The organism is Pseudomonas sp. NPDC078416 (genome assembly GCF_050268485.1).
GTDB lineage: Bacteria > Pseudomonadota > Gammaproteobacteria > Pseudomonadales > Pseudomonadaceae > Aquipseudomonas.
In genome coordinates this window covers 1-42,711 of record NZ_JBNNGV010000036.1, presented here as the reverse complement: position 1 = coordinate 42,711, position 42,711 = coordinate 1, and the positions used below count along the sequence as shown (strand labels likewise).

At 60.3% G+C, this 42,711-nt stretch carries 42 protein-coding genes, 2 tRNA genes and 1 pseudogene; 29 read left to right on the top strand and 16 right to left on the bottom strand.

The genetic code is table 11. From position 1 onward, the window contains the following. Positions 1-464: 464 nt before the first annotated feature. Positions 465-1,493, bottom strand: coding sequence for a ferrochelatase (hemH, locus tag ACQKEN_RS22600; protein WP_427688914.1), 1,029 nt, complete (start codon positions 1,491-1,493; stop codon positions 465-467). A gap of 14 nt (positions 1,494-1,507) precedes the next feature. After that, a complete protein-coding gene (locus ACQKEN_RS22595) occupies positions 1,508-2,410 on the bottom strand; it encodes a TIGR01777 family oxidoreductase (protein ID WP_427688912.1) in 903 nt (300 codons plus the stop codon). A gap of 299 nt (positions 2,411-2,709) precedes the next feature. Between ACQKEN_RS22595 and ACQKEN_RS22590 the strand changes: the two genes are divergently transcribed. The 6 genes from ACQKEN_RS22590 (at position 2,710) to ACQKEN_RS22565 (ending at position 7,819) form a co-directional block, all read left to right on the top strand. After that, positions 2,710-3,696: an NAD(P)/FAD-dependent oxidoreductase gene (locus ACQKEN_RS22590; RefSeq protein ID WP_427688911.1), complete on the top strand. Its 987-nt coding sequence runs from the start codon at positions 2,710-2,712 to the stop codon at positions 3,694-3,696. Next, positions 3,693-3,908 carry a TIGR02450 family Trp-rich protein gene (locus ACQKEN_RS22585; RefSeq protein WP_192174940.1) on the top strand — a complete coding sequence of 72 codons (216 nt, stop codon included), beginning with the start codon at positions 3,693-3,695 and terminating at the stop codon, positions 3,906-3,908. Before ACQKEN_RS22590 ends, ACQKEN_RS22585 begins: the two co-directional genes overlap by 4 nt. 169 nt (positions 3,909-4,077) lie before the next feature. Then, complete coding sequence (locus tag ACQKEN_RS22580; RefSeq protein ID WP_427688909.1) at positions 4,078-5,058, top strand: 2-thiouracil desulfurase family protein; 981 nt, start codon at positions 4,078-4,080, stop codon at positions 5,056-5,058. A 2-nt stretch (positions 5,059-5,060) separates the two neighbouring features. Continuing rightward, positions 5,061-5,999, top strand: a complete 939-nt coding sequence (locus ACQKEN_RS22575) for a MerR family transcriptional regulator (RefSeq protein WP_427688907.1) — start codon at positions 5,061-5,063, stop codon at positions 5,997-5,999. Positions 6,000-6,008: 9 nt separating this feature from the next. Continuing rightward, positions 6,009-7,454 (top strand): deoxyribodipyrimidine photo-lyase, encoded by a 1,446-nt coding sequence (phrB, locus tag ACQKEN_RS22570; RefSeq protein ID WP_427688905.1) that lies wholly within the window; start codon positions 6,009-6,011, stop codon positions 7,452-7,454. Positions 7,455-7,507: 53 nt separating this feature from the next. Beyond that, on the top strand, positions 7,508-7,819 hold the full coding sequence (locus ACQKEN_RS22565) for a YkgJ family cysteine cluster protein (RefSeq protein ID WP_074883972.1): 312 nt from the start codon (positions 7,508-7,510) through the stop codon (positions 7,817-7,819). A 186-nt stretch (positions 7,820-8,005) separates the two neighbouring features. Here the strand turns inward: ACQKEN_RS22565 and ACQKEN_RS22560 are convergent, their stop codons facing one another. The 6 genes from ACQKEN_RS22560 to hemA all read right to left on the bottom strand — a co-directional run bounded on the left by ACQKEN_RS22560 (position 8,006) and on the right by hemA (position 13,388). Further along, complete coding sequence (locus ACQKEN_RS22560) at positions 8,006-8,524, bottom strand: acyloxyacyl hydrolase (RefSeq protein WP_427688903.1); 519 nt, start codon at positions 8,522-8,524, stop codon at positions 8,006-8,008. Between the two features lie 113 nt (positions 8,525-8,637). Next, positions 8,638-9,438 carry a glutamate racemase gene (murI, locus tag ACQKEN_RS22555; RefSeq protein ID WP_427688901.1) on the bottom strand — a complete coding sequence of 267 codons (801 nt, stop codon included), beginning with the start codon at positions 9,436-9,438 and terminating at the stop codon, positions 8,638-8,640. Continuing rightward, complete coding sequence (locus tag ACQKEN_RS22550; protein WP_427688899.1) at positions 9,431-10,204, bottom strand: molybdopterin-synthase adenylyltransferase MoeB; 774 nt, start codon at positions 10,202-10,204, stop codon at positions 9,431-9,433. Before ACQKEN_RS22550 ends, murI begins: the two co-directional genes overlap by 8 nt. Next, positions 10,198-11,031 carry a peptide chain release factor N(5)-glutamine methyltransferase gene (gene prmC / locus ACQKEN_RS22545; protein WP_427688897.1) on the bottom strand — a complete coding sequence of 278 codons (834 nt, stop codon included), beginning with the start codon at positions 11,029-11,031 and terminating at the stop codon, positions 10,198-10,200. The genes ACQKEN_RS22550 and prmC overlap by 7 nt, the downstream gene beginning before the upstream one ends. Continuing rightward, positions 11,032-12,114 carry a peptide chain release factor 1 gene (gene prfA / locus ACQKEN_RS22540; protein WP_427688895.1) on the bottom strand — a complete coding sequence of 361 codons (1,083 nt, stop codon included), beginning with the start codon at positions 12,112-12,114 and terminating at the stop codon, positions 11,032-11,034. It abuts the gene before it with no gap. After that, a complete protein-coding gene (hemA, locus tag ACQKEN_RS22535; protein ID WP_427688893.1) occupies positions 12,111-13,388 on the bottom strand; it encodes a glutamyl-tRNA reductase in 1,278 nt (425 codons plus the stop codon). The genes prfA and hemA overlap by 4 nt, the downstream gene beginning before the upstream one ends. A gap of 257 nt (positions 13,389-13,645) precedes the next feature. Here hemA and ACQKEN_RS22530 point away from each other — a divergent pair, with 257 nt between their 5' ends. The 8 genes from ACQKEN_RS22530 to ychF all read left to right on the top strand — a co-directional run bounded on the left by ACQKEN_RS22530 (position 13,646) and on the right by ychF (position 20,482). After that, complete coding sequence (locus tag ACQKEN_RS22530) at positions 13,646-15,373, top strand: tetratricopeptide repeat protein (protein WP_427688892.1); 1,728 nt, start codon at positions 13,646-13,648, stop codon at positions 15,371-15,373. 4 nt (positions 15,374-15,377) lie between these two features. After that, positions 15,378-15,995 carry a lipoprotein insertase outer membrane protein LolB gene (gene lolB / locus ACQKEN_RS22525; RefSeq protein WP_282369450.1) on the top strand — a complete coding sequence of 206 codons (618 nt, stop codon included), beginning with the start codon at positions 15,378-15,380 and terminating at the stop codon, positions 15,993-15,995. Between the two features lie 2 nt (positions 15,996-15,997). Continuing rightward, positions 15,998-16,849 (top strand): 4-(cytidine 5'-diphospho)-2-C-methyl-D-erythritol kinase, encoded by an 852-nt coding sequence (gene ispE, locus ACQKEN_RS22520; protein ID WP_427688890.1) that lies wholly within the window; start codon positions 15,998-16,000, stop codon positions 16,847-16,849. A 36-nt stretch (positions 16,850-16,885) separates the two neighbouring features. Further along, positions 16,886-16,960, top strand: a tRNA-Gln gene (locus ACQKEN_RS22515). 47 nt (positions 16,961-17,007) lie between these two features. Beyond that, the gene (locus ACQKEN_RS22510) at positions 17,008-17,949 is read left to right on the top strand and encodes a ribose-phosphate pyrophosphokinase (protein WP_037018241.1); all 942 of its coding nucleotides are present in this window, start codon (positions 17,008-17,010) and stop codon (positions 17,947-17,949) included. A 140-nt stretch (positions 17,950-18,089) separates the two neighbouring features. Next, complete coding sequence (locus ACQKEN_RS22505; protein WP_108120617.1) at positions 18,090-18,701, top strand: 50S ribosomal protein L25/general stress protein Ctc; 612 nt, start codon at positions 18,090-18,092, stop codon at positions 18,699-18,701. Positions 18,702-18,775: 74 nt separating this feature from the next. After that, a complete protein-coding gene (pth, locus tag ACQKEN_RS22500) occupies positions 18,776-19,360 on the top strand; it encodes an aminoacyl-tRNA hydrolase (protein WP_108120616.1) in 585 nt (194 codons plus the stop codon). A 21-nt stretch (positions 19,361-19,381) separates the two neighbouring features. Continuing rightward, on the top strand, positions 19,382-20,482 hold the full coding sequence (ychF, locus tag ACQKEN_RS22495) for a redox-regulated ATPase YchF (RefSeq protein ID WP_065991776.1): 1,101 nt from the start codon (positions 19,382-19,384) through the stop codon (positions 20,480-20,482). A gap of 123 nt (positions 20,483-20,605) precedes the next feature. Here the strand turns inward: ychF and ACQKEN_RS22490 are convergent, their stop codons facing one another. After that, complete coding sequence (locus tag ACQKEN_RS22490; protein WP_427688887.1) at positions 20,606-21,262, bottom strand: class I SAM-dependent methyltransferase; 657 nt, start codon at positions 21,260-21,262, stop codon at positions 20,606-20,608. Between the two features lie 147 nt (positions 21,263-21,409). Beyond that, positions 21,410-23,467 carry a methyl-accepting chemotaxis protein gene (locus ACQKEN_RS22485; protein WP_427688885.1) on the bottom strand — a complete coding sequence of 686 codons (2,058 nt, stop codon included), beginning with the start codon at positions 23,465-23,467 and terminating at the stop codon, positions 21,410-21,412. Positions 23,468-23,899: 432 nt separating this feature from the next. Between ACQKEN_RS22485 and ACQKEN_RS22480 the strand changes: the two genes are divergently transcribed. The 3 genes from ACQKEN_RS22480 to ACQKEN_RS22470 all read left to right on the top strand — a co-directional run bounded on the left by ACQKEN_RS22480 (position 23,900) and on the right by ACQKEN_RS22470 (position 26,844). Beyond that, positions 23,900-23,976: transfer RNA gene (locus ACQKEN_RS22480), tRNA-Met, on the top strand. A 441-nt stretch (positions 23,977-24,417) separates the two neighbouring features. Beyond that, the gene (locus tag ACQKEN_RS22475) at positions 24,418-25,122 is read left to right on the top strand and encodes a hypothetical protein (RefSeq protein ID WP_427688883.1); all 705 of its coding nucleotides are present in this window, start codon (positions 24,418-24,420) and stop codon (positions 25,120-25,122) included. Positions 25,123-25,263: 141 nt separating this feature from the next. Next, positions 25,264-26,844 (top strand): aldehyde dehydrogenase (NADP(+)), encoded by a 1,581-nt coding sequence (locus tag ACQKEN_RS22470; protein WP_427688881.1) that lies wholly within the window; start codon positions 25,264-25,266, stop codon positions 26,842-26,844. 98 nt (positions 26,845-26,942) lie between these two features. Here the strand turns inward: ACQKEN_RS22470 and ACQKEN_RS22465 are convergent, their stop codons facing one another. Continuing rightward, complete coding sequence (locus ACQKEN_RS22465) at positions 26,943-27,551, bottom strand: flavin reductase family protein (RefSeq protein WP_427688879.1); 609 nt, start codon at positions 27,549-27,551, stop codon at positions 26,943-26,945. A 182-nt stretch (positions 27,552-27,733) separates the two neighbouring features. Between ACQKEN_RS22465 and ACQKEN_RS22460 the strand changes: the two genes are divergently transcribed. The 5 genes from ACQKEN_RS22460 to ACQKEN_RS22440 all read left to right on the top strand — a co-directional run bounded on the left by ACQKEN_RS22460 (position 27,734) and on the right by ACQKEN_RS22440 (position 31,180). Further along, on the top strand, positions 27,734-27,871 hold the full coding sequence (locus tag ACQKEN_RS22460; RefSeq protein ID WP_427688877.1) for a hypothetical protein: 138 nt from the start codon (positions 27,734-27,736) through the stop codon (positions 27,869-27,871). Further along, entirely contained in the window at positions 27,868-28,620 is a 753-nt protein-coding gene (locus ACQKEN_RS22455; RefSeq protein WP_427688875.1) for a metal ABC transporter ATP-binding protein, read from the top strand. The genes ACQKEN_RS22460 and ACQKEN_RS22455 overlap by 4 nt, the downstream gene beginning before the upstream one ends. Further along, entirely contained in the window at positions 28,617-29,486 is an 870-nt protein-coding gene (locus tag ACQKEN_RS22450) for a metal ABC transporter permease (RefSeq protein ID WP_427688873.1), read from the top strand. The genes ACQKEN_RS22455 and ACQKEN_RS22450 overlap by 4 nt, the downstream gene beginning before the upstream one ends. Before the next feature lie 27 nt (positions 29,487-29,513). Continuing rightward, positions 29,514-30,401: a metal ABC transporter substrate-binding protein gene (locus ACQKEN_RS22445; RefSeq protein WP_427688871.1), complete on the top strand. Its 888-nt coding sequence runs from the start codon at positions 29,514-29,516 to the stop codon at positions 30,399-30,401. A 128-nt stretch (positions 30,402-30,529) separates the two neighbouring features. After that, positions 30,530-31,180, top strand: a complete 651-nt coding sequence (locus tag ACQKEN_RS22440; protein WP_108120609.1) for an HD domain-containing protein — start codon at positions 30,530-30,532, stop codon at positions 31,178-31,180. A 13-nt stretch (positions 31,181-31,193) separates the two neighbouring features. Here the strand turns inward: ACQKEN_RS22440 and ACQKEN_RS22435 are convergent, their stop codons facing one another. Both ACQKEN_RS22435 and ACQKEN_RS22430 read right to left on the bottom strand, forming a co-directional pair. Continuing rightward, the gene (locus tag ACQKEN_RS22435; protein ID WP_427688869.1) at positions 31,194-31,475 is read right to left on the bottom strand and encodes a BrnA antitoxin family protein; all 282 of its coding nucleotides are present in this window, start codon (positions 31,473-31,475) and stop codon (positions 31,194-31,196) included. After that, a complete protein-coding gene (locus ACQKEN_RS22430) occupies positions 31,435-31,707 on the bottom strand; it encodes a BrnT family toxin (RefSeq protein WP_331103883.1) in 273 nt (90 codons plus the stop codon). Before ACQKEN_RS22430 ends, ACQKEN_RS22435 begins: the two co-directional genes overlap by 41 nt. A 231-nt stretch (positions 31,708-31,938) precedes the next feature. Between ACQKEN_RS22430 and ACQKEN_RS22425 the strand changes: the two are divergent. The 3 genes and pseudogenes from ACQKEN_RS22425 to ACQKEN_RS22415 form a co-directional block, all read left to right on the top strand. Then, positions 31,939-32,754: pseudogene (locus ACQKEN_RS22425) on the top strand (MCP four helix bundle domain-containing protein); the annotation flags it as partial. Next, complete coding sequence (locus ACQKEN_RS22420) at positions 32,749-33,612, top strand: methyl-accepting chemotaxis protein (RefSeq protein WP_427688916.1); 864 nt, start codon at positions 32,749-32,751, stop codon at positions 33,610-33,612. The pseudogene ACQKEN_RS22425 and the gene ACQKEN_RS22420, both read left to right, overlap by 6 nt. A 119-nt stretch (positions 33,613-33,731) precedes the next feature. Further along, positions 33,732-34,898, top strand: coding sequence for a hypothetical protein (locus ACQKEN_RS22415; RefSeq protein ID WP_427688867.1), 1,167 nt, complete (start codon positions 33,732-33,734; stop codon positions 34,896-34,898). Between the two features lie 121 nt (positions 34,899-35,019). Here ACQKEN_RS22415 and can read toward each other — a convergent pair whose 3' ends face one another. Beyond that, on the bottom strand, positions 35,020-35,661 hold the full coding sequence (gene can / locus ACQKEN_RS22410) for a carbonate dehydratase (protein ID WP_065991764.1): 642 nt from the start codon (positions 35,659-35,661) through the stop codon (positions 35,020-35,022). A 160-nt stretch (positions 35,662-35,821) separates the two neighbouring features. Between can and ACQKEN_RS22405 the strand changes: the two genes are divergently transcribed. Further along, the gene (locus ACQKEN_RS22405) at positions 35,822-36,235 is read left to right on the top strand and encodes a serine kinase/phosphatase (RefSeq protein ID WP_427688865.1); all 414 of its coding nucleotides are present in this window, start codon (positions 35,822-35,824) and stop codon (positions 36,233-36,235) included. A gap of 56 nt (positions 36,236-36,291) precedes the next feature. On the opposite strand, the gene rimI is transcribed toward ACQKEN_RS22405, so the two are convergent. Both rimI and ACQKEN_RS22395 read right to left on the bottom strand, forming a co-directional pair. After that, positions 36,292-36,744 carry a ribosomal protein S18-alanine N-acetyltransferase gene (gene rimI / locus ACQKEN_RS22400; protein WP_427688863.1) on the bottom strand — a complete coding sequence of 151 codons (453 nt, stop codon included), beginning with the start codon at positions 36,742-36,744 and terminating at the stop codon, positions 36,292-36,294. Beyond that, positions 36,737-37,543 carry an energy transducer TonB gene (locus ACQKEN_RS22395; RefSeq protein ID WP_427688861.1) on the bottom strand — a complete coding sequence of 269 codons (807 nt, stop codon included), beginning with the start codon at positions 37,541-37,543 and terminating at the stop codon, positions 36,737-36,739. The genes rimI and ACQKEN_RS22395 overlap by 8 nt, the downstream gene beginning before the upstream one ends. A gap of 144 nt (positions 37,544-37,687) precedes the next feature. Between ACQKEN_RS22395 and mksB the strand changes: the two genes are divergently transcribed. From mksB to mksF, 3 genes are read left to right on the top strand one after another with little or no spacing between them, the layout of a single operon-like run. Continuing rightward, positions 37,688-38,965, top strand: a complete 1,278-nt coding sequence (mksB, locus tag ACQKEN_RS22390) for an Mks condensin complex protein MksB (RefSeq protein ID WP_133772577.1) — start codon at positions 37,688-37,690, stop codon at positions 38,963-38,965. Further along, on the top strand, positions 38,955-39,662 hold the full coding sequence (gene mksE, locus ACQKEN_RS22385) for an Mks condensin complex protein MksE (protein WP_427688859.1): 708 nt from the start codon (positions 38,955-38,957) through the stop codon (positions 39,660-39,662). Before mksB ends, mksE begins: the two co-directional genes overlap by 11 nt. After that, the gene (mksF, locus tag ACQKEN_RS22380) at positions 39,659-42,493 is read left to right on the top strand and encodes an Mks condensin complex protein MksF (protein WP_427688857.1); all 2,835 of its coding nucleotides are present in this window, start codon (positions 39,659-39,661) and stop codon (positions 42,491-42,493) included. Before mksE ends, mksF begins: the two co-directional genes overlap by 4 nt. The last annotated feature ends 218 nt before the right edge of the window (positions 42,494-42,711 follow it).

Below are 42,711 nucleotides of genomic sequence, written 5' to 3'. Positions count from 1 at the left end.
CCACAGCTACAACGGCTACAGGTCGCCTGTGGCTGCAGAGGGAGCGGCTGCTTGAAAACCTAAACGGGTGTCCAGAATTACTTGACCAGTTCAGCTTGCTGGCGAATGCGGTTGTCGCGTCACATCGATCGCGACTGAACACACGCCTTCGCGGGCAAGCGCGCTCCTACAGTGGATTTTGCCAACACCTGAGACAGTCGGCGTACGCCCAATCTGTAGGAGTGGGCTTGCTCGCGACGCGGCGCATCAGGCGCATCAATGGCGACTGGACGGGGGTCTTCGCCAGCAAGCCGGCTCCTACAGTGGATCTTGCTCACACCTGAGACAGTCGGCGTACGCCCAATCTGTAGGAGCCGGCTTGCTGGCGAATGCGGCTGTCGCGTCACATCGATCGCGACTGAACACACGCCTTCGCGGGCGAGCGCGCTCCCACAAGGATCTACGTGAAAGCTAAGCCCGGGTTATTACACCACCATCGCCGGTGCCTTTTCGCACAATGTATTCAGCGCCTTCGCCCAGTTCGGGTCATCGTTGAGGCACGGAATCAGCACCAGCTCCTCGCCCCCCACTTCCCTGAACTGCTCGGCACCGCGATCGCCGATCTCTTCCAGCGTTTCAATGCAGTCCGCGACAAACGCCGGGCACATGACCAGCAGCTTCTTAACGCCCTGCGCGGCCAATTCGGCCAGGTGCGGCTCGGTGTAGGGTTCGATCCACTTGGCGCGCCCCAGACGCGACTGAAACGACACCGACCACTTGCCATCGGGAATGCCCATCAGCTTGGCGAACTCTGCCGCTGAACGCATGCACTGCGCGCGGTAGCAGACGGCGAGCACCTCAGGCGACGCCGTTTCACAACAGTTGCCGCTCTTGAAACAGTGATTGCCCGTCGGGTCGAGCTTGGTGAGATGCCGCTCGGGCAGGCCATGAAAACTCAGCAACAGATGATCGTAATTCTGCTGCAAATGCGGCCGCACGCTCGCCACCAGGGCGTCGAGGTATTCCTGCTGATTGAAAAACGGCGTCAGCAGCGAGAAGTCGAAATTCAGCTTTTTATCACGCACCACGCGTTTGGCTTCTTCAATCACCGTGGTCACGGTGCTGTCCGCAAACTGCGGATACAGCGGCGCCAACGTGACCTTTTTGATGCCCTGGGCTGCCAGGCGCGTGAGCACGGTTTCAATCGAGGGCTCGCCGTAACGCATCGCCAGCTCCACCGGACCGTGTTTCCACTCATTGACCATGGCCTGCTGAAGTCGCTTGCTCAGCACCACCAGCGGCGAACCCTCGTCCCACCAGATCGAGGCATAGGCATGGGCCGACTGCTCCGGGCGCTTGATCAGAATCAGCGAGACGATCAGGCGACGCACCGGCCACGGCACGTCAATAACATAAGGGTCCATCAGAAACTGATTGAGGTAACGGCGCACGTCGGCAACCGACGTGGACGCCGGCGAACCCAGGTTAACCAGCAATAAAGCGTGATCGGTCATGCAACACCTTGATGTCAGTGGCGGCCCAGAAGGTTTTCCAGGGCCGCGCGCAGATCAGTGAATCGGAAAGTGAAACCCGCCTCTTGGAGACGGTCTGGGCGGGCACGTTGGCCGCCCAGCAGCAGGATCGACAGCTCGCCCAGCAACAACCGAAGCGCGACGGCCGGCATTGGCATGAATGACGGGCGATGCAGCACGGACGCAAGGGTCTTGGCGAAATCCCGGTTGCGCACCGGTGCTGGCGCGCAGGCATTATAAGGACCTCGTGCGTCGTCCCGGTTCATCAGAAAATCAATCAGGGCGATTTGATCTTCTATATGAACCCACGGCATCCATTGGCGTCCGTTGCCAATTGGCCCGCCCATGCCCATCTTGAAGGGAGGCAAAAGGCGTTGCAGCATGCCGCCTTCATCGGCCAGCACAAGACCGGTGCGCACCAGCACCACACGGATGCCCAGCGCTTCAGCACGTTGCGCGGTCTCTTCCCAGGCAATGCACAGGCGGCTGGCGAAATCCTCACTGACCGGTTGCGCGGTTTCATCGAGTTCCCGCTCACCGCCGTCGCCATACCAACCGACGGCGGAGCCGGAAATCAAAACGCCGGGTTTCTGCTCGCGGCGCTCAAGCCAGGTGAGTAATTGCTCGGTCAGGGTGATGCGGCTGTCCCACAACAGTATTTTGCGTTTGCGGGTCCAGGGACGGTCGGCGATGGGCGCGCCGGCCAGATTGACCACCGCATCGACGTGCTGGCTGCCTACGTCATCGAAGTGTGCAATCCCGCGAACGTTGGCGCCGCACAGCCGCGCCACCTCATCGGGTTTGCGGCTCAAGACCGTCAGTTGATGGCCCTGCGCGAGCCAGTGCTTACACAAACGACGCCCTATCAAGCCTGTACCGCCGGTCAGCAAAATGTGCATGACTGAGTTCCTTACGTGGCGTTCATCGCAATTGCGGAGTCTATTTCTGCACAAGCCATGAGCTCGTGCGCGGAGTGATCACTCCACTCTAGGTCACCTTGGAGCGATCCACTCCCTCGCTGTTCTTTAGGACAGCCCGATCGTGCAGTTGAACGATTCAAGCAAAGCGTCAGACTTGTCAGCGAGCCCCTGGAAAGGTCAGCGCCCCGCGTGTGCAGGGCGACAACTTATACCGAAAAACGGCATTGTACAGCTTTTGCCTGAGGCGTAGTCTGTGCAGACAAGGTAACGAGGCCCCTATGACTGTCCCCATCGCAATCATCGGTACCGGCATCGCCGGACTCTCCGCCGCCCAGGCGTTGCAAGCCGCCGGGCATAGCATTCATCTGTTTGACAAGAGCCGCGGCAGTGGCGGCCGGATGTCCAGCAAACGCAGCGATGCCGGCGCATTGGACATGGGCGCGCAGTACTTCACCGCCCGGGACCGTCGCTTCGCCGCCGCCGTGCAGCAGTGGCAAGCCGAGGGCCACGTGGCCGAGTGGAAGCCGCTGCTCTACAACTATCACGGCGGAGCACTCAGCCTGTCGCCCGACGAGCAAGTGCGCTGGGTAGGCACGCCGCGCATGAGTGCAATCACCCGGGCCATGCTCGGCGACATGCCGGTGACCTTCTCCTGCCGCATCACCGAAGTCTTTCGTGGCGAACAACACTGGAATCTGCTGGACGCCGACGGCCAGAGCCATGGCCCGTTCAGTCATGTGGTGATCGCCATCCCCGCGGCCCAGGCCACGACCCTGCTGGCCGACGCCCCCAAACTGGCGAGCGTCGTCGCTGGCGTGAAAATGGAGCCGACCTGGGCCGTTGCGCTGGCCTTCGACACTCCGCTGGACACGCCACTCGAAGGCTGCTTCGTGCAAGACAGCGCCATCGACTGGCTGGCCCGCAATCGCAGCAAACCCGGGCGCGACAGTCAGATGGACACCTGGATTCTGCACGCCACCAGCGCCTGGAGCCGCCAGCATGTCGACATGCCGAAGGAAGAGGTCATCGATCAGCTGCACGGCGCATTTGCCGAGCTGATGAATTGCGCGATGCCGGCCCCGGCATTCACCCTCGCCCACCGCTGGCTGTACGCAAGGCCTGCTGGCGGACGCGAAGTCGGCGCGTTGTCCGATGGAGATCTGGGTCTGTACGTCTGCGGCGACTGGTGCCTGTCGGGCCGCGTCGAGGGCGCATGGCTGAGTGGTCAGGAGGCCGCGCGGCGTCTGCTGGAACACCTCAAATGAATAGAATCAATCCGCGTAAGCTGCTGCTGTCGAAATGGACAGCAGCGTCTCCTCAAAACCGTGAAAAACACTTTCTGGTCACTGAGTTGTTTTGTGACGAAGAAGGGACGGTGCTGGAGATCGAACTGCAAGCCGTCATGACCAAGCGCAGTCAGACGTTAGCCTGGCAGACCCTGCAGAATGACCAGAGCTGGCAGATGGGCTGGAAGTAAATACCTTCAGATCGCTGCGCCGCGATGCTGTTGTGCCGAAATCCCCGCACCTTGTCGCTCCATTCCTTGTTCTTCCACAAATTATTTGACTTGCACTGCGACAAACCTATGATGGGCAAATGTTGTACAGAGAAACGGATCTGTATAAGAAGTTCATCGAGGGTTTGTCATGTCTGCTGTACTCGATCATTCATCAGAGCAAGCCTCCAAACCCAAGCTGGGCGTGAGCGCCTGCCTGATGGGCGTGGAGGTCAGGTTCAATGGCGGGCACAAGGAATCACACCTTTTGACCCGAGCCCTGACCGAATATTTCGATTTCGTGCCCGCGTGCCCCGAGGTTGCCATCGGCATGGGCATTCCTCGCGAAGCCATCCGTTTGGTGGGTGACCCTGATCATCCTCAGGCGGTGGGCAGTGTCAACCACGCCATGAACGTCACCGAGCAGCTGGCTGATTACGGCGAACACATGGCCACCGAGATGAGCGACATCTGCGGCTACATCTTCATGCAGAAATCGCCGTCGTGTGGCCTGGAGCGCGTCAAGGTTTACCGCGACAACGGCGTGCCGTTCGAAACCGGCGGGCGCGGTATTTACGCCCAGGCGTTCTGCGCGCGTCACCCCGATCTGCCGGTCGAAGAAGACGGACGTTTGAACGACCCGGTGTTGCGGGAAAACTTCATCACCCGTGTGTTCGCCTATGCCGCCTGGCAGACGCTGCTGAAAAGCGGCATCACCCGCCGTACGCTCACCGAATTTCATGCCCGCTATAAATATCAGCTGATGGCCAACGACCCTGTTCAGTACAAGGCGCTGGGCAACCTGCTGGGCACCATGGGCCGAAATGACCCGACCGAAATCGCCCCGCGCTATTTCAGCCAATTGATGAGCGCGCTGAAGAAACCGGCGACCCGGCGCACCCATACCAACGTGTTGCAGCATCTGTGCGGCTATCTGCGCCAGACACTCAGTGCGTCCGACAAGAAAGAAATCCAGGGCGTCATTAATCAGTACCACCAAGGCATCGTGCCGCTGGTTGTACCGCTGACGCTGCTCAAACATCATTTCCGCCGACACCCCGATCCGTACATTGCACTGCAGGTTTATCTGCAGCCGCATCCGGAAAACCTCAGTCTGCGCAACGCGATTTGACCATGACTCCTAATGAGCAAGAACCGCCGGAAGGCGACCCGCAAGACCCCGCGAGCGCCTTTGAAAACGGCTGGCTGCCGATTCGTGAAATCGCCCGACTGACCGGCGTGAACGCAGTGACCCTGCGCGCCTGGGAACGTCGATACGGCCTTATCGTTCCGCACCGGACGCCCAAGGGCCATAGGCTGTACAGCAACGAGCACGTGGACCGCGTGCTGACCATCCTCACGTGGCTGAACCGCGGCGTGTCGGTCAGCCAGGTCAAGCAGTTGATCGACGATCAGCAGGCGCCGGCGCCAAGTGTCGAGAACGACTGGGACGTTCTTCGCCAGACCCTGCAGGAAGCCATCGGCGACCTGGCCGAGCGACGCCTGGATGATTCGCTCAACCGCGCGATGTCGCTGTACCCGCCGCGCACGCTCTGCGAACAACTGTTACTGCCGCTGCTTGCGGCCCTTGAGCAGCGCTGGCAGGGCCAGTTCGGCGCGCAGCTGGAGCGGGTGTTTTTCTACTCGTGGCTGCGCAGCAAGTTCGGCGCCCGGCTGTACCACAACAATCGCCAGGTCAGCGGCGCGCCCTTGCTGCTGGTCAATCAGTCTGACCTCCCGCTCGAGCCGCATCTGTGGCTGACCGCGTGGCTGCTCAGCAGCGCCGATTGCCCGGTGGAAGTGTTCGACTGGCCTCTGCCGGCCGGCGAACTGGCCCTGGCCTGCGAATACCTCAAGCCCCGCGCGGTGTTGTTGTACTCCAGCAAATCACTGAACGTCGGCCATTTGCCTCGCCTGCTGCACAACATCGAGTGCCCGAAGTTGATCGTCGGGCCGGCGGTGCGCATTCATTCGACTGAATTATCCGCAGCCGAGGGTGAGGTCTCCGGTCTCTCTCTTGCGGAAGACCCTTTGACCGCCCAAGCCGCTTTGCAACGGCTGGGGCTTCTCTAAGGAACAACTATGCAATTGATATGGCTGCGCAGCGATCTGCGTGTGCACGACAACACTGCGCTGAGCGCTGCCATGGAGCAGGGCCCGACTCTGGCCGTGTACATGATCAGCCCGGGCCAGTGGCTGAGCCATGACGATGCCCCCTGCAAAGTCGATTTCTGGCTGCGCAACCTCCGCGAGTTGAGCAAGGCACTTGCGGCGCTGAACGTCCCGCTGCTGATTGTCCATGCAGACACGTGGGCGCAGGCGCCCAAGGCGATCCTCGAGTTGTGTCAGCAGCACGGAATCGAAAGCGTGCACGTCAATGACGAGTACGGCATCAACGAGACCAAACGCGATCGTGAAGTGGAGGCGGCACTCGACGGCGCCGGCGTACTGTTTCGTCGTCACCTCGACCAGCTGTTTTTTCAGCCAGGCAGCGTGCTCACCAAGAGCGGCGGCTATTTCAAGGTCTTCACGCAATTCCGCAAGGTCTGTTACGCCCGTTTGCATTATTCGATGCCAGCGCTGGTTGCACTGCCCAAGGCACAGCAGAAGCTGTCCATCAAAAGCGATGTCGTTCCGGACGCGGTCAAGGGTTTCACCGAGCCGACGGAGACCCTGCGCTCGCTCTGGCCTGCCGGTGAAGATGAGGCGCGTGATCGCCTGCAAAACTTTACCGACGAGCAAGTGCATTACTACGATCAAGAGCGCGACTTCCCCGCCAAGCCTGGCACCAGCCAACTGTCTGCGTACCTGGCGGCCGGTGTGATTTCGCCCCGTCAGTGTCTGCATTCGGCGCTGCGCAGCAACAATGGCGAGTTTGAAACCGGCAATCCGGGTTCAGTGACCTGGATCACCGAGCTGCTCTGGCGTGAGTTCTACAAGCACGTGCTGGTGGGCTTCCCCCGTGTCTCCCGTCACCGCGCCTTCCGCCCGGAAACCGAAGCGCTGAAATGGCGCAATGCGCCGAAAGATCTGGAAGCCTGGCAACAGGGCCGGACCGGGCTGCCGATTGTCGATGCAGCCATGCGCCAGTTGCTTGAAACCGGCTGGATGCACAACCGCCTGCGGATGATCTCGGCGATGTTCCTGACCAAGAATCTGCTGATCGACTGGCGTGAAGGTGAACGCTTCTTCATGCAGCACCTGATCGACGGCGATCTCGCGTCGAACAACGGTGGCTGGCAGTGGAGTTCATCGACCGGCACCGACGCATCGCCTTACTTCCGGATTTTCAATCCGCAAAGTCAGTCGGAGCGCTTCGACCCCGAAGGTCGATTCATCAAGCAGTGGGTGCCTGAACTGGCTGAGCTGAACAAGCGCGATATTCATAATCCGACCGCCCTGGGCGGGCTGTTCGGCGTGGAAGGTTACCCTGCGCCCATCGTCGATTTGAAATCCAGCCGCGAACGCGCACTGCAAGCGTTCAAGTCGCTGCCGCAGCGACAGGCCGAGACGCAGGAGATTGGGTGAGCATTGGTCACATCGGTTAGCTGTCTGCTGCGCGGTGATTTAAACTGCCGCCCATGACGACCGTTATCCCCTCGCTTCAACTCCCTGCAGAACCCGCTATCACGTGTTCCACTTGTGCGGCCTGCTGCTGTCAGCTGGAAGTCATGCTGATCACCGACACTGGCGTGCCCGAGCGCTACATCGACACCGATGACTGGGGCGGCGAAGTCATGCTGCGCCTGGACGATGGCTGGTGCGCGGCACTTGATCGCGACACGATGATGTGCACGATCTACGACCGTCGGCCATTGATTTGCAGGGAATTCGAAATGGGTGCGCCGGAGTGCATTGCCGAACGAGAAGGGATTGCGACGGCGTATCTGTGATGGTCGCGGCAAGCAGCAAGCACGGGACTTGATGTTTGCTTGGGTCAGCTGCTTTGGCTGACACATTCCCGGCTAAAGCCGGTCCTACGAGGTGATTTTTCAGTAGGACCGGCGTTAGCCGGGAAGAAGCGAGTGGTACGTTGCAATTGCGGTTAACCCCGCTCCTGCAATAACGCAATCAGACGCTTAGAACGGCATCGTGTAGTGAATGGCGTAGCTTTCGATACCGTCGTTGTTGGTGGTCATGCCGCCGTTGGAGTAGTGAGTGGCGCGCAGGCCAACTTCATGTCCGCCCGCAAAGCGCAGACCAAAGCCCAGACGGTCTTCAAACTGGAACGCGCTGCCCAGTTTGTTGCCTTCCACTTCGGTGCGCTGGAATACAGCGGCGCCGATACCGGCTTCGATGTAAGGCTTGACGCTCTCACCCGAAAACTCGTAAACGAATACCGGGGAGAACGACAGGCTGTTGTTGCTGGCGCTCTTGTCGCCTTCCCAATACGTGTAGGCGCCGCTCCAGTAACCGGTCAGGCGACCGACACCGGTTTGCCACCAGCTTTGATCCCAATCAAATTGCGCACCCAGGCGATAAGTCATCGTGGACTCGCCAGTGTGTCCTACGGAAAACTCGACCCCATCAGCTTGAGCAATTGCGCTTTGCGCCAACAACGCAGCCGCAATCGCAGCCAAACAAAACAGTCGCTTCATCTGAAACATCCTATTTTCGAAAGCAGTTAGAAATTTTTTATATCGACAGAAGTGCTGTAGAAGCCGGCAGCTGAACTTTAGTTCACCCACAGACGAAGCGATTCACGTTTTTTTCACGAAACGAAGCTTCGCACATTGTCGGAGTTGTTACAAAGCACGCGTAGGACGTTTCTGAAATCTTCTGGATCGCCGGTCGTCCAGAACTGGGCAGTCCGAGGATGACCGCTCGCCAGCAGCTCACGCTCACCCAATAAGCGCTGCAACTGCCGGGCTACAGCGGCGCCGGTGTCGATCAGCGTGATGGACGCAGGGATCATTTCCCGCAGCAATGGCTTGAGAAACGGGTAATGGGTGCAGCCGAGAATGATGGTGTCGCAACCTGCCGCGAGCAACGGCGTGACGTAGCCCTGCAGCAATTGGTGAATCTCCGGGCTGACCAGGTCGCCCGTTTCGATCAACTCGACCAGTCCCGGGCAGGGCTGCGTGATGACTTGCACATCCGCCGCGAAGCGATCGAGCAATGCAGCGAATTTGGCGCTTTGCAAAGTGCCCGTGGTCGCCAGCACACCGACGACACCGGTTCGCGTCGCCGCGGCCGCAGGTTTGACCGCCGGCTCCATGCCCACCAGCGGCCAGTCAGGGTAGCGGAGGCGCAAGTCAGCGATGCCGGCCACCGTCGCCGTGTTGCAGGCGATCACCAGCGCCTTGGCGCGCTTATTGTGGAAGAACTCGGCAATCGTCGCGCAACGCTCGCGAATGAATTCGGGGGTTTTCTCGCCGTAGGGGATATGGCCGCAGTCGGCGACGTAAAGCAGGGATTCCCGTGGCAGCAACTGCTGTATTTCCGCCAGCACCGACAACCCGCCGACGCCGGAGTCAAACACCGCCACCGGCGCATCGCTGTCTCTACTCATGCTCGGCGGAAGCTCGAAGCTTGGTACCGCACACGCTGCAGCCTGGGTCGCGTTTGACTTTCAATTCGCGGAATCGCGTGCTCAAGGCGTCGATCAGCAGCAGTCGACCCACCATCGGCTCGCCAAAGCCGGCCAACAGTTTGAGGGCCTCAAGGGCCTGCAGACTGCCCACCAGTCCAACCAGTGGCCCGATCACGCCAGCCTCGCTGCAGGTCAGTTCGGTTTCGCTGCCGTGCCCGTACAGGCAGTGGTAGCAAGGGCTCTCCGGACGGCGCGGATCAAACACCGACAGTTGAGCTTCCAGGCGTATCGCGGCGCCGCTGACCAGTGGTTTGCAGGCGGCGACGCAGGCCGCGTTGACCGCCTCGCGCGTGGAGAAGTTGTCCGAGCAGTCCAGCACCAGATCGACCCCGGTAACGGCTGCGGCCAGCGAGTCGACATCAAGGGCCGCACGATGGGGCACCAGTGTTATCAACGGATTGATCGCGATCAGTCGTGTGACGGCTGAATCGACTTTGCTTAAGCCCACGCTTGGGGTGTCGTGAATGATCTGGCGTTGCAGGTTGGTCAGATCGACGCTGTCGAAATCCGCCAGATGCAACTCGCCGACGCCGGCCGCCGCCAGGTACAACGCCACCGGCGAACCCAGTCCGCCGAGCCCGACGATCAACACCCGGCTCTGCTTGAGGCGCAGCTGACCGTCGATGTCGACTTGTTGCAGCAGGATCTGCCGGCTGTAGCGCAGCAGTTCCTCGTCCGTCAGCACGGCACTCGCCCAAAGGTAATGCGCTCGTGGTCGCCCAGGTCGCGGCGGGTCTTGATCTCTTCGAATCCGTGCTCAAGCAGCAACTCGCGAACCGCTGCGCCTTGATCGTAGCCATGCTCCAGCAACAGCCAGCCGCCGGCTTCAAGGTGCGCGGGCGCTTGCGACACAATCAAACGCAGATCATCCAGGCCATCGGCGCCGGAGACCAGCGCGCTGCTTGGCTCGAAGCGCACGTCACCTTCGACCAGATGCGGATCGTCGGAGGCAATGTAAGGCGGGTTGCTCAGGATCAGGTCAAAACGCTGACCCTCGACAGCACTGAACCAGTGGCTGTGCAAAACCTTCGCGTTATCCAGATGCAGGCGCTGGCGATTGCGTTCGGCAAGCTCGACCGCTTCTTCAACGCGGTCCACCGCCGTGACGTTCCACTGCGGACGATCCTTGGCCAGCGACAGCGCGATGGCGCCGGTACCGGTGCCCAGATCGAGCAGCGTATGAGGAATCGCACCGGGCAAAAGCTCCAGCGCGGTTTCCACCAGCATCTCGGTTTCAGGACGCGGGATCAGCGTGTGGGGCGCGACTTCCAGGTCGATGTTCCAGAACCCTTGCAGGCCCAGAATGTACGCGACGGGTTCGCCGGTTCGACGACGCTTGAGATAGCCGTCGAAGGCATGCGCCGCTTCGGTGCTGACAATACGCTCGGGCCAGGTGTGCAGAAAACTGCGCGGCTTGCCCAAGGCAGCGGCAAGCAACAATTCTGCATCCAGACGCGCTGTCGGAGAGTCCGGCAACTCGGCGCTTCTTAACAAGCTGGCGATGATGGTCATTTAATCACCCAGTGCCGCAAGTTGATCTGCCTGATACTCGGCAAGTAACGGTTCTATCACTGCATCGACCCCGCCGGCCAGAACTTCATCAAGGGAATAGAGCGTCAGGTTCACGCGGTGATCCGTGACTCGCCCCTGTGGAAAATTGTACGTACGAATGCGTTCCGAGCGATCCCCGGAACCTACCAGCAATTTACGCTCGCTGGCGATGGCGTTGGCCGCCGCAGCGGTCTGCTGGTCGTTGAGCTTGGCCGACAGCCAGGACATCGCCCGAGCACGGTTTTTGTGCTGCGAACGTTCTTCCTGACACTCCACCACAATGCCGGACGGCAAGTGCGTAATGCGGATGGCCGAGTCGGTCTTGTTGACGTGCTGACCACCGGCGCCGGATGAGCGATAGGTGTCAACGCGCAAGTCGGACGGGTTGATCTCGATGGTCTGCTGTTCGTCAGGCTCTGGCAACACCGCTACGGTACACGCAGAGGTGTGAATGCGCCCTTGGGATTCGGTTTCCGGAACGCGCTGAACACGATGGACACCCGACTCGAATTTCAGCTTGCCGTAGACGTGCTCGCCCTCGACCCGCGCAATGACTTCCTTGTAGCCGCCATGTTCGCCTATGTTTTCGGACAGTATCTCGACACGCCAGCCACGTCGCTCGGCATAGCGGGAATACATGCGGAACAGGTCACCCGCGAAAATCGCTGCTTCGTCGCCACCGGTGCCGGCGCGAATTTCGAGGAACACGTTGCGGCCATCGTTCGGGTCTTTGGGCAGCAGCATTTTCTGCAGGTCAGCCTCGAGCACCAGTAACTGATCCTTGGCATCGCGCACTTCTTCGACGGCCATTTCGCGCATGTCGGGGTCGCTGTCCTTGAGCAGCGCCTGCGCGCCTTCGAGGTCGGCCTGCACCTTCTGCAGTTGCCGATACACCTGAATCACTGGCTCGACTTCAGCGTATTCACGGGAATACGCGCGAAATCTGGTCTGGTCAGAGATGACTTCGCCATCGCCGAGCAGCGCGGTCAATTCCTCGAAACGGTCGCTGAGCACGTCCAGCTTATTAAGCAGTGAAGCTTTCATTGCGGGGATTTATCCGTGGAGCCCTCGTTGAGGGCAAAGAGTTCCTGGGCCATGGCCAGCGCATCGACGCGGCCTTCGGCGGACAGCTTTTTAAGTTGCACGCTGGGGGCGTGCATCAATTTATTCGTCAGGCCACGTGCCAGCGCCATCAACACGTCTTCGGCGTTGCTGCCATTGGCGAGCATGCGCTGGGCCTTCTGCAGTTCTTCGTCGCGCAGGCGTTCGCTCTGCTGACGATACGCCTTGAGCACGTCGACCGCTGCCAGTTCGCGCAGGCGCGACATGAAGTCGTCGACGCCCACGCTGACCAGCTCTTCAGCCGCCTGCGCCGCGCCCTGGCGGCTCTTGAGGTTTTCAGCGACGACCTCGTGCAGATCGTCCACGGTATAGAGGTAGACGTCTTCCAGCTCACCGACCTCGGGCTCGATATCGCGCGGCACGGCGATGTCGACCATGAAGATCGGCTTGTGCTTGCGCAGTTTCAACGCGCTTTCCACGGCGCCCTTGCCCAGAATCGGCAACTGGCTGGCCGTGGAGCTGATGACGATGTCGCTGTTGACCAGCTCGGCGGGGATGTCGGCCAACAGCACCGCGTGAGCACCGAACTGCTCGGCGAGAATATTTGCGCGCTCAAGGGTGCGGTTGGCAACAACGATACGCTTGACGCCAAGCTCGTACAGGTGGCGGGCAACCAGAGTGATGGTCTCCCCTGCACCGATCAAGAGCGCCTGACTGCGCTGCAGGTCGCTGAAAATCTGCTTGGCCAGGCTGACGGCGGCAAAGGCGACGGACACCGGGTTCTCGCCGATGGCCGTGTCGGTGCGCACCTGCTTGGCAGCGCTGAAGGTGGCCTGAAACAGCCGCCCGAGCAATGGGCCGACCGTGCCAGCCTCCCGGGCAACGGCATAGGCCGATTTCATCTGACCGAGGATCTGGGGCTCACCGAGCACCAGCGAGTCCAGCCCCGACGCCACGCGCATCATGTGTCGCACCGCCGCGTCGTCTTCATGCACATAGGCGCTGGCGCGCAGCTCATCGACATTCAGGTGGTGATAATCCGCCAGCCAGCGCAACACCACGTCGGCGGTCAGCTGATCCTGTTCGATATAAAGTTCGCTGCGATTGCAGGTGGAAAGAATGGCCGCTTCACGGCTGCGGGTCAGGCGGCAGAGCTGCTGCAGCGCCTCAACCAGCTGCTCAGGCGTAAATGCCACGCGCTCGCGGACATCGACTGATGCAGTCTTGTGGTTGATACCCAGAGCAAGAAAGGCCATTAAGGTCGCAGATGGTGACGTGAAGCCGGCAATTGTCCTACTTCGGTAGATTCAGGACAACCACCGCAATACATTCAGAACGTCCGCAGCACGCTATTGTCCCTATACAGGTTGCGTATCACCGCGTTCGGGCTGCGACAAAATGTCCGTGCGCACGCCGTAGATTGAGCGTATCCAGATTTCGCGCGGGCTGTGGGTTTGCTCCCGGCCTTGTGTCATGATGCTTCCAAACCGCAGGTAAGCCGCCCTTCTTCTATATGAATAAATCCTCCGCGCTGTTCCTTGCCCTTGTCGCTCTGAGTGGCTGCCAGTCTACGTCCTCCGTTTCTACGGAGCCCTCCGCTCCGGCGAAAGAAGCGCCGTCCGCCGCCGAGGCCAAACCTCAGGTGTACGGATCGTTTACTCAGGAAACCGTCGTCAGCCTGCTGACTGCCGAGCTTGCCGGCCAGCGCAACCGCTTCGACATCGCGCTGGACAACTACGTGACCCAGGCGATCCAGACCCAGGATCCAGGGATTTCCGAGCGAGCCTTCCGTATCGCCGAGTACCTGGGCGCCGATCAGGCCGCCCTCGATACGTCGATGATCTGGGCGAAGAACGACCCGGGCAATCTCGAGGCACAGCGCGCGGCAGCCATCCAGCTGGCGCGCGCCGGGCGCTACGACGATTCCATGCGCTATATGGAGAAGGTCCTTCAGGGGCAGGGCGACACGCATTTTGATTTCCTCGCGCTGTCGGCGTCGGAAACCGACTCCACTACGCGCAAGGGGCTGATTACCAGCTTCGACCGCCTGTTGGCGAAATACCCGAAAAACGGCCAGCTGATCTTCGGCAAGGCGCTGCTCCTTCAGCAGGAGGGCGACAGTGCCGCCTCGCTGAAACTGCTTGAAGACAACCCGCCGGGTGAAGGCGAAGTGGCGCCGATTCTGCTGCGCGCTCGCTTGCTGCAAAGCATGGACCGCGGCAAGGAAGCGATCCCGCTGCTGGAAAAAAGCATCAAGAAATACCCGGACGACAAGCGCCTGCGCCTGACCTATGCACGCATGCTGGTGGAACAGAACCGCATGGAGGACGCCAAAGTGCAGTTCTCCAGCCTGGTTCAGCAGTACCCGGATGACGACGAGCTGCGCTATTCACTCGCGCTGGTGTGCCTGGAAAACAAGGCATGGGACGAAGCGCAGGGCTATCTGGAAGACCTCGTCTCACGCGGCAGCCACGTCGACTCGGCCCACGTAAACCTCGGCCGCATCTACGAAGAGCGCAATGACCCTCAAACCGCGCTGGCCGAATACGCTCAAGTGGGCCCCGGCAGTGACTTCCTGCCTGCGCAGCTGCGTCAGGCCGATATCCTCATGAGCAACGGCAACACCGCTGAAGCGTCGAAGCGTCTGGCTCAGGCACGTGCCGACCAGCCTGATTACGCTATTCAGCTGTACCTGATCGAAGCCGAGACCCTGGCCAACAACAACCAGAGCGATCGCGGCTGGCAAGTGTTGAGTCAGGCGCTCAAGCAGTACCCGGACGACCTGAATCTGCTGTACACCCGCTCGATGCTGGCCGAGAAGCGCAACGATCTGAAACAGATGGAGAGCGATCTGCGGGCCATTCTCAAGCGCGAGCCGGACAACGCCATGGCGCTGAACGCCCTGGGCTACACGCTTTCGGACCGCACGACGCGCTACGCCGAGGCCAAGGAATTGATCGAGCGCGCGCATCAGCTCAACCCGGAAGACCCCGCGGTGCTGGACAGCCTCGGCTGGGTCAATTACCGCCTCGGCAATCTGGATGAAGCCGAGCGTCTGCTGCGTCAGGCGCTGGAGCGTTTCCCGGATCACGAAGTTGCCGCGCACCTGGGCGAAGTCCTGTGGGCCAAAGGCGAGCAGCGTGAAGCCCGCAAAGTGTGGGCCAAGGCCCTTGAACAACAACCTGACAGCCCGGTCCTGCGCAGCACCATCAAACGCCTGACCGGCGCCGAGACCCTTTGAATTTATGCAATTGCGCCACGTACTCGTATTCAGTCTGATCGCCCTGCTCGCCGGCTGTGCCGGCATGTCCTCCCGCGAAGCCGTACAAGGCAAGGGCGACGCCAATCAATGGCGTGTGAACAAAGAACAACTCAGCAGCCTCGACGGCTGGCAGATCAACGGCAAGGTCGGCATCCGCGCGCCAAAGGATTCCGGCAGCGGCACGCTGTTCTGGCTGCAACGCCAGGATTACTACGACATTCGCCTGTCCGGACCGTTGGGTCGCGGTGCTGCCCGGTTGACCGGTCGCCCTGGCGCGGTGTCGCTGGAAGTCGCCAATCAGGGTCGCTACGACGCGCCGGATCCGGAAACCCTGCTCAAAGATCAGCTGGGCTGGAAACTGCCGGTGTCGCATCTTGTGTGGTGGGTCCGCGGCCTGCCCGCGCCGGACAGCAAAAGCAACCTGACCCTTGACGGCGACAGTCGCCTGGCCAGCCTTGAACAGGATGGCTGGCAGATCGAGTACCTGAGTTACACCCAGCAAAATGGTTTCTGGCTGCCTGAACGCATGAAGCTGCACGGGCAGGATCTGGACGTCACGCTGGTCATCAAGGACTGGCAACCACGCAAACTGGGGCAATGAGGATGTCGCAAGCACGACTGACACTGCCCGCCCCTGCCAAGCTGAATTTGATGCTGCACATCACCGGACGCCGCGCAGACGGTTATCACGAACTGCAGACGCTCTTTCAGTTTCTCGATTACGGCGACGAACTCAGTTTCGCGCTTCGCGACGACGGTGAAGTGCGCCTGCAGACGGAAATTGCCGACGTCCCCCACGACAGCAACCTGATCGTCAGGGCGGCTCGCGCACTCAAGGAGCAATCCGGGTGCCCGCACGGCGTTGACATCTGGCTGAAAAAAATCCTGCCCATGGGTGGCGGCATCGGCGGCGGAAGCTCCGATGCGGCAACCACGCTACTCGGCCTGAATCATCTCTGGCAGCTTGGCTGGGATGAAGATCGCCTGGCGGCGCTGGGCCTCACGCTTGGGGCAGATGTCCCGGTTTTCGTGCGCGGGCATGCCGCTTTTGCTGAGGGCATCGGCGAGATACTGACCCCTGCAACCCCCGAAGAACCCTGGTATCTGGTGCTGGTGCCGCAAGTATCTGTAAGTACAGCAGAAATTTTTTCAGATCCGCTGTTGACACGTGACACTCCGCCCATTAAAGTGCGCCCCGTTCCCAAGGGAAACAGTCGAAACGACTGCTTACCGGTTGTAACGAGGCGGTATCCAGAAGTTGGTAACGCTTTGAATTTGTTAGGTAAATTTACCGAAGCAAAATTAACCGGAACTGGAAGTTGTGTGTTTGGGGCCTTCCCAAGCAAAGCTGAAGCTGATAAAGTCTCGGCCCTTCTTACAGAGACCCTTACGGGGTTTGTAGCAAAAGGCGCAAACATCTCGATGTTGCACCGGAAGTTACAAGCACTGCTCTAAAAGGAACCGAGTGCCAGGCACTCGTGCAACAGATACAGGGGCGTCGCCAAGCGGTAAGGCAGCAGGTTTTGATCCTGCCATGCGTTGGTTCGAATCCAGCCGCCCCTGCCATTTTCCTATAGTCATCCAGGCATACCCTAAGCCTCCAGGTACTGCGCGTGTCCAAGATGATGGTCTTTACGGGGAACGCCAACCCCGATCTGGCTCGGCGTGTCGTACGTCAGCTGCATATCCCTCTCGGTGACATCTCTGTTGGAAAGTTTTCCGACGGTGAGATTACCGCTGAGATCAATGAAAACGTTCGCGGTAAAGACGTCTTCATTATCCAGCCGACCTGCGCTCCGACCAACGATAACCTGATGGAACTCGTCGTGATGGCTGATGCCTTCCGTCGCTCCTCGGCCACTCGTATCACTGCGGTAATCCCTTACTTTGGTTATGCCCGCCAGGATCGCCGTCCGCGTTCTGCCCGTGTGGCTATCAGCGCTAAAGTGGTTGCGGACATGCTCACTGTCGTCGGTATCGACCGTGTGCTGACTGTCGACCTGCACGCTGACCAGATTCAAGGCTTCTTCGATATTCCGGTAGATAACATCTACGGCTCCCCGGTTCTGGTGGATGACATCGAAGACCAACGCTTCGAAAACCTGATGATTGTCTCCCCGGATATCGGCGGCGTCGTGCGTGCACGTGCTGTTGCCAAATCTCTGGGCGTTGATCTGGGCATCATCGACAAGCGCCGCGAGAAGGCCAACCACTCCGAAGTGATGCACATCATCGGTGACGTTGAAGGCCGTACCTGTATTCTCGTCGACGACATGGTCGATACCGCGGGCACCTTGTGCCATGCGGCCAAGGCGCTGAAGGAACACGGCGCTGCCAAGGTTTTCGCGTATTGCACACACCCTGTCCTGTCGGGCCGTGCGATCGAGAACATCGAAAATTCCGTGCTGGATGAACTGGTGGTCACTAACACCATCCCGTTGTCCGCTGCAGCACAGGCCTGTGACCGTATCCGTCAACTGGATATCGCACCGGTAGTCGCTGAGGCGATGCGTCGCATCAGCAACGAAGAATCGATCAGCGCGATGTTCCGATAAGGGCCCTGCCCTGCCGAACCATCCGTTGACGAAAAGCGCCCCGCCCCGACACTCAATGCCGGGGCGGGGCTTTTTTGCCCATACCGTGTCAGGCGCTGGTCGCAAACGCCGCTCGGTCATGGCTATATTGGAGATGCAAAATGAACGAATTTACTCTGAACGCCCAAGCGCGTACTGACCTGGGGAAAGGTGCGAGCCGCCGCCTGCGTCGTCTCGCCGCCTCCGTCCCAGCCGTTGTTTACGGCGGTGGCAAGGAAGCGACTTCGATCACCATCGAAGCCAAAGAACTGGCCAAAATGTTCGAAAACGAGGCTGCCTACAGCCATGTCATCGAGCTGAACATTGATGGCGCCAAGCAGAACGTCATCGTTAAAGCGATGCAGCGTCACCCTGCCAAGCAGTTCATCATGCACGCCGACTTCATCCGCGTCGTGGCTGGCCAGAAACTGACCGCTATCGTTCCAGTGCACTTCATCAACGAAGAAGCACCGGTCAAGAAAGGCGGCGAGATCTCGCACACCACCACTGAGCTGGAAGTGACCTGCCTGCCGAAAGACCTGCCTGAGTTCATCGAAGTTGACCTGGGCGCTCTGGAAATCGGCGACAACGTTCACCTGTCCGACGTTAAGGCACCTAAAGGTGTTGAATTCGTCGCTCTGGCGCACGGCAAGGACCTGGACATCGCTAACGTCCACGCTCCTCGCATCGTCCAGGACGAAGAAGAAGGCACCGCAGAAGGCGAAGCAGAGTAATTATTACTCGCTAGCCGGTTGACCCGTGATGATGCTCGCCATCATCACACTCGACCCAAGGAAGAGCCCCTGACGTGACCGCCATCCAACTGATCGTCGGCCTGGGAAATCCAGGCCCCGAATACGAACAGACCCGGCATAACGCAGGGGCTCTTTTCGTCGAGCGCATTGCCAGCGCACAGCGTGTCAATCTGACCGCTGACCGCAAATATTTCGGCCTGACGGCTAAATTCAGTCATCAGGGCCAAGACGTTCGTCTGCTGATTCCCACCACCTACATGAACCGCAGCGGCCAGTCCGTCGCAGCTCTGGCGGGTTTCTTCCGGATTCCTCCGCAAGCCATTCTGGTGGCCCACGACGAACTCGACCTGCCTCCGGGCGTCGCCAAACTCAAACTGGGTGGCGGGCACGGCGGGCATAACGGGTTGCGCGACATCATTGCGCAGCTCGGCAACCAGAACGGCTTCCACCGCCTGCGGCTTGGCATTGGCCACCCGGGCGACGCCAGTCTGGTGTCCAACTTCGTCCTGGGTCGAGCGCCACGCGCCGAGCAGGAAAAACTGGATGCCAGCATCGACTTTGCCCTCGGCGTGCTGCCGGATGTACTCGCTGGCGACTTCGCCAAGGCGATGCGCGTCCTGCACAGCCAGAAGGCCTGACATCACTCGAGGGGAAACACCATGGGATTCAACTGCGGCATCGTCGGCCTGCCCAATGTCGGCAAGTCCACCCTGTTCAACGCCCTGACCAAATCCGGTATCGCGGCGGAGAACTTTCCCTTCTGCACCATCGAACCGAACACCGGCATCGTGCCCATGCCGGACCCGCGCCTGCAGGCCCTGGCCGACATCGTCAACCCGAAGCGCATCCTGCCGACCACGATGGAATTCGTCGACATCGCCGGGCTGGTAGCCGGTGCATCCAAAGGTGAAGGCCTGGGCAACAAGTTCCTCGCCAACATCCGCGAAACCGACGCCATTGCTCACGTCGTGCGCTGCTTCGAAGATGAGAACGTGATTCACGTCTCCAACAGCGTCGACCCGAAGCGCGATATCGAGATCATCGATCTGGAACTGATCTTCGCCGACCTCGACAGCTGCGAGAAGCAACTGCAGAAAGTCACGCGCAACGCCAAGGGCGGCGACAAGGACGCAGTGGTCCAGAAAGGCCTGCTGGAGCAACTCATTGCTCACTTTACGCTGGGCAAACCTGCGCGCAGCCTGATGAAGAGCATGAGCGCCGATGAGAAAGCCGTCATCAAGGGCTTCCATCTGCTGACCACCAAGCCGGTCATGTACATCGCCAACGTCGCTGAAGACGGTTTCGAGAACAACCCGCACCTGGACGTGGTTCGCGCCATCGCCGAAGAAGAAGGCGCAATGCTGGTGCCGGTCTGCAACAAGATCGAAGCGGAGATCGCCGAACTCGACGACGGCGAAGAAAAGGACATGTTCCTGGAGGCCTTGGGCCTTGAAGAGCCTGGTCTGAACCGCGTGATCCGTGCCGGCTACGAAATGCTGCACCTGCAGACCTACTTCACCGCCGGCGTCGAAGAAGTGCGTGCCTGGACCGTCCGTGTCGGCGCCACCGCGCCACAGGCTGCCGGCGTGATCCACACCGATTTCGAAAAAGGCTTCATCCGCGCCGAGTGCGTCGCCTACAACGACTTCATCCAGTACAAGGGTGAAGCCGGTGCCAAGGAAGCAGGCAAATGGCGCCTGGAAGGCAAGGACTACATCGTCAAGGACGGCGACGTTCTGCACTTCCGCTTCAACGTCTAACGCGCTTGTGGCTATCCACGAACCCCGTTGAACCTCAAAGCCCGCGCATCACTCCGTGATCCGCGGGCTTTGTGCTTTCTGCGGTGTGCATCCGCTTGCGAAGCGTACCCGCCGCAGCACGGTTCAGACGATCGGCTGCGCTACGCGAAACAGCAAAACAACGCCCTGACGCTTGAGCGATACCTCGCCAAAGTGCGTGCGCAAATGCGCTTCAAAACCGGCCTGAGTGTCCTGGCTATTTCCGAAGATGCCTTTCTTGTTGTACACCGCCATCAGCTTGCGGCCGAAACCATTGTGCCCCGCCTCGTCCCCTAGAATCGTCGCGCCAAACAACACGCCGTCCGGGTTCAGGTTGTGCTTGAGGTGAGCGAAGATCGCCGCCTTGGCGTCCAGCGGGCCAGGCAGGCAGTGCAGCAGGTAGAACAGGGATATCGAATCGAAGCGCTCGCTGCCCGGGATCGGCGTCATGACGTCATGCTGAAGGGTGCGCGTGTCTGGCCGTCCGATTCTGCGCTTGGCAGCGGCAAGGCTGCTGGGGTTGAGGTCCATCAGAGTGATTTGGGTGTTCGGCGGCAGATTGGCTTTCGCCAGGTAATAACCCGTGCCGACGCCGATATCCAGATGGTGCGCACGAATATTGGCGCGGAAGAACGGCAACAGCACCTCATCGGTCGGGCACCGCCAGGCATACCGATTGGAAATGCCGAGCACCCAGGCGTCGTATAACGCTAACGTCAGGGGCGAATAAACCGCCGCACCTGCGGCACTGCTATCGGTCATGGAAAAAATCCCCTACGACGATGGGTTTCAGAAGACGATGTGCAAGCGACGAATCTTATACGTCGCCAGCCGTTCTTCTTTCAACCCGCGCCGCACCCGCGGACAGGGGACGTGGACGCCAATCCCCTCATGCATTGCCTGCGCGGCTTACCCCAACCGGAATCTCGCGGTGTTGTCGCTCAAGGCCCGGCTGCCTCTGGTCAGGGTGTCTGCGGCTTGATTGACCGCACGCGCACCGTCCAGCAAACGGCCAGCGGCCTGATCCACTTGCTGAATATTGCCGCTGACCTCGTCCGCCGTTGCAGCCTGCTCTTCGACCGCAGTGGCGATCTGCGCCAGCGTGTCAGTAACGATCTGCACCGCGCTGGCGATCTCTTCCAGCCGCTCGCCCAGTCCGGTCACCGACTGCGCATCACTCACCGCCTGACCACAGGCTGCTTCCATCAGGTTGACGGCCTGGCTGACGGTCGACCGCAGGCTGTCCACGGTCCCGGCAATTTGCGCCGTCGACGCCTGGGTCCGCTGCGACAAACTGCGCACTTCGTCAGCGACCACGGCGAAACCTCGCCCTTGCTCCCCCGCACGCGCCGCTTCAATGGCGGCATTGAGCGCCAGTAGATTGGTCTGCTCGGCGATGCCACGAATGGTGTCCACCACGGACTGGATCTGCTGCCCCTGCTCGCTGACCTTGCTCAACGCGTTAGCGGTGTCAGTCAGCTTCTGGTTCAGTTGCTGAATGCTCGCCGTGGTGCGTTGACTGTCGCGACTGCTGTCCTCGGCGATGCGACGGGTGGCCTGGGCGCTGCCAGACGCCGCTTCACAGCTGCGGGCGACGCCCATGGACGTCGCGGCCAGCTCGGTGGCCGCCGCTGCGATTTGACTGATCTGCTGTTGTTGATCCTCGACTTCGTTGAGCGTGCTGCCGGACTGCTCGTTGAGCGTCAGCACCGCAGAGCCCAGTTGCTGGGTTTCGTGGTTGACGCCCAGCAGACTGGTGCGCAGTTGCACCACCGCGACGTTGAGTGCGGTGCTGATGGCAGCCAGCTCGTCACGCCCCTCGACGGCGACCTCAACACACAAATTGCCGTCACGCAGCGACTCGGCCAAGGTCGTGATGCCCTTGGTGCTGCGTTGAATCGAGGCTTGAAGGCACATGAAAAGATACAGCGCCGCGAGAGCAAGAACGCTGAAAGTCGCGGCCACCGGCACGAACTGCTGGTTAGCCTGTTCATGGTAGTAATCGAGCCGGGTGGTGAGTGACGAGAGTGACTGCTTGCGCAGGGCCGCAAGGCCTTCGCTCACGCTGTCGACACTGCGCTCGAAGGCGGCCGGGTCGAGCTTGATGCTGCCACCGAAAACACCGTCGTCGAGCGCTTTCAGTTCGGTATCGAGACGTTGGAGACTGTCTTCATACTGACGCGTCCAGATCTCCATGCCGGGATAGGCCTTGGCTTTGAGCGAACCCACGGTTTTGACCAATTGATCACGGGCGTCGCCGATGCGACTGCGCAGGTCGCGCATCTGAAGACGGCTTTGCAACGAGAACTGCCCGGACGCGATCGACGACTGGCCGATACTTGCCATGCGCCCTACCCGCTCGACAAGGTCCGGCGCCTGCTGCGTGGCGATCTGCATCAGCAAGTAGGTTTCAAGCCACGGATCGAGGATCAAACCGCTGTCCATGGCGATCTGTTCGCGCAGACTCTGCAGCGCGGTGAGGGCGGAGGTGAAGCGATCGTAGCCATCCGGCCACCAGCCGACGGTGCGCAGGGATTCCGAATCCATTCCTTTGACCGAGGCTTGAAGCGCCTGATACCGAGTCATGATGTCACCACTGGCGTTCTGCGCTTTGAGCTCATCGCCAAGGGAAGCCAGGGTTCGGGTCAGTTCTGGGTTGGCAGCATCCAGCGCATTCATGGCTGCCTTCGCGGCTGGCGTCGGATCATGGAGAATGTCGGCGGCCTTCCAGCGCGCGGCGCGGTTGCGCTGGGCCGTCAGTTGCACATCCAGCGCATCGAGCGCCAGAAGCTGGCGCACGCCGGCTTGCTCCTGAGAAATCACCTCCAGCTTGCTGCGGTAATCCTGGCCGATCATCCACAGGCTGCCCGCGAGCGGCAAAATAAACAGAAAGAAGAGCACCTGAAACTTGCGCGCAAACCCGAAACGTCCGAGCAGGCGGATCCCTGGTGACAAAAGACTCTGCATAGCCGACTACTCCTCACCGACAACCGCTGCACGACCCAATGATCATCGCTGCGCTGCCTTACGTTCTTACCGGCAAAATGCCATGTCTGTGTTTTGAAAACGATAACCGTCCATCTTTTGAACAAGTGGCGCATTTGGGTTTATCGAGATCTGCTGCCGCTTCCATCTATAACGGCAGCGATGCGGCAGGCATAAGCAAGAACCGGACCGATAGCACGAAGCCATCAAACCGGGCGCGAGACCGAAGACGGTGCATGCTGCGTGCGCGAAAGTGGGGCAAAAGCACTCAGCGCAGGTAGAGAAACTGTCACCGACGTGCAGCGCTGAGGAATGGAGGAAGAGCGCGGAGGCTAACCGATTGATCGTGTGGATAAATTTTTTGAAAGAGACGCTTGACACGTATGCGATCTGAGCGAATAATGCGCGCCACTTGGCTACATAGCTCAGTTGGTTAGAGCATAGCATTCATAATGCTGGGGTCCGGGGTTCAAGTCCCTGTGTAGCCACCAAGTACCTCAACAAAGCCCGCCTTGTGCGGGCTTTGTTGTTTCTGGCGTTCTGCGCCTAAAGCGGGATCCCAATACGCCGATAGCCCTGTACTGCATCTCGCAGTGCACGGAGGCAATATGAAGAAGATCGCTATCGCTGGACTGGTCGCTCTGCTTTCAATCGTTTCACTTTCTGCGTCGGCGTGTCCGAAAGGGACGCATCCTTCCGGCGGAACGGGCTCGCACCATAAAGGCGGCACCTGCGTATAAGACTGGCCCGGCAATTGCCGGGCTTTTTGATAGTGCGGTCTGCGCTCTGCGGTCATCCAACGCCAATCGCCCTGTGGTCCGGACGCAAGCGGCAATCCGTGACAACCGCGCCCTCGTCCAATAGATTACGCCCCTCGAAACGCCCCGAGCTTTTCGCGCCTCAACCCCAGTTAACGAAGCAGTGGATGTTCAATGTCTGATTCCCATACCGATCCGGCGGCAAACGCCGTGTCGTCGAAGCAAGCCTACGAAGAAGCCATCAACCTTTCACAACACGTGCCACAGGCCAAAACCATCAGCGAGATGGTGCTAGACGCCTTCCAGAGCGCCAAGGAAAGCGACCAGATTCGCGATCTGCGCCTGGCGATACGCGCCGCCCATGACCGATTCGATGATGACCAGGCTTACGAGCTGATGGGTCAGCTCAAACAGCTCAAGGACGCAGAAGCCGACGACATGGCCGCGCTGGAAGACCTGAGCTCGAAATTTCCGATCAGCCGGATTCTTTCCAGCTACAAGGACGATCCGAGTTTTCAGGAGCTGGTCTACAGCCTGGCGTTGAAAGTACTGAACCAGACCCATCAAGCAGTCAGTAACCCGAGCGGCGGCAAGAGCAAAGCGGCACGGCCGAAGAAAGAAGCCGAGGTGTTCGTCATCAGCAAGGACGGCGCCAGCGTCACCCTGCCCCTGCGCACGCCACGCTCGAAAGCCAACGCTGACCGCGAAGCCTTTGAGTTCCTGGGTTTCTCGTTCATCGGTGAAGGCGATGAAGCCGAGCTGCAGAGCGAAGTGTTCGTGGACAAGGACGGTAACCAGCAGCCCGCCACGCGCAAGAACATTGTCAGCGCGATCCAGCAACACACGGCCTTTGAGGGGTTCACCGCCGTTCAGCAATAAGCTGCAGCAATGAACGCGGCCATAAGCTCAACAGCAAGCTCAACACCCGGACCAGTGGCGATCGCAGCGCCATGATGTAACCTCAGGGGCTGGCCACAGCGGTACCCACTGACGGTCGCCGCCCTCGAGAGGTGTTGAGCAATGCAGATTCTTGGTGAAACGATCATCGGACAGCGCACTGTGCGGGGTCAGGCCGGAGAGGTGTTCGCCCTCGCCGCCGCCACGGGAGAACCCCTGAAACCGTCGTTTGGCGCCAGCACGCTGGATGACGTCAATGCCGCGTGCGAACTGGCCGAGGCGTCATTCGACCGCTACCGGCAATTGAGTGACGACCAACGCGCCACCTTCCTTGAAGCCATCGCCCAAGGCCTTCTCGATCTGGGCGACGTCCTCACGGAGCGCGTTCATGTCGAAAGCGGCCTGCCCAAGCCGCGCCTTGAAGGCGAGCGGATGCGCACGGTCAACCAGCTCAAGCTGTTTGCCAGTCTGCTGCGTGATGGCCGCTGGCACGGCGCCGTGGTCGATACTGCAATGCCGGAGCGCCAGCCCTTGTCGCGCGCCGACCTGCGTCTGCGGCGCATCGGTCTTGGTCCGGTGGCAGTGTTCGGTGCGAGCAACTTCCCCCTCGCCTTCTCGGTCGCCGGCGGCGACACCGCCTCAGCGCTGGCGGCCGGCTGCCCGGTCATCGTCAAGGCGCACCCGGCTCACCTCGGCACCAGCGAACTGGTGGGACGCGTGATTCAGAAAGCGGCGCGCGATACCGGCATGCCAGAAGGCGTGTTCTCACTGTTGATCGACAAGGACATTGCCGTCGGCCAGGCGTTGGTCAGTCACCCATTGATTCAGGCGGTGGGCTTCACCGGTTCTCGTCGTGGCGGTCTGGCGCTGGTGGCGGCCGCTCAGGCGCGTCCGGTGCCGATCCCGGTGTATGCCGAAATGAGCAGCATCAACCCGGTGTTCCTGCTGCCCGCTGCTTTGCTGGCCCGTGCCGAAACCATCGCCAAGGGTTTTGTTGAGTCGCTGGTCCTAGGCGCGGGACAGTTCTGCACCAACCCCGGCATCCTGCTGGCACTGGAAAGTGACGCGCTGGAAACCTTCATGTCGGCTTCGGCCAAGGCGTTGTCTGACAAGCTGCCGACCACCATGCTGACGCCAAATATCCACGGCGCTTACTGCAACGGCTTGAATAATCTGCACAGCGCGTCCGGTGTGACGCTGGTGGCGGAAGGTCAGGAGGCCGAAGGTTCGTTCCAGGCCCGCCCGGCTTTCTTCCGCACCGACTCGGCCACGTTCCTCGCCAACCCCGCGCTGGAAGACGAAAACTTCGGACCGAGCGCTTTGTTGATCGTCTGCACCGACGTCGCCGATCTGCAGAAGGTCGCTGCCAGCTTCGATGGGCAACTGACCGTAACGCTGCAATTCGACGACGGCGACGAAGCGACCGCTCAGTCGCTGCTGCCCATCCTGGAGCGCAAGGCGGGACGGATTCTGTTCAATGACTTCCCCACCGGCGTCGAAGTGAGTTATTCGATGGTCCATGGCGGGCCGTTCCCGGCCACTTCCGACAGCCGCAGCACCTCGGTGGGCGCGACGGCCATTGATCGGTTCCTGCGTCCCGTCTGTTATCAGAACGTGCCGGACTCGCTGCTGCCCCCTGCGTTGAAAGCCAGCAATCCGTTGAAGACCTGGCGTCTGGTCAACGGCGAGTTGTCCAAAGGCTGAGTTCATCGGTCACCGCCGTGCGCAAATCCGACGACTGAGAAACTGATCTGCCGCGCCCCTTCCAGCATGGGGCGCGGCCCTATCCAGCCAGGCTTGGGTCAGTCAGCGGATCGCGGCAGCACCTTGCCCTCCACGCCATCGCCGATCACCAGAAAATGCCCGCCCGCGACATGGTGAATCGTCCGCAGCGCGTCATGCCCCTCGAAATGCCAGTGCCCTTCGGAAAACACGCGCTCATCCGCCCACGCCGCGACCACTTCGCCGATGAACAGATCGTGGGCGCTCTGATTGTGCGGCTCGGGAATCAATCGGCACTCCAGCCAGCCCGCGCAGCCTTCCAGCAGCGGAGCTTCAACGTGGGAGCCCGCGAAGGTCTGCAGGCCATAAGCCTTGAATTTATCCAGGCCCTGCTCCTGGGAGATGTCCAGCCCTGAGGTCGAGCCGACGGTCTCGACGATATCGATCTGGCTGAGGGTCGGCACGTTGATCACGAACGTGCCGGAGCCTTCGAGCAACTGCCGCGTCCACACAGACTTATCCAGCACGACGGTGACTTTCGGCGGCTGGAAGTCCAGCGGCATCGCCCAGGCCGCCGCCATGATGTTGCGCTGACCGTCGTGGGCAGCGCTGATCAAGACAGTCGGGCCGTGGTTAAGCAGGCGATAACATTTGGCGAGGGGTACCGTACGCCGGTGAGAAGCGGTCATGGGAATCATCCTGGCAAAGAGAAAAGTGATCGAAAACTACAGGGTTTATTGCGCTGGGGAAACGCCACCCTCCCCTGCGAGAGGGAAACTGTCGCCTCCCTGAACTCCGTCGAAATCGCGCTTTGCAGATCACGCCAAAGGTGATGTAATACTATAACAAAGTATTTCAGGCAGTCCTTTCAGTGAAGCGCGATTCCCGAATTTCCCCGTCCCTTGCAACCTCCGCACTGGCTCAATCGGCCGGCAAGCGCGTGTTGATTTCCCTCGCCATGCTGGTCCTGCTGTGGATCGGCGTTGCCTGGGCAGTGGCGATTCCATGAGCGCTGCCATCGACCTCCACGACCTGACGCTCACCTATGAGCGCCGGCCAGCGGTGCACCACGCGAACGGCCGATTTGCGGCGGGCAGCCTGACGGCGATCGTCGGGCCGAACGGCGCCGGTAAATCCACGCTGATCAAAGCCATTGCTGGCACGCTCAAACCCGCGGTCGGGCGCATCGAGCGCAATCAGTTGGCAACGCGGCACATCGGTTATCTGCCGCAAGCTGCCGAGATCGACCGCAGCTTTCCGCTCAGCGTAGCGGACACCGTGATGATGGGCGCCTGGCGCAGCATCGGCGCGTTCCGGGGCGCCACGCAAAAGCACGCTCAACAGGCCCAAGAGGCGCTGGGGGCCGTGGGTTTGGCGGGGTTCGAGCAACGCAGCATCAGCTCGCTGTCGTCGGGTCAGTTTCAGCGCGTGCTGTTCGCCCGGCTTTTATTGCAGGACGCTTCGGTGATTCTGCTCGACGAGCCCTTCACTGCCATCGACGCACGCACCACGCGGGACTTGCTGCAGTTGATCCGCACATGGCATGGCCAGGGCCGCACCGTTATTGCGGTGCTGCATGACATCGAGCAGGTGCGTCAGCATTTTCCGAGCACGCTGTTGCTGGCACGGGAAATCATTGCCTGGGGCGACACCGCCGACATCCTCAACGACGACAACCTGCGCCGTGCCAAGAACATGGCCGAACACTGGAACCCGGACGCGCAGCCATGCGACGCCGATGGGGAGCAAACGCTGTGACGCTCTATAGCTTGTTGATCCAGCCCTTCGTTGATTTCGGTTTCATGCGCCGCGCCCTGGTGGCGTGCCTGGCGCTGGGCATCGGCTCCGGCCCGGTCGGCGTGCTGTTGATGCTGCGGCGCATGAGTCTGGTGGGCGACGCCATGAGCCACGCGGTGTTGCCGGGTGCCGCCGTCGGGTTTCTGTTCGCCGGATTGTCACTCCCGGCAATGGGCTTCGGAGGCCTGATCGCAGGTCTCGCCGTGGCGTTGCTCTCAGGATTGGTAAGCCGTTACACCACGCTTCGCGAGGACGCGAGCTTCGCCAGCTTTTATCTGACATCGCTGGCCGCCGGCGTGCTGATCGTGTCCCTGCACGGCTCCAATGTGGACCTGCTTCACGTGCTGTTCGGGACCATTCTGGCGATCGACGATCAGGCGATTTTCATGGTCGGCGGCATCGCATCGTTCACCTTGATTCTGCTCGCGCTGATCTACCGCCCGTTGATCCTCGAATGCTTCGACCCGGGTTTTCTGCGCGCGGTGGGCGGTCGCGGGTCGCTGTATCACGTGCTGTTTCTGCTGCTGGTGGTGCTCAATCTGGTGGCGGGGTTTCAGGCGCTGGGCACGCTGATGGCCGTCGGCATGATGATGCTGCCCGCCACCGTCGCACGGTTCTGGGCACGTTCGCTCACAGGCATGATCGTGATTTCGACCGTGGTGGCCACGCTCTCGGGCTTCATCGGCCTGATCGTCTCCTACCACGCCAGCGTCGCTTCGGGCCCGGCCATCGTGCTCACCGCCAGCGCCTTTTACGGGTTCTCACTGTTCTTTGGACGCAGCGGCTTTTTACGCCGGCTGTTCCCGAGGGTTCATCTGTCCGGCTGATCGTCCTCTTACCGCAAGGAAACCACCATGAAACGTTTCACACTTCTGACCGCCGCGCTGGCGTTGTCGGGTCTGGCCAACTTCGCCCAGGCAAAAACCCTGGAGACCGTCGCATCGTTCACCGTCATCGCCGACATGGTGCACAACGTCGGCGGCGATCACGTCCACGTGACCTCACTCATCGGACCAAATGGCGACCCGCACGTCTACGAGCCCACCCCCAACGACGCCCAGGCACTGAAAAAAGCCGACGTAGTATTTGTCAGCGGCTTGCATCTGGAGGGCTGGCTGGATCGGCTGATCACCGCTTCCGGCTACAAAGGCCAGCCTGTCGTGCTGTCTGACGGAATCATGACCCGCAGCATGGAAGAAGACGGCAAGAAGATCACCGACCCCCATGCCTGGAACAGCGCGGTAAACGGCGTCGTTTACGTCAGAAACATCATTAAGGCCCTGCAGAAAGCCGACCCGGACAATGCCGCCGATTACAAAGCCAATGGTGAGAAATACATCGCCCAACTGCAGGACATTGACGCCTACGCCCGCACTCAGATCGGCGCCATCCCGGTCGCACAGCGCAAAGTGCTGACGTCCCACGACGCCTTCGGCTATTTCGGCGACGCCTATGGCGTGACCTTCCTCTCGCCGCTGGGCTTTTCCACTGAAACCGAAGCCTCGGCGGCTGACGTCGGCAAGCTGATCAATCAGATCAAAAAGGAGCACGTCAGCGCCTACTTCTTCGAAAACTCCGGCGACCCGCGCCTCGTGCAGCAGATTGCCAAAGCCAGCGGCGCGCACCCGGGCGGCGAGCTGTACGTGGAATCGCTGTCACCCGCAGACGGCCCGGCGGCGACCTACGTGGCGATGTTTCGCTACAACGTGGACAGGCTGACAGCGGCCATGAAAGGCCAGTGAGTTAATGCGCGACGACTGAACTGACCTCTGCCGTGCAACGTGCGTGGCAGTGATCAGCGAACCGGGAGCGCTGACGCGAGTCAATCTGTATGCTGGCGCACCGTCCGCCGACATCGACAGGATGATCAATGACCGCTCTCTCATTCGCCCCTTTTCAGTCCCTCGCCGACCTGCTGATTCCCCACACCGTGGCGGAAAGGCTCGACGGCTCCCACGACGTTTCCCACCTGCACCGAGTCTGGAGCAACGTCTGCGCCATTCGTGACACGGAGGGCGGTGATCATCAAGTCCTGCTCGCCGCCACCCTGCTCCACGACTGCGTTTCGGTGGAAAAGAACTCGCCCTTTCGCTCAAGCGCCTCGCGTCTGGCCGCGGCAAAAGCGACCGAGCTACTGGCCGAAATGGGCTGGGACGAGGAGCGCACCCAGGCCGTCGCACACGCCATCGAGTCCCACAGCTATTCGGCCAACATCACACCCACCACGCTGGAAGCAAAAATCCTGCAGGACGCCGACCGTCTCGACGCCCTCGGCATGGTTGGCGTGGCGCGGCTGTTCTACGTGTCCGGGCGGATGGGCAGCCATCTCTACGATCCGGTCGACCCGCAGGCGCAACAGCGCGACCTGGACGACAAACGCTTCGCTGTCGATCACTTCACAACCAAAATCTTCACCCTGGCGCAGGGGTTTAAAACGGCCGCGGGCCGCCATATGGCGCAGGTCAGGCATGCACGGGCGGAGCGGTTTTTGCGGGAGTTTATGGAGGAGATTGGTGCTTAGGATGCCTTGAAGGTCATAGCGCTATTTCGGATGGCTCATGGGTTTTTAGCCAGTCGACCAGCGCAGCATTCATACGCGTTTGCCAACCTGGTCCTGAAGCCCGGAATTGCTCCACCACGTCGTGCTCCAGGCGAATGGTAATCCGCTCTCGCAGAAGAACCGCACGAGGTCGGCCACGCTTGACCAGTTGTTCTCCCATGTATTCATCAGCATGATCGAAGTATGCATCTGACAACTCGGGTGCATCGTCGGGATCAACCCAGTCGATGCCGGTAGAGGGTTTGTTCACGCTCATTGGCTTTTCTCATGGAAATGATACGGCGAGCCGCGCCGCGCGGTGTCCAGACCAGGACCACCATACGCTCTGACAACACACCAACCGTGATATATCGGGTTTCCCCGTAGTCCTGCCGGCAATCTTCGTGGGTCAAATGCCTGCCGGCGAATACCAGGCCGGCATCCCTAAAGTCGAGGCCACGCTTTAGAAGGGTGATGTCGCATTTTGCGATGTCGAAGATTATCTGCATTGAATTATTGTATGTACAGAAAATAACGCAACAAGGCCGCCGAGAGTTGCAAAGACGTATCCCACAATCAGCGCTGACAATGCCCACCCGGCTTCCCGCTGATATCCTTTTGTCTCGCACCATCTGACCGTACCGCAACAATTCCGAAACATTCCCAGCAATGTCACAAAGACATCATGGAACACCTCTATAACCATCTCTCCGGTGTTTTCGTCGATGGGATGATTGGCAGTGAAAAGGTTATTGCGTCGTGTGGTCCGTCCTTCTTCCAGGCCTGCTTTCCTGCGTCGTTTCAGGATTACCCAGCGGTTGGTGCTGTGCTTCGGCGTGACCGCGCTGTTGCTGGTGGCGCTCGGTGTGTTCTGCCTGTTGCAGATGCAAAGCATCCGCGATCAGGGGGAGGCGGTTGAGAGTGGGTCCTTGCCCAGCATTGCCATGGCGGACGCGATCGCCATCGACCTGATCAAGTTGCGCGGCGAGAGCGCGAGGCTGATCGCCAATGCCGACGACCCCGGCGCGGTGGTGACGAGCAAAATCAACGTCGAGCAGTTGAAGAACGAGGTCGAAAAAGGCTTCGTCGACTATCTCGCCCACGCCACCGACAGCACCGAGCGGGACTCCATCAAGGCGCTCCAAGACGCCTATGCCGCCTTCATGCCGGGGCTTCACGACGAAATCGCGCTGATCGAACAACGCAAACTGGACGACGCGCGCATGCTGCTCAACACCACGCTGAGCCTGCAGGGTGACCTGATGGACATGCAAGTGCAGTTGCTGCGCGAGCTGAACAAGCAAAGTGCGGCGGGCACCGTCGATGCCGCCGGCGCGCGCTTCCAGCAGACCCGTATCATCGCCGTCAGCGCTATCGTGGTGGCGCTGGTGCTCACGTTGTTGCTCGCGTGGCGCCTGAGCCTGAGCATCATTCGCCCCCTGCGTCAGTCGCTGCATATCGCCAGCACCATTGCTCAAGGCGATCTGAGCCCGCAGCCGATTCCGGAGGGTAAGGACGAAACGGCGCAATTACTGAAGACCCTGGGCCTGATGCGCGCCAATCTTCACGGCACGATCGATCAGATTTACGCCGCGGCGGGCCAGTTGAGCCAGTCGGTCCATGAGATGGGCTCGATTGCCGAGGCCAGTGCCAAAAACCTGCAACTGCAAAACGATGAGATCGAACAGGCGGCAGTTGCCGTGAACCAGATGAGTCAGGCTGCCGGGGAAGTCGCCGATAACGCCAGCAGCACGTCGAGCGAATCGAAGGCGTCCAACGAAGCGGCCGCCGAGGGACGTCTGCGCCTGACCGGCACCATTGATTCGATCAAGGAGCTGACCGACAACGTTCTGGATTCTTCTCACCAGGCCGACGGTCTCGCCGAGCGCACGCTGAGCATCAGCAAGATTCTCGAAGTGATCCGAGCGATTGCCAACCAGACCAACCTGCTTGCACTGAATGCCGCCATCGAAGCCGCACGGGCGGGCGAAGCGGGCCGCGGATTCGCCGTGGTCGCCGATGAAGTACGCTCGCTCGCCCAACGCACCAGCGCGTCAACCACCGAGATCGAGACCCTGATCAACGATGTACAGAAAAGCACTCAGGAGACCGCGCAAACGCTACGCGTCACCGCGGCCCACGCCAATCTCACCCTGGAGCAGGCCGCGGCAACGGGTCATGCACTGACGGTGATCATCAGCGCAACCTCGACCATCAGCGACCGGAACATGCTGATCGCCAGCGCCGCCGAGCAACAGGCTCAAGTGGCTAGCGAAGTCGATCGCAACCTGAGCAGCATTCGCGATCTGTCGACGCAATCGGCGTCAGGCGCTCAGCAAACCACGGTGGCGAGCAGTGCGCTGTCGATGCTGGCAACCGACTTGAACACAATGGTTCAGCGGTTCGTGCTTTGACGCGCGCGCCATTGAAAATGGCCCGCAGCCATTGTTGCCCATTCCCAGTCATGTCCAAGTGTTTCATCATCGAAACACCACCCACGTAGAGGGGTGTCTACGCCAACAAGGACATGAGCATGAAAAAAACCGCTGCATTGAGCATCGCACTGACCGCATTGACGCTAAGCCTCACCGCTCAGGCCGACGTCAACGTCGAACTGGGGAGTAAGGAACGCGTTACACACCTGTTTGCCTACCCGAACAACTGCAATGTCATCTGCTTCCGAAACTGGACGCTGGAACAGACCGTCGAGCACTACCTCACGCAAAGCGTGCAGCGAGACGGCTACGCCGCTGCCAAGGTGGCGGTGCACAACGACAATGATGTGATCTACGCCGACATCACCGGTGTGCCGGACGGCTACGACAAACCACTCTCGGCGCTGCTCGACGCCGGCGACCTGGCCTACGCCGGCGCGAGCAAACTCAACGCCGATAACAAATTTGCCTATAACTGGTATCTGTTTCTGCCACTAGGCATGGCGCTGGAGAACCGCAAGAGCGTCGAGCTGCTGCATTTCCCGCCGGACTACTCGCTGACGCAAGCCCAGGACTATCTTTTCTCGGCCACTACCGACCGCTGGTCCGAGCTGCTCACCGATAACGGCATCCCCAAGGAGCAGACGCCGGCCTATCAAACCATCATCGACATCGCGCCCATCGCTGCGCCCTCCAACGCCGGCAAGGACCTTGAAAACGTTTACAGCTACTTCACCGATTACCAGACGACCATGGTCAGGCAACTGACGCAAACAGCGGCAGGTGCATCGCTGCCGATGGTCGCTTTCGGTGCCCCCGTGCGCGCCTGGCTGAAGCAGCAATACAACGTGACGGTGCCGGTGTTGGGCCTGGCGAGCGTCAGCCCGGCCAGTGGGCAAAGCGTCGCCGTACTGGGTTCCAATCACCCGAGCTATATCTGGAATGCGGCGGATAAAAGCAACTACGGCGGGGACGAAGCCAAGGCGGATGAAGCCGGCTTGAAAGTCATGGGCCAGGACCTGAGCGCGGCGTGCTGGCAAGCCGGCATGGGGCAGAAACCGACCACCGATCCAACCGCGCTGTTGAACCAATGCACCACCAACTGGCAGGTGACCAACAAAGTTGAGACCTGCAAGTTGTTCTTCACCACGGTGCGCAAGTTGACGCCGGATCAGGCGGCAGCGAAATGCCGGACGGGCGAAGTGTCTCGGCAGATCAAGCAACTGCAGAAGCCGCTGCCTCTGATGAAGAACGCTCAGCTTTAACGCACCGATCCTGCAGGAGTGAGCTTGCTCGCGATGTCTTCAGCTCACACAGATGTGACTGGACTAACGCTATCGCGAGCAAGCTCACTCCTACACCTTGATGGACGCTTGCCCTACTCGATCACTCCCCCTGCGGACGCAAACGATACTGCGGCGGCAATTGCTCCGGACCGCTGATGGTCGCGTTCAGACTCTTCCAGCGTCCATCCTTGATGCCGTAGATGCAGCCGTGGACCGACAGCTTCTGCCCGCGATGCCAGGCGTTTTGCACAATGCTGGTGTGGCCGACGTTGGCGACCTGCTGAATCACGTTCAGCTCGCACAGTCGATCGACCTGTTCTTCTTCAGTCGGCAGCTTGGCCAGCAGTTCGCGGTTTTCGTAATACAGGTCGCGGATCGTGCGCAGCCAGCCGTCGATCAGGCCGAACTGGCGGTCCTGCATCGAAGCGCGCACGCCGCCACAACCATAGTGGCCGGTGACGAGGATGTGTTTGACCTTCAGCACGTCGACGGCGTACTGAATCACCGACAGGCAATTAAGGTCAGTGTGCAGCACGACGTTCGCCACGTTGCGATGCACGAACAGATCCCCCGGCAGCATGCCGACGATTTCATTGGCGGGAACACGGGCGTCCGAACAACCGATCCAGAGGAATTCCGGCGTCTGCTGGCGCGCCAGCTTGGCAAAGAACTCCGGGTCTTCTTCCTTGATGGCGGCAGCCCAACGTTCGTTGTTGTCGATCAAGTCTTGTAGTTCGTTCATGCGTTGATGCCTCGGAAATGATGCTCAGCTATGACTGGGGCTCGGCGCTTCGGGTCACGCGGATAATGGGCCGATCAGCAAACACCGATCAGGAAGCAGATGGAATCTTCGCCATGTCGTCCGGTCCACCCATTAGGACCGACATTATTGAGGATTTGCCATGAACGATTCACGCCGTCCATTCGATGCCACTCAACCTGAGCCCATCGATGACAACGAAGACCGCATGGGATCGATGGAAGAGCTCAACTTCAACGACAACAATGAGCCGAGCGGGCGCATTGGCGACATCATTCCTGAAGATGAGCTGGACACATTGATCCCTGATGAACGCGTACGTGAAGCCGGGATGACCGGTGCATCCACCGATGATCACAACCCGACCGACGACGACATGAGCCCTGAAACGCTGATCCGCGAAGACGGCGCACGCTCGCCTCGCGAAGCCGGCGAAGGTGGCCCGGCTGATCTGGACCTGAGCATCGTCGATGAAGATGACATTGGCGGTGGCGATGGCCTGGACGAAGAAGAAATGGCCATTCTTGATCCGCTGGACGGCAAGCCTGGCGTCTGATCAGCGGCTGCAGCTTTGTGGGGGCGAACTTCGTTCGCCCCCACGACGGCCCGGGATTATTCGAACAGCGTGCAGGCCATGACGATAGCGTCCTCACGCCCGCCCACTGCCGGATAGTAATCCCGACGTCGGCCTATTTCGTTGAAACCGTAGCGCTCGTATAAACGGTAGGCTGAGCGATTGCTGTCTCGCAGTTCGAGAAAACATTCCCGGCCATTGATCTCGTAGGCGCGCTTCATCAGGTGCTCAAGCAGCACCAGCCCCAACCCGCGCCCTTGGCTCTCGGGCTTGACCGTAATATTGAGCAAGTGCGCCTCATCGATGATCACATTGATCACCCCATGCCCCACCTGCTGACTGCCTTCGAACATCAGCCAGACTTCGTATGACTTCAGCGCATCGATGAAAATGCCCCGCGTCCAGGGATGACTGAAAGCGGCGTATTCGATCTTCAGGACAGCGTCCAGGTCAGCTTCGGTCATGCGGCGAAACGTTACTGCGTCATTCATCTGCGGTCTTCCAACGGCCCATCAATTGACGCATGGAGCGCCACACTTCGGCCTTTCGCTGCGGCTCGTCCATCAACAGCTCCAGACCCGGCAGCGCCCAGGCTAACCCCAGGCCGTCGACCTGGAGTTCAAGATTGTAGGATTCAGCGTCAGTTTCAGCCGCAAACCGCAGCGCCGGAAGTCCGATCAGCCACAGGCAGGTGCAAGGTTGCTCTTCGACCCGGGCGTACAGAAAACCCTGGACGAAATCCCGCGCGGCTTCCGGCCCTTGATCCATTTGCCCGCGCACCAACAGCGGCCAGCGCACAGGCTCGCCGATGATTTGTGGGCTGTCCGGCAGGCCAGCGGCGCGCAGCATGTCCTTGAGCAACAGATAGGAAGGGTCGCGGCTCTGAAACGGCTCGCCGGTCACCAGCTCCACCAGCAACAGGCAACTCCCGGCGCGCAGCAGTTGCAGGGCAAAACGGGGCGGCGGCGCAACCGGCGCTTTTACCACGGCCGGTGAGGCCGCTTCTTCCTGCACAGGCTTTGGCTTGGGCGCACTGGATGGGCGGGGTATATCGATCTTCGGCCGCTCGACGGTACGCGCAACGGGCGTGGGAGCAGCGGGTGGCGAGTCGCGGTCCGGCGCGACTGGCGCATCCGCCTGAATAACCGGCACAGACGCGTCCACTACCTGCGGCACGGGCGCAAGCAGCTCGGGACGCGACGGCGCGGCGAAAGGCAATTCAGTGCGCGGCAGCCAGCTGACCACCTGCATGGCGGTCAGATAAGCGCGACGACGAGGCTCGTTGAGCAAAGGTCAGCTACCTGTGGATAAAGTCAGGCGGGAGATTCTACAGGCCTTCACCGCTTCCCGCCGCTGTTGATCGACTGTGGGTGAAAAACGAGCCCGGCGATGCAGTACAATCGCCGCTTTTATTTGCCAGTCAGCGACCATCCGATGATCGAACCTAAGCGCGTCCTGCGCGCCCTTGCCGAACACTGGGCGCTTCTCGAGCCACTCTGCGAGCACTTCGACCAGGGCACTCTGAGCCTGAGCGAACTACGCTTGCAGCTGGCGGCCCAGCAACTGGAGAGCACGCCCCAGGACATCACCACTCTGCTGGACGTCTGGATTCGGCTCGACATTCTGGTCCCGGTGGCGAAAAGCCCGAACCGTTTCGAGCTGAACGCGCAGATCCACGATTTCCTCTCGTACCTGCGCCGCGAGCATCGGCTGGGCTTGTGCCTGGAAATCGAAGCGTACCTGCGCCACCTCGAACGGCTGGCCGGCTACATACAGGAAGCTTTCGACGCCCGCGACGCCAATGACCTGGCGCGGCAACTGCGCCTGCTCGACATGCGCGTGCGCGATGTACTAAAGAAGCTCGCCAACGATGAGCAGGCGCTGGTGGCCGTGGCAGAACGCGCCAAGACCAGTGATCGACAGATTCCGCTGCGTCAGCGTTACGCGGAAGTACTGGCGACCTGGGATGAATACGTCGAGCCGATGATCCAGCTGGTGAACGCTGATGGCGCCTTCGAACAGGGCGTACGCAAGGTAGAGAACGTGCTGCTGCGCATGCTCACCGATCAGCAACGTCTCGGCCATCTGGTCGACGACGACATGCTCCTGCGCACCCACGCGCGGATCCTCGAAATGCAGACCAGCGCGCAGCTGACCCTGCGTCATGCGCGTGAATTGCTGCTGCCGCTGCGTGAAGAGGCCCGTCGCCACAATGCTGTGACCCGCGGCGCGGCCCTCGCATTGTCGGCGATCCGTCGACGAGGCCTCGACGCCGTGCCACAAGCGGCGATGCCGATGTTCACCCGTCCGCAAAGCACGTTTCTCGGCAGTGCCAATCAGGTTGAAGCATACGTGTATGCACTGGCGCGTTTCGAGCCCAAGCCCGCGCGCTTCCCCAAGGCCAATGTCACTCGCAAGGGCGAGCCGCCTCGCGCGCCACGTACGGTCAGAGAGATGGTCGAGCGTTGCGAAGACGCCCTGCCGATGCCGGATCTGATGGTCTGGCTGCTGGAGCAGGAGCCCACCGGCGCGACCGACGAATTGCTGTACTGGTTTTCGCGCCTGTCGCGGGACAAACGCTTCAAGCGCGAGCGACTTGAACGCCGCGAATACCTGACTCAGGAGCACCGTGTCAGCCTGCGCTCCTTCGCCCTGCTCTCGAGCAAAGACGCCACCCCAGAGAATTCCGAGGGCACCGCCCATGCATCTTGATCTATCCGAAATGACCCAGCTGGCGCCGATCTTCCGCGAGCTGTTCAAGGGCTACCACGTCAGCCGCCGCGATCCCGAGCTGTACGCGCAACTGTCCAATCTTCAAGACCAATACCGTGGCCTGTTCAAGGCGTTGGGCTTCGAGCTGGTCTGCGACACCCGTGGCTTCTACTACTTCGTGCCTGATCTGGCGGCCGCGCAGGTCAACAAGACCGCGCAACGTCTGGCGCTGTTCACATTCATCCTCGTCGAGCACCTGGCCGACCAGGGCCGCGACCCGGTTGCCGTGCTCGATGGCGGCAGCCTGGGGCGTGACGAGCTGCCCTCGCTGCTGGAAAAGTACCGCGATCTGTTCCTGCAAGCTGAAGTACAGACTCAGGAAGAGCTGGAAGAAAAAATCATGCGCCGCATGACCCAGCTGGGGTTCGCCGCAGAGGAAGTCGGCATCTATCGCTTCCTGCCGCCCATGCATCGCTTCCTCGACGTCTGCCTGTCCGTACAGCAAGACCGTGATCTGGCGGCCAGCCTGCATAGCGCCCTGCCGTTGCCGGCCCCGGTGCTGATCGACGACGACAGCGATGAGCGACTGCTGGAAACCGACGACCCGCTGGACCTCACCGAATTCGATGAATCCGCAGAAACCGAAGAGCAAGCGCTAGCCCGGGCGATCGCTGAAGAACAGGAGCATGACGCATGAGCCAGGAACGCTACGGCATACGCCGCTTTGCGCTACTGAACACGGCCGGTTACAGCCTCGGGTTGTTTCCACTGGAGCATCCGCTGTCGGTCTACGGCGCCAATAACCTGGGCAAGAGTGCGTCGATCAACGCTTTGCAGTTCCCGATTCTGGCGCGCATGTCGGACATGAGCTTCGGCAAATACAGCCTTGATCAATCGCGGCGCTTCTATTTCGCTTCTGACACCAGCTACATCCTCGTCGAAGTCTCCTTGCCCCACGGCCCTCATGTGATCGGCGTGGTCGGTCGCGGCCCCGGCGGCGGTTTCGGGCACCAGTTCTTTGCCTATGCCGGCAAGCTGGACCTGGCTCATTACCAGAAGGACGATACCTGCCTGCGTCAGAAGGAGCTGTTTGCCAATCTGGAAAGCCAGGGTTTGAAGGCCTATGAGCTCAAGCCCGATGAACTGCGCCGTTTGCTGGTCGGTGGCCATACGTCGATTCCGCTGGACCTGACGCTGATTCCTCTGCGCTCGACCAGTGAACAGAGCCTGAAGACCTTCCGCGCGCTGTTCATCAACTTGCTGCACATGCGCGAGATCACTGCTGCCAAATTGAAGCAGCTGTTCCTCGACGCGTTTGAGCACAGCCTGCGTTCCGGCAGCGTCGATTACATAGCAGCGTGCGAAGAAGCGTTCCGCGACGTACGACGCATGGAGCAGGACTACAACGCACTGGTGCTCGCCGGCCCGCTGGTCGAAGCGTTGGCCAACGGCGTCAGACAGCGCGACATCCTCCGCGGCAAGCTGCATCGCCTGTCGCCATTGCTCGACTCCTTGCTGGGCACATGGCAGGACTATTCCAATGCGCGCAAAGAAGAGCTGGTCATTCAGAGCGAGCAGTACCGTAACGAACAGGATTCGCTGCAGAACGACCAGCGTGGCAGCACTCAAGAGCTGATGCGACTGGAGCGCGAGATCAGCAACATCCAGCGCTGGATCGGCGAGCTGGCAGTCCTGAAGAACCGCTTCGCGCTGGTCGACGACGTCAGGGTTCTGGAGCAGCAGTTACTGGCTGCCAAGGATGCCCATGATGAACTGGCCGGTGCACTCGCGCAGTCGCGTCAGTTCAGCGCCGAGGATCTGGATGAGCGCCTGCGCGATCTGGAAAAACGCCTCAAGTCAGTGAAACAACAGCTCGATCATGCGGATAACAACAGCTATGCCCGCCTGCGCGAAGAGTTCTCGCAGCCTGATGTAGAGCGTCTGATGCGCCTGTTTAACAGCGCGCTGTTCAGTTTGCCGTTGGGCGAACAAGGCATCGCGCTGGATGACGGTGATGCGTGGGTGAAGTCGCTTGAAGCGATTCTCGATGGGTTCAAGGGCGAGCGCTTCGAAGTGCCCGGCCTCACCGTCAATCTGTCAAACATCGAACCCCCTGCCCTGCAAGCGCTGGCCGACCGCGCCGCGCTGCGCGATCAGAAAGAGCGCCTGGAGAAAGAGCTCAAGCAACTGAAGACTCAACAAGCCGTCGCGGCCGACCGTGCGGCCAGCAAAACTCAGACAGAGGCTTTGTACCAGCAGGTACTGGATGCTCAGAAGGCGCTCGAAGACTTCCGCCGCGCTCAAACACTGACCGCGGAAGAGGGCGAAAAGCTTGAGCAGTTGGCCCAGATGGAAGCGGCGCAAGACGAGCTCAAACGCTCCAGTGATGCTTTCACCGAGCGCGTTCAACAACTGTCCGCCAAGCTGCAACTGATCGGTCGGCAGATCGGCGATCTCGAATCCAAGCAACGCACGCTGGATGACGCGCTGCGTCGTCGTCAGCTGCTCCCGACCGATCTGCCATTTGGCACGCCGTTCATGGAGCCGGTGGATGACTCGCTGGAGAACTTGCTGCCGCTACTCAATGATTATCAGGACAGCTGGCAGGGCCTCTTGCGCTGCGACGGTCAGATCGAAGCGCTGTACGCGCAGGTTCGCCTGAAAGGCGTTGCGAAGTTCGACAGCGAAGACGACATGGAGCGGCGTCTGCAATTGCTGATCAACGCTTATGCCCACCGCACCGATGAAGCGCTGACTTTGGGTAAGGCACGCCGTGCCGCTGTGACCGACATCGCGAGGACGCTACGCAACATCCGCAGCGACTACGACAGCCTTGAGCACCAACTGGCGTTGTTTAACCGTGAGATCAACCGCCGGCAGGTGTCCAACCTGGAGAGCTTCCGCATTGTCCTCGCGCCGAACAAGGAAGCGCTCAAGCACATCGACCAGATCATTCACAGCGCCGGTCAGTACGAAGAAGGCGAGACACTGTCGGTATTCGATCTGAGCCAGAGCGCCGAGCAGGACAACAAGAATGAGGAAGCCAAAGAATATCTGGCACGCCTTGTGGCGGCTAACCACAACCAGCTCGGTCTGAAAGACCTGTTCGAACTTGCGTTCGAGATCACCAAGGTTAACAGCCAACCGGTTATCCACACCGACATTGATGGCGCGGCGTCCAACGGTACGACCATGACCATCAAGGCACTGACCAACATGTATCTCTTGCTGCACCTGATGGATCGCGAGCAGGCCGGACGGATTCGTCTGCCCTACTACCTCGACGAAGCCGCTGACATTGATGAAAGAAACCAGGCCGCGCTGCTGGAAACAAGCTTGCAGCTGGGCTTTGTACCGATTCTGGCGAGCGTCAAGCCTCAAGTGTCGGCACATGTCGCCATCGACCTGGAAGGCGGCAGTGGGCCTGCCGGGATCTATATCGACGAGGCGGACTGGAAGTACATACAACGTCGTGATGAGGCCGCTCCGGTAAAAGCGACCCAATCCGTTGTAACGCTTAGCGAGTAAGTAAGTCGCCTGGCGGTAGAAAGCCCTGCAGTGATGCGGGGCTTTTTTATAGGCGCTGATTGTTGGGTGTTAGCTGTTAGCTGTTAGCTGTTAGCTGTTAGCTGTTAGCTGTTAGCTGGGAAAGAACTTTTTCGCGTGCAAAAACAAAACCCCATCTGCTTTCGCAGATGGGGTTTTGGAATTTAATCTTGACGATGACCTACTCTCACATGGGGAAA

What these genes read in the sequence shown, in the direction of transcription:
- mksE (WP_427688859.1), top strand. Translation starts at nt 38,955, where the DNA reads ATGCATCTTGATCTATCCGAAATGACCCAGCTGGCGCCGATCTTCCGC.
- ACQKEN_RS22455 (WP_427688875.1), top strand. Translation starts at nt 27,868, where the DNA reads ATGAGCGCTGCCATCGACCTCCACGACCTGACGCTCACCTATGAGCGC.
- mksB (WP_133772577.1), top strand. Translation starts at nt 37,688, where the DNA reads ATGATCGAACCTAAGCGCGTCCTGCGCGCCCTTGCCGAACACTGGGCG.
- prmC (WP_427688897.1), bottom strand. Translation starts at nt 11,031, where the DNA reads ATGACCATCATCGCCAGCTTGTTAAGAAGCGCCGAGTTGCCGGACTCT.
- ychF (WP_065991776.1), top strand. Translation starts at nt 19,382, where the DNA reads ATGGGATTCAACTGCGGCATCGTCGGCCTGCCCAATGTCGGCAAGTCC.
- ACQKEN_RS22420 (WP_427688916.1), top strand. Translation starts at nt 32,749, where the DNA reads ATGCGCGCCAATCTTCACGGCACGATCGATCAGATTTACGCCGCGGCG.
- hemH (WP_427688914.1), bottom strand. Translation starts at nt 1,493, where the DNA reads ATGACCGATCACGCTTTATTGCTGGTTAACCTGGGTTCGCCGGCGTCC.
- mksF (WP_427688857.1), top strand. Translation starts at nt 39,659, where the DNA reads ATGAGCCAGGAACGCTACGGCATACGCCGCTTTGCGCTACTGAACACG.
- ACQKEN_RS22585 (WP_192174940.1), top strand. Translation starts at nt 3,693, where the DNA reads ATGAATAGAATCAATCCGCGTAAGCTGCTGCTGTCGAAATGGACAGCA.
- ACQKEN_RS22575 (WP_427688907.1), top strand. Translation starts at nt 5,061, where the DNA reads ATGACTCCTAATGAGCAAGAACCGCCGGAAGGCGACCCGCAAGACCCC.
- ACQKEN_RS22565 (WP_074883972.1), top strand. Translation starts at nt 7,508, where the DNA reads ATGACGACCGTTATCCCCTCGCTTCAACTCCCTGCAGAACCCGCTATC.
- ACQKEN_RS22415 (WP_427688867.1), top strand. Translation starts at nt 33,732, where the DNA reads ATGAAAAAAACCGCTGCATTGAGCATCGCACTGACCGCATTGACGCTA.
- ACQKEN_RS22435 (WP_427688869.1), bottom strand. Translation starts at nt 31,475, where the DNA reads ATGAGCGTGAACAAACCCTCTACCGGCATCGACTGGGTTGATCCCGAC.
- ACQKEN_RS22405 (WP_427688865.1), top strand. Translation starts at nt 35,822, where the DNA reads ATGAACGATTCACGCCGTCCATTCGATGCCACTCAACCTGAGCCCATC.
- ACQKEN_RS22490 (WP_427688887.1), bottom strand. Translation starts at nt 21,262, where the DNA reads ATGACCGATAGCAGTGCCGCAGGTGCGGCGGTTTATTCGCCCCTGACG.
- rimI (WP_427688863.1), bottom strand. Translation starts at nt 36,744, where the DNA reads ATGAATGACGCAGTAACGTTTCGCCGCATGACCGAAGCTGACCTGGAC.
- ispE (WP_427688890.1), top strand. Translation starts at nt 15,998, where the DNA reads ATGTCGCAAGCACGACTGACACTGCCCGCCCCTGCCAAGCTGAATTTG.
- ACQKEN_RS22530 (WP_427688892.1), top strand. Translation starts at nt 13,646, where the DNA reads ATGAATAAATCCTCCGCGCTGTTCCTTGCCCTTGTCGCTCTGAGTGGC.
- ACQKEN_RS22580 (WP_427688909.1), top strand. Translation starts at nt 4,078, where the DNA reads ATGTCTGCTGTACTCGATCATTCATCAGAGCAAGCCTCCAAACCCAAG.
- ACQKEN_RS22590 (WP_427688911.1), top strand. Translation starts at nt 2,710, where the DNA reads ATGACTGTCCCCATCGCAATCATCGGTACCGGCATCGCCGGACTCTCC.
- hemA (WP_427688893.1), bottom strand. Translation starts at nt 13,388, where the DNA reads ATGGCCTTTCTTGCTCTGGGTATCAACCACAAGACTGCATCAGTCGAT.
- ACQKEN_RS22445 (WP_427688871.1), top strand. Translation starts at nt 29,514, where the DNA reads ATGAAACGTTTCACACTTCTGACCGCCGCGCTGGCGTTGTCGGGTCTG.
- ACQKEN_RS22485 (WP_427688885.1), bottom strand. Translation starts at nt 23,467, where the DNA reads ATGCAGAGTCTTTTGTCACCAGGGATCCGCCTGCTCGGACGTTTCGGG.
- ACQKEN_RS22440 (WP_108120609.1), top strand. Translation starts at nt 30,530, where the DNA reads ATGACCGCTCTCTCATTCGCCCCTTTTCAGTCCCTCGCCGACCTGCTG.
- prfA (WP_427688895.1), bottom strand. Translation starts at nt 12,114, where the DNA reads ATGAAAGCTTCACTGCTTAATAAGCTGGACGTGCTCAGCGACCGTTTC.
- ACQKEN_RS22470 (WP_427688881.1), top strand. Translation starts at nt 25,264, where the DNA reads ATGCAGATTCTTGGTGAAACGATCATCGGACAGCGCACTGTGCGGGGT.
- ACQKEN_RS22465 (WP_427688879.1), bottom strand. Translation starts at nt 27,551, where the DNA reads ATGACCGCTTCTCACCGGCGTACGGTACCCCTCGCCAAATGTTATCGC.
- ACQKEN_RS22505 (WP_108120617.1), top strand. Translation starts at nt 18,090, where the DNA reads ATGAACGAATTTACTCTGAACGCCCAAGCGCGTACTGACCTGGGGAAA.
- ACQKEN_RS22430 (WP_331103883.1), bottom strand. Translation starts at nt 31,707, where the DNA reads ATGCAGATAATCTTCGACATCGCAAAATGCGACATCACCCTTCTAAAG.
- ACQKEN_RS22475 (WP_427688883.1), top strand. Translation starts at nt 24,418, where the DNA reads ATGTCTGATTCCCATACCGATCCGGCGGCAAACGCCGTGTCGTCGAAG.
- ACQKEN_RS22595 (WP_427688912.1), bottom strand. Translation starts at nt 2,410, where the DNA reads ATGCACATTTTGCTGACCGGCGGTACAGGCTTGATAGGGCGTCGTTTG.
- murI (WP_427688901.1), bottom strand. Translation starts at nt 9,438, where the DNA reads ATGAGTAGAGACAGCGATGCGCCGGTGGCGGTGTTTGACTCCGGCGTC.
- phrB (WP_427688905.1), top strand. Translation starts at nt 6,009, where the DNA reads ATGCAATTGATATGGCTGCGCAGCGATCTGCGTGTGCACGACAACACT.
- ACQKEN_RS22560 (WP_427688903.1), bottom strand. Translation starts at nt 8,524, where the DNA reads ATGAAGCGACTGTTTTGTTTGGCTGCGATTGCGGCTGCGTTGTTGGCG.
- lolB (WP_282369450.1), top strand. Translation starts at nt 15,378, where the DNA reads ATGCAATTGCGCCACGTACTCGTATTCAGTCTGATCGCCCTGCTCGCC.
- can (WP_065991764.1), bottom strand. Translation starts at nt 35,661, where the DNA reads ATGAACGAACTACAAGACTTGATCGACAACAACGAACGTTGGGCTGCC.